This is a genomic window from Clostridium sp. SGI.024, from assembly GCF_050315195.1.
Lineage (GTDB): Bacteria > Bacillota > Clostridia > Clostridiales > Clostridiaceae > Clostridium.
This window is the reverse complement of record NZ_JBNPON010000021.1, coordinates 1-48,535: the sequence shown is the minus strand read 5'-3', so window position 1 is coordinate 48,535 and position 48,535 is coordinate 1. Positions and strand designations below refer to the sequence as shown.

Below are 48,535 nucleotides of genomic sequence, written 5' to 3'. Positions count from 1 at the left end.
TATTTTTGAGGTGAAAATATTGAAGGAATTTATTTCGTGTATAATAGTTACATATAATACAGATGAAAACATAATAAATGTAATAGATAGTTTAGAAAAACAAGTGTCTCAAATAATAATAGTAGATAATGGTTCAAATGATAAAACAAAAAATATATTAAATAAGTTTTTAAAAACAGAAAATATAGATATTATTTATAATTATGATAATTATGGAATAGCCAAAGCACTTAATATTGGAATAAAGAGAGCGTTAGAATATAAATCAGATTGGATATTGACTTTGGATCATGACAGTATATTAGATAAAGATATGATTTCTAAAATGTTAAATTTTTATAATAATCTGCTAGATGAAGAGAAGAAAAAAGTAGGTATATTAGCACCTGAAATTTTAGATGTATCTATAAATAGAAGCTACTATAACATAGAAGAGAATATAAGCTATAAAAAAGTTGAACATGTAATACAGTCAGGTTCATTGATTAAGGCATCTATATTTAAAGATATAGGATTTTTTAATGAAAAATTATTTATTTATTATGTAGATACAGAATTTTGTTTTAATGTTCGTAAACATAGATATGAAATTTTTATGGTAAAAGAAGCAATACTTTTCCATGAAGAAGGTAAAAAAGAAAGAAGAATATTTTGTGGATTAGAATTCACTTATGATAATTATAGTAATCAAGCTATATATTATATTTCTAGAAATTCAATATATATGTTTAGAAAATATAAAAAAATTACATTCATAATGAGGATAATATATGATTTCATAAAAATATTATTAGCTGAGCCTAAGAAAATAAAGTATTTATTTTATGGTATTAAAGATGGGGTCCTAAAAATATATGGTAAAAAATCAAAGTGGTAATAATATACGTATCTAGTGTTTCTTAGAGTTTTATGCAACACTAGATACGTATATTTCTACTTTATATCATTAAATATATAATCTCTCATTTGTTGTTTAGCGGTTTCTATATCGAAGGTTAAATAATATACACCATCTATCATAGCTCCTTCACAATAGCCATCTCTAGGAAATCTATCTTGTTCTAAATTATTTCCAATTCCTAATACATTAGTACCTAAGGAAAGAATATCTCCTGTATTTAAGTTAGTTTGAACATAAGGTAATACTTTGTTTAATAATGAATTATAAGAACTTACAGATGCAGAAGTTAGTTTGTTAAATAAAGCTTCTAGCACAGTTCGTTGTCTTTCAGTTCTCTTATAATCTCCTCCACTAGTATATCTTATTCTAGAATAAGCAAGGGCTTGTGTTCCATCTAAGTGTTGAACACCTGCATAAGTAATGTTAGGTGAAGCTGTTCCATCCCTATTATTAATATCGTTTATATAGTCATTTATATATTGTAATTCTTCTTCGGTAATTTCTATATCAACACCACCTAGAATGTTTATAATAACTGGTAATGATGAAAAGTTAACTGATACGAAATCTTCTATATTTAATCCAAAGTTTTCATTGATTGTTTTAATTGAAAGTTCAGGACCACCATAGGCATAAGCATGGTTAATCTTATCATTTCCATAGCCATCAATATAAACGTAAGAATCTCTCATTATAGATGTCAACTTTACTTTATTATGAATTGGATCTACTGTTGCTATCATAATAGCATCTGAACGACCAGTTTCACCATCAGTTGAATCTAGACCAAATAGTGCTATATTTTTTATTTTATTTACATTATCATAATCTTTTAAATCTTCTTCTACAATTCCTAAGTTATCCTTATTTAATTCAACGTTATCCATTTTATTTATTAAACCTATAACATATCCACCACCTACAGTTAATATAGCAAGTAAGATACATAGAAAACCTATAAATATTTTAAAACCTAGAGATTTTTTCTTTTTTACTTTCGTAGAGCTATTTTTCTTAGTTTTTGTCATAACAACACTCCCCTCCAATTAAAAATTTTATCATCTTAACATTGTAGTGTAAAGTTTTAAAAGTAAATGACATCAAAATGTAATAAATACATTTGATTAGGATAGCAATTATAATGTATAATTTAAATAAACATATTGTTTAAGGAGGGGAAAAATGTTTAAGACATTTAGAAAAAACATAGTAATGTTACTTATAACATTTATTTTCTTTACCATAATATTTAATATGAATTCTTTAAAGATAGTGAGAGCAGATATATTAAATAGCGTAATTGAAAATAAAGAGACTAAAGATAACTTAGATAACAGTAACTATTTGATTATAGATGAGAATACTTCTATAGATAATAAAAAAGAAGTATTAAATGGGGAAAAAGCTAAAAATACTGATCAAACTATACAAGAGATAAATAAAGAAGAAAGAGATGAAGATGTAGGTAATTCTTCAGAAGATAATTTAGAAGAAAATATTGAATCTGATAAGAATATTAATACAGAATCAAGCATTAATATTGATTCAGCTAATAAAAGTGAAAATGAAAACTCTCAAAGCATTAGCAGTGAAAATTCTAGAAGTTTAATATCGGGAGGAAATATAGTGGGATATCAAGCCCATGTAAGTAATATAGGATGGCAAGAATGGGTATCAAATGGATTAACAGCAGGAACAACAGGAAAGTCTTTACCAATAGAAGCTTTAAATATTAAATTAGAAGGTTTACAAGAAGGAGTAAGTTTAAATTATAGATCCAATGTAAGCAAAATAGGATGGCAAGAATGGGTATCAAATGGAACAATGACAGGAACTACGGGTAAAGCATTATCAATAGAAGCTATCGAAATAAAACTTGAAGGAAATAATACTTCATATGATATTATGTATAGAGTTCATATTAGGGATATAGGATGGCAAGAATGGAAAAGTAATGGTGAGTTAGCAGGAACTACTGGTAAAGCAAAACCTATAGAAGCTATCGAAATAAAACTTGTTGAAAAGCAAAATATTAGTGAACTAAAATACCAAACACATGTATCTAACGAAGGTTGGACTGATTGGAGTTTAGATGGAGTAACTTCTGGTAGTACTATAGATACTCAGGTTGAAGCATTCAAGTTGATTTTAAATAAAGGACAAGAATCAATAATAAGATATAGATCCTATATTAGAAATACAGGATGGCAAGAATGGAAGTCTAGTGGTGAAATTAGTGGAACTGAAGGTAGAAATTTACCTATAGAACAAATTGAAATAGCTCTTAATAACGCTCCAGATAGATATACTATTGAATATAGGATAAGAACAAAAAATACTGGATGGAATGAATGGAAGCAAGATGGACAAACTGCTAGTAGTAATGGAGATATAATTACTGGTATTCAAGTGAAAATTAAGGACAATAATTCTATTCCGTATGTTTCATATCAAACCCATGTTAGAGATATAGGATGGCAAAATAATGTTTCTAATGGTGAAATGGCAGGAACAACAGGAAGAGCTTTATCAATTGAAGCTATAAAAATAGATTATAAGGTTGGAAATTTAAATAGTGGTATTTTATACAAAGCACATATACAAGATATAGGATGGCAAGAATGGGTATCAAATAGCGAGGTGGCAGGAACAACAGGAAGATCTAAGCCGATAGAAGCTATTCAGATAAAGCAGGAAGTTCCTATTAAGGGTTATAAGTTAAAGTATAGGGTTCATATAAGAGATATAGGATGGCAAGAATGGAAGTCTGAAGGCGAAGTGGCAGGAACTACTGGTCAATCAAAACCAATAGAGGCTATAGAAATAAAGTTTGATGAAGATAATTTAAGAACAATCGTTATAGATCCAGGTCATAATTTTGGTGGAGATGATGGAGCTTATGCAACACATTATGGTACAACATATATTGAAAGAGATATAAATATGCAAATTGCTATGAAGCTAAAGAATACTCTTGAAAGTAAGGGGTTTAATATAGTATTAACTAGAAATCCTAATGAGAGAGAAACTATAGATATGAGGAAAAGTCTTGAAAAAAGAGTTAATATAGCAAATTCAAGTGATGCAGAATTATTTATTAGTATACACCAGAATGCTTCTACTTATGCAGAAGCAAAAGGGGTAGAGGTATATTATAGTTCTGCAAAGCCTAATAATGGAAATGCTAATAGCAATAAAATAGATATAAGTAGGCAGTTAGCAGAAAATATTTCAAGGTCATTATCTAGCTATATTGGAAGTAATAATAGAGGAGCAAAAGATGATGATTTCTATGTTGTAAAGAATACTATTATGGCGTCAGTTTTAATAGAATGTGGATTTATAACTAATTATGAAGAAGTCAAAAAACTTGTTGATTTAGGTAATCAACAAAAAATGGCAGAGGTAATTGCTGATGAAGTTATAAAGTTAATAAATTAAATAATAAAGTCAATATATATGATTTTGATATATATTGACTTTTTTTGCTGAAGTATAGTAGATATTATGTTTACTATATAATTTTCCTATGATAGAATCTAAATGTACCTAAATTATAATACAATTTTATATTTCAATTAAATTACCCTTTTCAAGTAGAACTTTTAATGGCTTAAAGTTGTGATTAAGGGGGAGAAAATATTGAAAAAATTATCGTTTACGTTGAGCTTATTATTTATAATTGGACAGGTTCTTTTACCGGGTATACCAGTTAGTGCAACTACTGTAGATAATAACAGCAATACTGTTATAAGCCAAGAGATAAAGAATACTGAGAAAGCAAATGATAATGAGGAATTAGAAAAAAAAGATAATGAAAAACAGGAGAATAAACAAAATAATTCTAATGTAGACTCAGAAAAAAACTTAGGTGAAAGTGGATTAGATAATCCAAATGAATTAGAAGAGATTCTAAATGAAAAGTATAAAGATACAACAGAAGAAAGTATTTTAATAGAATCAGAGAATTTTTCAAATGAAAATATAAATATTAAAGAAGAAGCTACATATAAAAACCTAGAGGATAAGGAAGAAAAGGACATCCCTGTAGAATTTGGTGAAGTTTACGAAACAGTTAAAAAACCAAGAAGTAATACTTCAGCTATGCCAGCCAGATTGGCTACTTCTCAATTAGATACTAATTATTATTATTCTAAAGAAGAATATGCAGAGGATATGAATGCACTAGAAAATATTGAGTACTTAGTGAAAAAGACTGATTCAAATTTTGAAGTAGTATTATCTATGGGAGATGGAGTTTATCAATATGCAGATTCAGCTGAAACTATAGAGGAAGCAATAGAGAAAGCAAATTCATCTACTTTGAAAGCTAAAAGTGTTTCAAGTGCAATTCCTTCAGTAGTAGATAGCAATGGTGTGATGGTATACTCTACTAATGCTATGGGAAGAATATTAAAACATATTGGTGGTTATCCATATTATGGATCAGATAAGGTAACATATGTATACAGAGATTCTAGTAAAAGTAGAGCTTATACATATATTAATCAAGGGTATGTGGATGATGTTCCTGTCATTGAAGATGTAGGAACAGCAGCTAAAGTTCAAGTAGCTGGATATACAGGATGGATTAATAAAGATACATCAGCACAAGAGTATGATATGATAATTGTTCCATTAAATAATGTTAAAAATCCAAGCTATTATGAAAATATTAATGGAGAGTTATATCATTGGATATCAATAGATATAACTACAGCAGGAAAGGGAAATAAAAGAAGAATAGGTGTAGCACCTAGTTTTATGAAGACAGGTGTAAAATATTATAGTTATGATGGAAACTATTTTTATACAGACTTAAATACATTAATTAGTGATTTAAAAGTAGGAAATAAAAATAATGCAGTAAATTCTAATGAAGCATACTATTCTTATTTTCAGTATCTTCCCTTTAGGAGTAAAACAGTTTATACAGCTTCTGAGTTAGATAGTTTTATAGCTAGCCAAACAGCTAGTAATAGTAAGCTTAGAGGATCGGGACAAGCATTTATAAATGCTCAAAACAAGTATGGTGTTAATGCTGTCACCATGTTAGGTATAGCAATTAACGAATCAGCATGGGGACTATCTACATTAGCATTGCAGAAGAATAATATATTTGGACTTGAGGCATACGATTCTAATCCGAATGATGCTAAGGCATTTAGTTCGGTGGCACAATGTATTGATGAATTTGCCTATTATTGGATTTCAAAAGGATATGGAGATCCTCAAGATGATAGATTTTATGGTGGTTACTTAGGTAATAAGAGCTTAGGTGCTAATGTAAAGTATGCTTCAGACCCATTTTGGGGTGAAAAAGCAGCTTCATATGCCTATTCTAATGATGTCTATTTAAGTGGAGGAAATGTTTCAAGTCTAAATGACTATAATAGTAATATATTAGGTATGTTTATTAAACCAACTAAGGTTTTAGATTCATCTGGACAAACATTATATGCAGTATCTAGTTCATTAGATTATAATTCTACTTATGTTGGAACGCCTGTAGTATTAAATTCACTTACAAAGTATAATATAGGTGGAAGAGAATCTTATTCTATAAATCCAGATAGAACAACTGCACTACCTTCAACAGGAGGAAGTGAGTTTATAGGAACTTATGATTGGAATATAAAAGGATATATTGAAACAGATTCTGTTAAAATATTAAACTCAGTACCTATAACAGGAATATCATATAGTGCACATGTTGCAAAAGACGGATGGGGAAGTTTGGCTAGCAATGGTGAAACTGCTGGAACAACTGGTAGAAATTTAGGCTTAGAGGCTTTGATTATTAATCTTGAAAATATGCCATCAACTGCTACTATAAAATATAGAGCTCATGTACAAGATATAGGATGGCAAAATTGGGTTTCAAGTGGTCAAATAGCAGGAACAGTTGGTAAGGCTAAAAATATAGAAGCTATACAAATTGAAGCCTCTGGTTTACCTGAAGGTAAGACAATTATTTATAGAACTCATGTGCAAGATATAGGTTGGCAACCATGGCAAGTAAATGGTGGAATAGCAGGAACAACTGGGCAAAATAAGAAAGTAGAAGCTATTGAAATTAAAATTATTGATTCTACGAATATATCTGTAGGATATAGCTCTTATGTTTCTCAACATGGGTGGCAAAATTATGTTAATAATGGATTAACTTCGGGAACAACAGGTGAAAATAGACCTATGTATGGTATGAAAATAAATGTTAATACAGAAATACCAGGAGTTGGTGTTAAATATAAAACACATGTTCAAGATATAGGATGGTTAGATTGGTCTTCTAATGATGAAGTTAATGGTTCAATTAATCCAATGAAGAAGATTGAAGCTATTAAAATAGAATTGACAGGAGCACCAAATGGATATCATATTGAATATAGGGTACATGTACAAGATATAGGTTGGCAAGATTGGGTTAGAGACGGACAACTTGCAGGAACAACAGGAAAGAATAAGAAAATTGAAGCTATTGAAATTAAAGTTGTTAAAGATGACGGTATTGATGTTCTATATAACACTCATGTACAAGATATGGACTGGTTGCAAGAAGTTTCAAATGGTGCTTTATCAGGAACAACAGGAAAGAATAAACAAGTTGAAGCTATTAAAATTAGAGTAAATAGTGGACTTTCAGGAGTAGGAGTAACCTATAGAACCCATGTACAAGATTTAGGCTGGCAAGATTGGGTTAGCAATGGGGAGCTTTCAGGAACAACAGGAAAGAATAAACAAGTTGAAGCTATTGAAATAAAATTAACAGGAGTACCATCAGGGTATCATGTTGAATATAGAGCACATGTACAAGATATAGGTTGGCAAGATTGGGTTAGAGACGGACAACTTGCAGGAACAACAGGAAAGAATAAACAAATAGAAGCCATTGAAATTAGAATTGTTAAGGAATAACTAAAAAGGATAAAGAGTTTACTCTTTATCCTTTTATTAAATTTTGGATTATAGACTTTTTTATATTAAAATAGTATAGTGATATTATAAAATTAATACAAATGATAAATGTTAAATGAGAAGGATGGTAATTATTTTGATTAAGATTAGCGTTATTATTCCAGTATTTAATTTAGCAAAAGTTATTGAAAAAACTTTAGATTCGGTTTGTAATCAGTGCTATAAAAATTTTGAAATAATAATTATCGATGATGAGTCTACTGATAATAGTATTGAAATAATACAGAAATATTTTATAAATAAAGATGTTAATTATAAATTAATTAAGCAAAAAAACAAAGGGGTTAGTGCTGCTAGAAATAGAGGGATAAAAGAAGCTAAAGGAGATTATATATTTTTTTTAGATGGTGATGATTATATACATAAAGATACTTTTATGGAGTTTGTAAAAGAAATAGAAAATACAAATGCAGATGTATTATATTGTGGTTATTCTACTGTGGATAGTTATGGAAACATTCAAGTAAAAGTGGATACAAAGATAAAAAAAATAATGACAGGAAAAGAAATGGCATTAAATATGATTTATGCTAGAGAATATATCAATATGATAACTGGGATGTATAAAACATCAATAATAAAAGATAATAATATTAGATTTGATACTAATAGGAAGTATGCAGAGGATTTTACTTTTACAATAAAATGCCTTATTGCTAGTAAAAGAGTTAAAGCAATTGAAAAAAATCTTGCATATTATGTAAGATGGATTGGTTCAAGTACACATATTTTGAGCTTAAGAAAATTTGATTCATATTTTTCACACATTGAAACTCTTAAGTACATAAATGAAAATTATAATATAAATGAATATAAAGATATAATTAAGGGGATAGAAGAATATAGAATTCCTATAACAATTATGGGGATTTATAGTGAGTTTTGCAAAAGTAAACTGTTTGAAAAAGAAATTAATGATTTTATAAATAACGAGGAAATAATTGGGTATTTAAAAAGCTTTAAAATTAATGATTTCACAATATCAAATTTAAAATACTATTTATTATCAAAAGCAATATTATACTTTCCTAAAGTTGTTAAAAAATATTATAAAAGTTAATTTAAATTTTAAGAAAATATATGGATAGCTCAATGATAAAAAATATTAATGCAGTAGATGAGGTTCAATTAGTTATATTAAAGACAATAATGGTTCATATATTAGAAGAAGTTGATAGAATTTATTCTAAATATGGAATATAATATTATTTGTATGATGATATATTATTAGGAACTATAATCCAGGGATGATTTATTCCTTGGGATGATGACTTAGAAATAAGTGTGCTTAGGAATGATTATAACAAATTTTTAGAGGTTGCAGAAAGAGAATTAGACTATAGGTTTTTTCACAAAGGTTTAAAACAGATAAATACTTATGATATTGAACATGTTCTAAATAATAAGTTTAAGTTTAATTTACAAAGTAGAATTTCTTAATTTATTATGAAAAGCACTATGAGGATGAGAATGAAAGAAAATATATTAACAAAATTATATGGAGATCATATAAAACTGCGGACAATTGGTGAAAGAGCTTGGCATGCAAAAGAAATCAGAATTAAAGATTGACATAAGGAGAAAAAATGAGTAATAAATCAATTTCTAAAAATGTAGTATTTAAATTTATATTAAATATATTCAATATAATTATTCCTATATTAGTTGGACCTTATATTGCAAGAGTATTTAATCCAGAATTATTAGGACAAGTTAATTTAGCAGAATCTTATATAGGATATTTTTATATTTTTGCAACATTTGGTATTTATCAATATGGCTTAAGGGAAATTAGTAAAGTTAGAGAGGATAAAGGAAAGTTAAGTAGTGTTTTTACTAGTTTAGTTACAATAACTATTATAACTAATGTAGTTACAACTTTAGCTTACATAATATTTATTAATTTTAAGTTTGGAGGAGAACCATCATATTCTACTTTTTTAATATTATCTTTTAATTTGCTTTCTAATATATTTTGTACTGAATGGGCAAATGAAGCTTTAGAAAATTATGATTTTATTACTATAAAAACTATAGTAGTAAGGTTAATTTATGTTGTGTTATTGCTTGCTTTAGTAAAAGGTGCTGGAGATTTCAAAACTTATTTATGGTTATTAGTTATTTCAAATATATTAAATTATGCTATTAGCTTTTTCTATATAAAAAGAAAAATTTCTTTTGATTTTAAGAGTATTCATATATTTAGGCATATAAAACCGATGTTTTTAGTTGTTGTACTTTCAAATTCTGCTATTTTATTTACTCAGTTAGATAAAGTAATGATAGGTGATTATATAAATGAAGCAGCTGTTAGCTTTTATTATATGGCACAGAGGATTATGACTATAATAAGTACTATGACTTTAACTGTAATTCATGTTACATTACCAAGACTTACAAATTATTCTGAACAAAATGAAGAGAATTATATAGGGTTACTTAATAAGATATCAAAACTTTATTTTTGCTTCTTATTTCCTGCAGCAATAGGAATGTTTGTTCTTTCGCCAGAAATTATTAAAATATATGGAGGAGATAAGTATCTAGAAGCAATTTATCCAATGGCAGCTTTTGCATTATATATGGTAGTTACAGGAGTTGAAGGAATATTAAGCAATCAGATTATTTATGTAAAGAGGCAAGAGAAAAATCAAATTATTATGATATTTGTTTGTGGAATAATTAATTTGATAATGAATAATTTATTAGTTAAATTTAATATATTTACTCCAACTACAGCTATATTTACAACAATGATTTCATATGGTTTAGTGGTTATATGTGAATATATTTTTATAAAGTATAAGATGAAGGTAAATATTAGAATATTTAGTTTAGATAAAATGAAGTATTTGTATATTTCATTAATATTTATCCCAATAACTTTACTAATAAGAATATTTGTTAATAATTATTTAATTATTGCAGCACTTGGAATTATTATAAATGGATTAGCTTATATTCTTATTTTATTATTAATAAAGGATGAGATTTTTTTCATGCTAATTAATAAATTTATATTAAAGGGTAAAGCGTTAGGGATAAGAGGAGGGAAAAAATGAGTAGAATTGATCTTATAGTTTTAAATTATAATGACTATAAAACAACATCAAAGTTTTTAGAGAAAATAAAAGATTATAAAACTATTGATCATATAGTAGTGGTAGATAATAATTCTTCAGATGATTCTTATGAATTATTACTTAAGTATAAAAGTGATAAGATTCATGTAATAAAAAGTGAAAAAAATGGTGGATATAGTTATGGAAATAACTATGGAATTAAATATGCTATGAAAGAATTTAACACAGAATATATTATAATATCTAATCCAGATGTATTCTTTGAAGAAAAAGTAGTTGATGACATGATAAAAATGTATGATAAGGAAGAAAGAGTTGCAATAGTTGCTCCAACTATGCTTATAAATGGAGAACTAAAATGGACTTCATGGAAGTTACCAAAGTTTAAGGATGATTTAATTTCCTTAAGTGATATGCTGAAGAGATGGTTAGGAGATAAAACTTTATATCCTAAAGAGCACTTTAATGGAGAATATAGTTTTGTAGATGTATTACCGGGATCATTATTTATGATTCCAGCTAATGTGATGAAAAAAATAGGATTTTTTGATGAAGATGTTTTCCTATATTGTGAAGAAAAGATGATGTCTAAGAGATTATTAGATAGGGGATATAAAAATATAATATTAAATAATATCACATATGATCATCAACATTCTGTTAGTATAGGAAAGAATATAAATAACTCAATTAAGATTTATAAACTTATGGCAGATAGTACATATATATATAATGTTAAATATAACAACATAGGGTTTTTAAAAAAAGCTATATATAAAGCTTTAGTAAATATTATGTTGTTAAGAATGAAGCTATCGTAAAAACAAAAGGAGGTATGATTTATGACTATTAGTGTTATTATGCCTGTATATAATGTTGAAAAGTATATTTATAAAAGTATAAAATCATTAACTAATCAAAGTTTTAAGGATTTTGAGCTTATACTAGTTAATGATGAAACTAAAGATAGAAGCATAGATATTGCATTAGATATTTTAATAAATAGTGACATAAATTATAAAATTATAAATCAACCTAACTCAGGTGTATCTGTAGCTAGAAATAATGGAATCAATAATTCTACGGGAGAATATATTTATTTTCTGGATTCAGATGACTATGTTGAAGATGATTTTTTTGAAAAAATTAATAAAAAACTTAAAGAAACTGATGCAGATATAATTTATTGTGATTATAGTCATGTAGATGAAGACGGAAAGATATTAATTGAAAGTAGTACAAATGTTATTGAACAAGTAACTTCAGGTAAGGAGATGGCTTTAAAACTTTTAAAAGATGAATTTTCAATTTGGGTTGGTAGTGGAATATATAAGTCAGAAATAATAAAGAAAAATAATTTAAGATTTGATAACAATAGAAAATATGCAGAAGATATTACTTTCATAGCTAAAGCATTATTATATTCAGATAAAATTGTAGGAATAAATGAAAAACTTGCTTATTACTTAAGAAGAGAGGGTGCTGTAACTAAAAGCGTTAGTGAAAAGCATTTAGATTGCTATTATTCATTCAAAGACTTATTAGAGTTCGTTGAAAAAAATTTTAATGAAGAAAAAGAAATTATAAAAACTTTAAAAGAGTATAAAATTCCATATTCAATTTGTCATATATTTTCTATGTTTATGAGAGATGAAAATTATAAGGATAAATTATTGAAGTTTTTAAGTAAAGATGAAATAAAAACAAGTTTAAATGAATATAAGATGTTATCTTTTAATAAGAAATATTTAAGATATTACATACAATGTAAATTGATAAGGATATATATAAGTACACGATTACTTTATACAACAAGGTATAATTGGGGAGGATATAATGGTCGAGTTAAAAAACAATGAATTATTAATTAAAGCTCAAGAAAGAATGTTGGATATACTAATAGAGGTAGATAGAGTTTGCAGTAAACATAATATTAATTATTTTTTAACTGATGGTACATTACTTGGGGCTGTAAGACATAAAGGCTTTATACCTTGGGATGATGATGTTGATATAGGAATGCTTAGAGAGGATTATAACAAATTTATAGAAATAGCAAGTTATGAGCTAGGTGAAGACTATTTTCTACAATCTATAGAAACAGATCCTAATTATAATAGATTTCATATACCATTAAAGGTTAGAGATAATAGAAGTAAATTAGTAGAAGTAGATGAAACTGAAAATGAAAAATTTAATCAAGGAATATATATAGATATATTTGCTTTTGATACTTTACCAAAGAATAAAGTTATAAGAAAGCTTCAAAAGTTAATTTCTAGATTTCTAGTTTTATGTGATGTTAGAACTAGAAGAAAAGAAGAAAATCTTAATTTACAAAATAAAATAGCATTTTTAGTTTACTCAATATTTAAAAAGATACCTTATAAAAAAAGAAATAAAGTATTAAGATATATTATGAAGTGGAATGATAAAAATGGGGAGGAAGTTACCTATGGTGTAGACTTACCTTGTGATGGTTCTTGGGGAAAGATATTGAATAAATCTGATATTTTTCCACTAACAAAAATTGAATTTTGTAAATATATGTTTAATGCTCCTAAGAATTATGATAAAGTTCTAAAAATTATATATGGAGATTATTTAACGCTTCCAAAAGAAGAAGATAGAAGATGGCATGCAAAAAAGATAGAAATATATGAATAAGGAGAGTCTTAGATGAATATTTTACTAATAAATCATTATGCTGGTTCAGATAAGCATGGTATGGAGTTTAGACCATTCTATATGGCAAGGGAATGGGTAAAGAATGGACATGATGTTACTATTGTAGCAGCTGATTACTCACATTTAAGAAAATATAATCCTGAGATAGATAAGGATTTTACAGAAGAAATAATAGAAGGTGTAAGATATCTTTGGATAAAGACTCCAAAGTACTCAGGCAATGGTGTAGGACGTATAATTAATATTTTAACTTTTATAAATAAATTAAAGTTTAAAGCAAGACATGTGTCAGAAAAATTTAAGCCAGATGCTGTTATAGCATCATCAACATATCCTTTAGATATATATCCAGCAGCTAAGATTGCTAGGATATCATCTGCAAAGTTATTCTTTGAAATACATGATTTATGGCCTTTAACACCTATTGAGATTGGAGGATACTCTCCAAAGCATCCATATATAATGTATTTACAAGCTGCAGAAGATTATGCATATAAAAATTGTAATGGAATTATTTCTATATTACCTGATGCAGATAAGCATATAAGAGATAGGGGCTTTAAAACAGAAAATTATACCTTTGTTCCAAATGGAGTTATTATTAATAAAGAAGAAAATAGTGTAGAAGAGCCAAATATTGAGCAAATTACAATATTAAATAAGTTGAAAGATGAGGGGTATTTCTTAGTAGGTTATACTGGAAATCATTCTCCTGCTAATGCTTTAGATACTATGCTAAAAGCCGCAGAAAAAATGAAGGATAAGAAGATTAAGTTTATATTGGTTGGTTCGGGAAATGTTAAAGATGAATTAATAAACTATAGCAAAGAACATAATATTGATAATGTGGTCTTCTTAGATCCAGTTAAAAAAGATGCAATTCCTTTCATATTAAGTAAGCTAGATGTTGCTTATATGAGTTTAAGAAAAGAAAGTTTATTTAGATTTGGAGTTAGTCCGAATAAATTATTTGATTATATGATGGCGTCTAAACCTATATTATATTCAGTGGAAGCTTCTAATGATCCAGTATCCGATGCTAATTGTGGAATTTCAGTAAAAGCAGAAGATGCAGATGAAGTTGTTAAAGCTTTAGAGAAGTTCATGAGTCTTTCAGAAGAAGAAAGAAAAGTTATGGGGAAAAATGGTAAAGAGTTTGTTATTAAAAATCATAAGTATGATGTTTTAGCAGAAAGATTCTTAAATGCATTAAAATAATAAAGAATATAAAAGGAGGATATCAAAATTTTGATTCCTCCAATTTTATTACTTTAATTTTTCTGAAATTATGTCAGCTGCATTACCATATCCAAAGGCCATTTTTTGTTCTCCCTTAGGATTGAAGTTTATAATGGCATCAAGGATTTTTTCTTTATTACTACCAACTATAGTATTCCATCCATTTTCAACTGTTTCAATCCATTCAGTCTCATCTCTCATAGTAATACAAGGCTTTTGTAAGAAGTAAGCTTCTTTTTGAACTCCACCACTATCAGTAACTATTTTCTGTGAGTTATTTTCTAAGTTAATCATATCTAAATATCCAACAGGAGCTATTATTTTAATATTATCATTTATAGTTAATCCATAGTCTTTTATAAACTTATGAGTTCTTGGGTGAAGTGGAAGAACTATATTTTTTTCACATTCATTTAAAGCATTAATTATATTTTTTAGCCTATTAATGTCATTAGTGTTTTCTGCTCTATGAATAGTAGATAATATATATTCATTAGGAGATATATTGTTATCAATTAATACAGTAGAAGTTTCTAAAGCTTTTTCTTTAAATAATTTTATAGCATCAAACATAACATCACCGGTATTAAATACATTTTCTGTTATATTTTCATTTTTAAGATTTTTTATAGCAGTATCTGTTGGTGCAAACAAGTATTTAGAAATATGATCAGTTAAAACTCTATTTTGTTCTTCCGGCATTTTCATATTAAAGCTTCTTAGTCCTGCTTCAATATGTGCAACAGGAATTAATAATTTACTTGCAGCTAATGCACCTGCTAAAGTAGAATTAGTATCTCCATAAACTAAAACTAAATCAGGTTTTTCGTTTAAATATAGGCTTTCAAGCTCCATTAACATCTTACCAGTTTGATATCCATGATTACCAGATCCAATATTTAAATTATAGTTAGGCTTAGGAATGCCAAGCTCATCAAAAAAAATATCTGACATATTGTTATCATAATGTTGACCAGTATGAACTAATACTTCCTCATGATTTTTTCTAAGTTTATTTGAAACTGCAGCAGCCTTAATAAATTGGGGTCTAGCTCCGATTACAGTTAATATTTTCATAATAATACCTCCTGAATTTTTGTATTAATTATAACATAAGAATATATAGAAAACTATAAAATTAGCCCATTTCTCAATTGTAGACATAAAGAAGGTATAGTAGTATAATATACTAAGTTATTAATAAATTCATGATAAGATGAAATATGATGGAGGAACATTATGTCTAATTGGAGAAAATTGATAGTAGTTGGTATAGACATATTTTTAGTAAATGTTGCTTATTTAATATCTATAAATATAACTCATTTTGATAACTTTACTGAAATAGCCACAATTTATCAACATGATTGTATAGCAATAACTTTAATATTTTTAATTTCTTTCTTAACATTTGGATTATATAATAGTTTGTGGGACTTAACAGGAACTGATGAATTTTTGCTAGGAGTAGGTTCAAGTATAGTAGCTGGAGTAGTAAGTATCATATATACAAGGAATTTTGGATCTACAATACCTCTAAATGTATCAGTTCTGTCAATAGTATTTACTATGTTTTTTGTCTTAGGATATAGGGTTTTATATAGAGTATATAGAAGATCTATGTTATATTTGCCTTATAAATATGCATCAGATCAAAAAAGAGTTATGATTGTTGGTGCAGGTGCAGCAGGAACCATGATAATAAATGAAATTATGGCAAAAAGAGAGCTTAAATATAATCCTGTTGTTCTTATTGATGATGATCCATATAAAAGAGGGAAGAAAATATCTGGAGTAAGAGTAGAAGGTAATGTAGAAGATATACCAAGAATAGCTAAGGAAAAAGAAATAGATGATATTATAATAGCGATACCATCTATTGGAAACGTTGAAAAAATTCAAATAATTGAAACATGTAAAAAAACAAAATGTAAAGTTAAAATTATACCAGGTATATATGAAATAATAACAGGAGAAGCAACAGTAAGTAAAATTAAGGATGTTGATTTAGAAGATTTATTAGGAAGAGATCCAATTACATTGGATACTAAAGGAATATCAAGTTATTTAACTAATAAAACTATATTAGTTACAGGGGCAGGAGGATCAATAGGATCTGAGTTATGTAGACAAATATCTGTATTTTCTCCTAAGGAGCTAATTTTATTTGATATTTATGAAAATAATATTTATGATATACAAAACGAATTGAAAGAAAATTTTCCTTATTTGAAACTAAGTGTTTTAATAGGTTCTGTTAGAGATGAAAATAGATTGGAAGAGATATTTTCAAAATATAAAATAGATGTTGTATTTCATGCAGCGGCTCATAAGCATGTTCCGTTAATGGAAGATAGCCCTAAAGAAGCTATTAAAAATAATGTTTTTGGGACTTACAATGTAGTATCTATGGCAGATAAGTATAAATGTGGTAAATTTGTTTTAATATCTACAGATAAAGCTGTAAATCCAACTAATATTATGGGAGCTACTAAAAGGCTTTGTGAGATGATAGTTCAAGCTTTTGATAAAAAGAGTAAGACTGATTTTGTAGCTGTTAGATTTGGTAATGTACTTGGAAGCAATGGATCAGTTATTCCACTATTTAAGAAACAAATAGAGAAGGGTGGACCAGTCACAGTAACACACAAAGATATAACAAGATTCTTTATGCTTATACCAGAAGCAGCACAATTGGTTTTACAGGCAGGTGCATTTGCAAAAGGTGGAGAAATATTTGTCTTAGATATGGGTAAGCCTGTAAAGATATATGACTTAGCTTGTGATTTAATTAAATTATCAGGATTTGAACCTAATAAAGATATAAAAATTGAAATAACAGGTCTTAGACCAGGAGAAAAATTGTATGAAGAATTATTAATGAGTGAAGAAGGTTTGACAGACACTTCTCATAAAAAAATATATGTGGGTAAACCAACCTATATAACTATGGAAATATTAGATAAAAAACTAAAGGAGTTACATTCTTTATTAAATGAAGAAAATGTAGAAATTTTAAAGTGTAAGATGGCTGAAATTGTTCCTACTTATAGAAGATGTAACGAAAGTGAAGTTGCAGTAGGTAAAGGGGAATAAAAATATTTTTTATGGCAAAATGAGGAGTGTATATATGGATTTGAAAAGAATATCAAAAGTTGAAATATTATCAAATTACACGAATGTGTTAAAGATAAGCATAGCTCTATTAGTTACTTTAATGATTATAGATAGTAAAAATATAATGAATCATATTTTTGCGTTAGCTAATATCATAGTTATTGCATATGTTTTCAAGCAAGATAAATCAAAGCATTTTTATCTAGTAACTTTATTATTTGCAATAATGAGTTTTACTATAAGCATTCCTCTTGGGAGAAGTTTGAGTAGTGAACAGATAGATATTTATTATATATTCTTATTTATATATATTTTAAAGTTTATTTATGATTATATAATTACTTATATTAAAGATAAGAAATTTTATGGAAAAATAAATATTGAAAAAATTATTCTTATTCTATTTGTTGGATGGGTAATAATTAGCTTTTTTATAGCGGATAACAAAGTAGTTGCATTTAAAAAATTAATTTTATATAGTATAATGATATCATTTGTTATTATGATTATAAATGAGAATAAAACAAAAAAAGACTTAAATATTACTTTGAAATTCTTATCTATAGTATCTATTGGAATAGTTATTATGGGAAGCTTAGAAATAATTACAGGATTCCATATTCAACCTAAGACAAGTTATATTATGGCAAATTTAGATTTTAATAGGCTAGAATTCTTAAGAAGGGTTCCGACTGTTTTTTTCTATAATCCTAATAATTATGGCTTTGTTATTTCAATAATATTATTAGGATTTATTGTAAAAGCTTATTTCGATAAAAATAGAAAAGATGTCATAATAGATATGGTAATAATAGTACTAGCACAAATTAATTTAATTTTTACTAGATCTAGAACATCTTGGATAACAGTAATAGGAGCTCTAATTTTTATTTTATTTTTCTTTATTGCTACATGGAAAAAGAAACTAATAATAAAATCAGCTTTATCTATTTTCTTAGTTTTTGGTATATTTACAGGGCTTTCACATGTTGAACAGTTAGGTCCTTATTATGGAAAAATGAGAGAATTAAATATTTCATCAATAGAACATGATAAAGGTGAAGAAAATGATTCAAACGTAGAAAAAGAAGATGAAACAGACGCTATTGAGCTTGGTGGTACAGGTTCAGTAAATGTTAGAGCAACTTTAATTGTGGATGTTGTAGAAGGGGTTATTAAAGAAAAAAATTACTTAGGCTTTGGATTAGGTAATACTTCTGAATATTATAGAAAGGTAAATAATACAGGAGGAATTGTAGATTCTCATAACTGGTGGGTAGAGATACTTGGAGACTTCGGAGTTATTGGTTTTACATTATTCTTTTTATTATATGCTGTGTTGTTTATAAAAAAGGCAATACTATTTAAAAGAGATAAAGTAGAAAATGAAAAATATTACGTTTTGGGAATAATATTAATAGTTTCAACGTCTGTTTTAGTATTTGGACCAAGTAGCGTATATGCTTTTATACCATTTTGGTTAATAAATAGTCTTGCAATTTCAATTACTTCATTAAATGATAATAATTCTTTAGAAAGGATATAAAAGTGTGAATAATTTTTTAAAACGAGTATTTGATTTTACTACCTCCTCAATTGGTTGTATATTAATTTCTCCAATATTAGTAATAATAGCTCTATTAATCAAATTAACATCTAAGGGACCTATTTTATTTAAGCAAAAAAGAGTTGGTAGGTATGGAAAAGAGTTTAATATACTTAAGTTTAGAACTATGGTTGTAGATGCTGAAAAGCTAGGTAAGCAAATTACTGTAGGTAATGATTCAAGAATAACTAAAGTTGGCTCCTTTCTAAGAAAATATAAATTAGATGAATTACCTCAATTAATTAATGTTATTAAAGGTGATATGAGTTTAGTTGGACCTAGACCTGAAGTACCTAAATATGTGAATTTATATAGTGATAAGCAAAGAAAGGTTTTAGAAGTAAGGCCAGGTATAACTGATTATGCTTCTATTGAATATAGAGACGAAAATAGTATATTAGGAAAGGTAGATAACCCTGAAGAATATTATGTTAATGTAATTATGCCTCATAAGATAGATTTAAATATGAAGTATATAGAAAATAATAATGTATTAATTGATATTGGGATTATTTTCAAAACTATATTTAATATAGGTAAATAAATATATGAAGGTGATGAACATGAAAAAACTTAATTTTGCTATTATTGGCTGTGGAAGAATTTCATATAAACATGTGGAAGGACTTTATGAAAATAAGAATGTGGCTAATTTGGTAGCTACATGTGATATTAAAAAAGACTTAGCTTACGCAAAAGCAAAAGAATATATTAATAAGATGAATGATGATTCCTTAAAAGTTGGAATATATGAAGATTATAAGGAAATGCTTGAAAAGGAAGATATAGATGTAGTGACAATTGCAACTGAAAGTGGATATCATGCTGAAATTGCAATTTATTGTATGAATAAAGGCAAGCATGTAATAGTTGAAAAACCTATGGCTATGTCAATAGATGATGCAAATAAAATGATAGAAGTTGCAAAGAAAAATAATGTGAAACTATCAGTAGCTCATCAAAATAGATTTAACAAGCCAGTACAAAAGTTAAGAGAAGCTGTTGAAGGTGAAAAGTTTGGTAGAATAATGAATGGTACTGCAAGAATCCTTTGGAGAAGAGATGATAACTATTATAAGCAAGCTCCATGGAGAGGGACTTGGGATTTAGATGGTGGTACTTTAATGAATCAATGTATACATAACATAGATTTATTGCAATGGATGATAGGTTCAGAAGTTGAAAGAGTGTATGCGGAATGTGATACTTTCAGAAATCCAATTGAAGGAGAAGATTTTGGCGCTATAGTTATTAGATTTAAAAATGGAGCTATAGGAATAGTTGAAGGTAGTGCAGTTGTATATCCAAAGAACTTAGAAGAAACTTTAAGTATATTTGGTACTGATGGAACTGTAGTAATAGGTGGCCTTGCTGTTAATGAACTTAAAACTTGGAGATTTGAAGGAGCAGATGAAGAAGCTGTTAAGAAGGATTTACAAGTTGAAATAGATAGTGTTTATGGAAAAGGACATACTCCTTTATTTAGAGATGTTATAGAAGCTATTAATGAAGATAGAAAACCATATGTAAGTGGTGAAGATGCAATAGTACCTTTATCTATAATTTTAGCTGCATATAAGTCTAGAAAAACAGGTATGCCAGTAAACTTCCCATTTAATAATTTTTCAAGTTCAGATATGAAAAAATAGACTTAATAAAATCTTAAGGTTAAAACAATTGAACAAATACAGTTTATTCCATATAATACTAGGTGTACTATTTATTATAGTATACTTAGTATTTTTTTATTCTTGGGAGGAATAGATATGAAGAAGTCAACATTTTTAGCTGTTGCTACTGTTGTTTTAGCTTTTTTTATAGTATCAGCTTTTGGAAAGAGAGAAAGGTTATACGAAAAAAAAGAAAATTTTAAAAGTCCTGAAGATGCAATAGTTAATTTTATTGGATACATAAATAGTTTTGAAATGGTAAAAACCGATAATGGTTATTATAATGTTCCCGCAAGAGAATTCTTAGAAAGCATATCTAAGAGATATAGATTATATGTAGGTGAAAAGTATGGATATCAATATATTTTTGGACAAGTACCTGCTTTGTATAGTTATAAAATGGAAGAAATGGATTACAATTCTCTTACTAATTTAAAAAATAATTATGAGTATTCTTTTAAAGGTATTTCTAATTATAAAAGAGACAATAACCCAAGAGTATATAAATTAGATGGCTATGGGGGCTATAATAATAATATTGAAAAAACTTATGTTAATAAAGATGGTACAGTTAAGAATTTTAATAATGATGAAGAATACCCATTAACTTTATATTTAGTAGTGGTAAATGAAGGTGAAGGATTTGTAGTTGATTATTACTCAGTATTATTTCAATAATCTATATTTCATTATTTAGTAAAGAAGATAGGGAAATAAGGGGGAAGTATAATGTTAGAGCTTAAGAATTACTCTTTTAGTTATGGAGAGTGTACTATATTAGATAAGATAAGCTTTTCATTAGATAGTGGAAAGGTACTAGGAATAGTAGGACCTAGTGGAGTTGGTAAAACTTCTTTAATAAAGGGTATTGTGGGTATTTATAAAGGAACAGATGGAATAGCACTTTATAATGGCGAAGAAATATATGATAATCCAAAGATTAAGCGGAAAATAGCCTTTGTTCCAGATGAACATGCTAGTTTTTATTTAATTACATTAAGAGAAATAGTTAATTTTTATAAAGGATTGTATCCAGATTTTAACGAAGAGAGATTTTATAATATAAACAAAATATTTAAGATTCCTCTTAACAAAAGGTTTTTGCAATTATCTAAGGGCATGAAGATGAGGGTTAATTTAATGTTAGCTTTTTCTTTAAATGCTGAACTATTAGTCTTAGATGAGCCAACTTCAGGATTAGATCCAATATTAAAGGAAAAGGTTCTTAAGATAATAATGGAGGAAGTATCTACTGGTGATAAATCAGTTGTTATTAGCTCTCATAACTTAACAGAATTAGAAAGAGTATGTGATGATATCTTAATATTAAATGAAGGGAAGGTTGAATATCACAATACTTTAGATAATATTAAAAGAAATATTAAGAAGATACAAATTGCTTTTGATATGCCTGTATATGAAGAAGATTTATATTTCCCGGGAATATTTAATATATCTCAAGTTGGAAGAGTATTTACAATAGTAATAGAAGATAATGAAGATAGGTTTATAGAGCATATTAAAAAGTTTAATCCTTTATTTATAGAAGAAATTGATTTAAGTTTAGAAGAGGTATTTATAAACAGGATAGAAGGGAAGGTTGGCAATGAAGAAATATTTAAATAACAATTTATTTTATCAAGGTGATGCTAATATTTTTTTACCTCTATGTATTGTTTATATAGTAGCTTTTATATTGATTATAATTGTAAGTGATAGTTATTTTAGCTTCCAAATAAGTAAATACCTTTATAATCAAATGAGTAGTAGATTTATTTTTTCTTTCGATGGTGTATTTTTATTAGTTGCTTATATAGGAATTGTATATATGGTAACAGTAGGAATATTTAAAAGAAAAAAGTGGTCTACTTTTTTAGCAGGACCATTTTCAAGGCTTGATATTAGAAAGAGAGAGCTAATTATAATTATAATTTCAGTTATAATTTTTATTGGTATTTATTTATCTGTACTTATTAAAAATTATATTCAATATTATGCTATTTTAATGTATATTCCTGATTTTTATAAAATGATTGTATTAGATATTATAAGAATTATTAGCATATCAACTATAACTATAGGTTGTTTATCTATATTGGATAGTATTTTTTCTACTCTCTACTATTTAATTGCGGCAGTAGTTATTTCTTTTATATATTTAATTTTTATTTTATTTAATTTCAGTTCATTATTAAGCTATTATTCATATGGAGAAGTACGTGGATTAAGATATATATATAATGGATTAATTGAATATATAGATGGGACAAGTATAGGTAATAGCATAACTACTTTTCAGATTATTTCTATGTCAATTGTATTTATTCTTATAGGTTTATCGCTAATTTATATTTCTAAAATATTAACTAATAAAATGTTAGTTGAAAATATGAATGAGGGAATAATTTTAAAAGGTCCTAAAAAAGTGGCAGATTTTATGATAGTAACATTTCCTGGAGTGGTAAGCTCTATGTATATAAGCAATATTATAGATGAGGTTTATTTGAAAAAAAGCTCAGGAGTATATGAAATATCCCTTATAAGGATAATGGTGATAATTTTCATAAGTATATTAACATATTATATATTAGTAAACTTTAAGAAATCAAAAAAAGATGTATACTATTGAGAAGTAATAGGTAAGAGGTAAGAAGTAAGAGGTAAGAGGTAAGAAGTAATAGGTAAAAAGTAAGAAGTAAAAAGTAATAGATAAGAAGTAAGAATTGGCAAGTAAGAAAGGGCTGTTGGACAGCCCTTATTTTAATTATTTATATATATTTCCTTAACCACTTACCATTGGATATATGTATCTCTACACCTTCACTCTTCACTATTGATTCTTACTCAAATTCTGGTTCTTGGTCTTCGTTATCTGTAATTGTAAATATAATATAGCTAAATAATATAGCAAGTATTGTTGGGATAAGCCAACCAAAGCCAATTTCAGCTAATGGAATAAAGTTTAGGTTTAATCCTGGAATTTCAAATAAAATACCAAATATTAATGAGGTATAAACACCAACTCTAATTGCTTTATTACTATTTATATATTTAGATAAAAGGGTAGTTCCAATAAGTGTAATTGAAACAGGATAAAGTATATTTAAAATCGGAACTGATAAAACTACTATATTATCAACTCCAAGAGTAGCAATTCCTAAGCTTAAAACAGAAATTATTATTGCATTAAGTTTAAAGGAAAGCTTACCCTTTGATATTCTCTCAAAGAAATTTGCTCCTGAAGTAATTAAACCAATTGAAGTAGTTAAGCAAGCTAGTCCCATTGCTATTCCTATAATAACTGGTCCAATACTTCCTAAGATATTTTTAGAAATTAATATTAATAAAGCAGTTTTACTAATTTCAGATGAAGCTAGTTCAACTGTTTGAGCTCCTATGTAAGTTAGCCCACCATAAACAAAAGCAAGTCCTAATATAGCAATTAAGCTTGACTTTAAAATCATTAAAGGCATTTCTTTATCTTTATATCCCTTAGATTTTAAGGAGGTTGTTATCATACCAGCAAATAAAAGTGCAGCTATGGCGTCCATTGTTTGATATCCCTCTAATAAAGAATTAGGGAAAACATTAATTGCATTAGTTTCTAACACATTACCAATAGGCATTATTAAGCCTTTAACTATTAAAATAAATAATATTATCATAAGTGTAGGAGTTAAATATTTACCAATAGTATCAATTATTGATGTTTTTCCTAAAACAAAGAACAAATTAATTATGAAATATATGACCATTGCAATAAAAGGTGATATTCCACTGAAAAATGGGCTTATTGATAATTCAAATGTAGTTGCAGCAGTTCTGGGAATTGCTAGCATAGGTCCAATTGCTATAAATAGTATAGCAGTGAATATAACTGCAAATTTTGGGCTTACTTTATTTGCAATGGACTTAAAGCTTCCATCTACCTTAGAACAAGATATTATTGCTAAGAGTGGTAATCCTACTCCAGTGAATATAAAACCTATAATACCTAAAAGGTATTGATCTCCTATTGTATTTCCTAAAAATGCAGGAAATATTAAATTACCTGCTCCAAAAAACATTGAAAATAGAGCAAATCCTACTACTATAGAATCTTTTGTACTTTTCTTCATTCTTTTTCCTCCGTAAATTACAAAAAATTAATGTTTATAAAAAAACATTGAATTTTTTTGAAAATATTTAAAATACTAAGGTATATTATCATAATCATAGATAAGCTTCAATGAAATAATATATTAAAAACATTTTAAAAAACTGATATAATATATTTATTAATTATATTAGGAGGCTTCTTATGTTATTAAATGAAGTTGTGAATTTATTAGAAGGATTATCATTAATTAAAGATGAAGAATTTACAAGTCTAGGACTTGCAGTGGCAGATTGTGATGAAAAAATCCTTACCTTTATTGAAAGTGAGAAATATATTGAAAGTTTGAGTGATAAGATAAGAGCTTTAATTACTACTAAAGAATTAGGTGAAAAGCTTAAAGATAGATATGGAATAATTGTTTCAAGTAATCCAAGAGAAGATTATTTTAAATTACATAATATATTATCTTCTAAGGAGGGCTACAAGAGAAAAAGTTTTAATACTACTATTGGAGAAGGTTGCAATATAAGTAAGTTATCATCAATAAGTGAAAAAAATGTTGTTATTGGTAATAATGTTATTATTGAAGATTTTGTAGTAATTAGAGAAAATACTATTATTGGAGATAATAGTATTATAAGAGCAGGAGTTATATTAGGTGGTGAAGGTTTTGAATATAAGAGAGTTGATGGAATAATAATGAATGTAAATCATTGTGGTGGAGTAGTTATTGGCAACAATGTTGAAGTTCAATATAACTCTTGTATAGATAAGGCTCTTTACACTTGGGATAATACTGTAATAGGTGATTATTCTAAACTAGATAATTTAGTTCATATAGAACATGGAGTAAAAATAGGCAAAAGATGTTTAATTGCATCAAGATCTACTTTTGGAGGTAGAACAGTCTTAGGTGATGATTCTTGGGTTGGTCTAGGAGCGACAATATCTAATGGACTTATACTAGGGAAAAAGGTAAGCATAAGCCTTGGATCTGTTGTAACAAAGAATTTAAGTGATGGTGATAAGGTTTCGGGAAACTTTGCTATAAATCATGAAAAGTTTATTGATTTTATAAAAAATATTAGATAAATGTAAGTTTATAATATTGATTAAAATTGAAATATGCTTCGATTTATATGTAGTGAATTGAAGTAATTATATTAATGTGATAGAATTATATATGTTATATTATGTAAAATATATATGGATGTGAGGGAGAAGTATGAAAGTCAGAAAAGCAATTATACCAGCAGCAGGTCTTGGTACTAGGTTTTTACCAGCAACAAAGGCGCAGCCAAAGGAAATGCTTCCTATAGTTGATAAGCCTACAATTCAATATATAATTGAAGAAGCAGTTGCTTCAGGAATTGAGGAAATATTAATAATTACAGGAAGAAATAAAAAGTGTATAGAAGATCATTTTGATAAATCAGTAGAACTTGAAATGGAACTTGAAAAAGCACATAAAGACGATTTATTAGAAATGGTAAGAAATATATCAGATATGGTTGATATTCATTATATAAGACAAAAGGAACCTAAAGGATTAGGTCATGCCATATTATGTGCAAGAGCTTTTGTTGGAAATGAACCTTTTGCAGTATTACTTGGAGATGATGTTGTAGATTCAGAAGTCCCTTGTCTAAAGCAATTAATGGATTGCTATAAGGAGTATAAGACAACTATTTTAGGAGTTCAAACTGTTAAGCATGAAGAAGTAAATAAATATGGAATAGTAGATGGAATTCATATTGAAGATAGAGTTTATAAGGTTAAAAAATTAGTGGAAAAACCATCTATAGAAGAGGCACCAAGTAATGTAGCTATTTTAGGCAGATATATAATCACTCCTCAAATATTTGATATATTACAAAATACAGAACCAGGAAAGGGTGGAGAAATACAACTTACTGATGCATTACAAACTTTAATAGAAAATGAAGCTATGTACGCATATAACTTTGAAGGAAGAAGGTATGATGTAGGAGATAAGCTTGGATTCTTACAAGCAACTGTAGAATTTGCTTTAAAAAGAGATGATTTGAGAGAACCATTTCTTGATTACTTAACAAATAGAAATTGGAAAAATAAATAAAATATTTAATTTTATAGTTTATAATAATTATCTTAAGTTTTAAAAGATAATTATTATAAACTTTTTTTTGGAGTATATTGAAAATAATACCATATTATGGTATATTAATTTAAATAGCGTTCAAAAAATGAACGTGATAAGATTTGAAAGGTATTACTAGGGAACATAATAATTAATAATATTAGATTAGGTTCTCAAATAAATAAGAATAGGTGATTTTTGTAATGAAACTAAAAAGATATCTAATTTTCGTTATTTTATGTTTAGCTTTATCTCTTATAAGTTGTTCATCAAATAATAAAAGCAATGTAATAAATATATATACAGGGATAGAAGAGGACTTAGTAGAAGAATATATTTCAAAATTTCACGAAAAATATCCTGAAATAGAGGTTAATATTATAAGAGATTCAACCGGAGTAATTTCTTCAAAATTAATGATAGAAAAAGATAATCCAATAGCAGATGTAGTTTGGGGAATTAACTCTAGTAATATTCTTTTTTTAGGCGATACAGATTTATACAAAGAATATAGTCCATCAAATTTAAATGAATATGACGAAAGGTATTACGATAAAAAGCATTCATCACCTAGATGGATTGGAATTAGTATGACAACAGTTGCCTTTACTGTTAATGAAAAAGAATTAATGGATAGAGGACTTGAAGTACCTTACTCATATGAAGACTTGTTAAAAGATGAATATAAGGGGTTAATTATAATGCCTAATCCACTATCATCTGGCACAGGTTACTCAATAGTATCTTCGTTAATACAGATAATGGGAGAAGAAAAAGCTTGGGATTACATGGACAAGTTAAATAAAAATATAGCTCAATATATTCATTCAGGAAGTGCACCAACTAAACAAACTGCAACAGGTGAATATTGTATAGGAATAGGAATGGATTTTCTGCCAATAAAAATGGAGAAAGACAACCCACAAATTAAAACTATTTTTCCTAAAGAAGGATCTGGATGGGATGTTGAAATTAGTGCTCTAATAAATAAGAAAAATATAAATAAAGATGCAGTAACATTTTATGAATGGTCTTTATCAGATGAGGCTATGAAGCTATACTCCAATAATAGGAGTCTAATAACTTTAAAAAGTGATAGATATATAAAAAACGAGTATAAGAAAGTTAAGAATAGCATAATCAGTAATGATTTAAATTGGCAATCAGATCATAGAAAAGAGATAGTTAGTAAATGGGAAGAATATTATGGGGTGAGTGAGTAAATGAGTTATTTAATGATAAAGAATGTTAATAAAATGTTTAATAAAATAAAGGTATTAAATGGAATAGATATAGAAATTAATAAGGGAGAATTTATTTCTTTTCTTGGACCAAGTGGATGTGGCAAAACAACTTTACTTAGAATAATAGCAGGACTTGAAAAGTTTGATACAGGTAACATAATAATTGATGGGGTAGATGTAACTAACTTTCCACCATCTAAAAGGAAGATTGGAATAGTATTTCAAAGTTATGCATTATTTCCTAATTTAAATGTTTATGAGAATATAGCTTATGGATTAAGAAATAAAAAAATAAGAAAAAATGAAATTGATAGCAAAGTAAATAATATTTTAGAACTTGTTGGATTAAAAGAATTTGTAAATAAATATCCTTTTGAGCTTTCAGGAGGACAACAGCAAAGAGTAGCTTTGGCTAGATCATTAGTTTTAAAACCAGATATTTTATTATTAGATGAACCTTTATCTGCATTAGATGCAAAAGTAAGAGAAAAAGGGGAAATAGCAGGTGCATCAGCAGTTGCAGTTATGATAATAATAACCAATATAGCTTTCAGATTTGCTTTTGATAAATTATCTAAGAGATTAAAAAATAGAAATAGGTTATATAGAAAAGAAAAATCTATATGATATAATAGAGTTAATATAATTAACTCTATTTTTTTTGGAGGATAGAATGTTCGAAAGTAATTTTAAAATATTAAAGGAATTAAAAAAGAACAACTTAGTTACTCAAAGAGAATTATCAAAAAATATTGGAGTATCATTAGGAAAAGTTAATTCGATTTTAAAAGAGTTTAGTGATTTTGGATATATAAATAAATTGATGGATGGTAAAAAGATTAGATATGAAATAACTGAAATGGGGGAAAAAGTATTATTAGAAGGACTAAATTTAGTAATGAAAACTAAATTAAGCATAAATGAAGAAAATGAAAGAAAAACAAAACTAAAAGAGGCTGTCATTTTAGCAGCTGGAAGACAAAAAGACTTCAAAAGACCCATTTGTACCTTAGAGATAGGTAACGAAACTATACTAGAAAGAATTATAAAAATATTGACCAATTTTGGAATAGAAAAAATAATTATTATTACAGGATTTGAAAGAAAATATATTACAGATATAATAAAAAAATATGAAAATGTTATAGAAGTTTATAATGATAAATATTACAATAGTGGAACTATGAAATCACTGTTTTGTGCAAAGAATATTGTTTCAGATGACTTTATTCTTATAGAAAGTGATTTAATATTTGAAGAAAGAGCTGTTAGAAAAGTTTTAGATAATGATTTAAGGGACTGCTTATTAATAACAGATGTTAATGAAATAGGAGACGAAGCTTTTGTTGAAATACGAAACAGTTATCTTTATAAGATATCAAAAGACATTCATGAATTTAATAGAATAGATGGAGAATTCATTGGAATAACTAAAATATCATTAAAGTTATATAATCTTATGGTAAAAGAGTTTGAACTAAATGAAAATGATTTAGTAAATTATGAGTATATATTATTAGATGTTTCTAGAAAATATGATATAAATTATGTAAAATTAAAGAATTTAATTTGGGGAGAAGTAGATAACTTAAAGCAATATGAAAAAATTAAAGAGGATATATTACCTTTAATTAATGACAATTAATAGTAATATAATCTAGAAAGGATAATATATGAAAATTTGTTATTTAGCTGATGTTAATAGCTACCATACTAAAAAGTGGTGTAAATATTTTGTTTCTAGAGGTCATGATGTACATTTAATATCAATTAGCAATGGAAGCTGTGATGGCGTTAAAGTACACTCTTTAGAATTAAGCTTAGATATATCAAAAAAAGAAAAGAGTTTTGGAAAACTATCGTATTTAAATAGATTTAAAAAGGTTAAGGATATTGTAAATACTATCAAACCGGATATATTACATGCGCATTATGCATCAAGTTATGGATTATTTGGAGCATTATGTAATTATCATCCATATATTATTTCATTATGGGGAAGTGATATACTTTTATTTCCTAAAGAAGGGTTAATACAAAAAAGCATAATTAGATATAACTTTAAAAAAGCAGATAGAATTTTTTCAACTTCTAATTATATGAAAGAAGAAGCTAAACTTTACACTAATAAAAGTATAGATATTACTCCATTTGGAATAGATACTTCTATTTTTTATAATAAAAATAAAAAGGAAGATAATATTATAATAATAGGTATTGTAAAATCTTTAGAAAAAATATATGGAATTGACTATTTAATAAGGGCTTTTGCTAATTTATCACATAAATATGAAAATATTAGATTAGAGATAGTTGGAGATGGCACACAAGAAGAAAATTTAAAAAGGCTTTCTATGGATTTAGGAGTAGCAGAAAAAGTATTATTTCATGGAAAGTTTAATTCTGAAGAAGTATCAGATTTTTATAATAGAATAAATATTGCTGTTTTTCCATCTAAATCAGAAAGCTTTGGAGTATCTGTTTTAGAAGCACAAGCCTGTGGAGTACCGGTAATTGTATCAGATATAAAGGCTTTTGCTGAAACAACGTTGGTTGGACAGAGTTCATTGATATGTAAGATAGAGGATAGTAATTCTATAGAAGTAGAACTAGAAAAATTAATATTAGATAAAAATCTAAGAGAAAATATGGGGTTAATAGGTAGTGAATTTGTAAGAAAGAATTTTGAAGAAACACGAGAATTTGAAAAAGTTGAAAAGATATACTATGAGCTTATAATGAAAAAATAAATTATACATATGTAGTATAAAAGGTAGATGAAATATGACACATCTACCTTTAGTATTATCTTGGAATAAATCCAATTTTCTTTTGCATTTTCCTAAGAGTTTTCATTGAAACATAGCTAGCTTTTTCAGCACCTAGCTTAAATATTTCTTCTAAACCTTTTTTATCTTTAAGAATTTCATTAACTTTATTTTGAATTGGCTCTAATTCAGAAACAATAGCTTCAGCTACATCTTTCTTTAAATCAGCATAGCCTTTTCCTTTATAATATTCAACTAGCTCTTCAGCTGTAGTTTTATTAATTGCTATTAATATATCTAATAGATTTTTAACTCCTGGTTGTTCATCAGTATAATTAATTACTCCAATGCTATCAGTTACTGCACGAGATACCTTTTTTCTAATTACATCAGGAGGATCCATAATTAATATATAAGCATTTGGATTATCATCTGATTTAGACATTTTCTTAGTAGGTTCTTGAAGACTCATAATCTTTGCACCTACCTTTGTAATATATGGATCAGGAATTGTAAATGTAGGGCTATATAAATTATTAAATCTATTTGCTAAATCTCTTGCTAACTCTAAATGTTGTTTTTGGTCTTGACCAACAGGTACTAAATCTGCATTATATAAAAGGATATCTGCTGCCATTAAAACTGGATAAGTAAATAGGCCTGCCCCTATGGAATTACCATATTTTTGAGACTTATCTTTATATTGAGTCATTCTTCCTAGTTCACCCATATAAGTATTACAAGTTAAAAGCCAAGCAGCCTCACTATGAGCTGGAACATGAGATTGAATAAATAAGGTGTTCTTTTTAGGATCAATACCTGCTGCAATATAAATTGCTAGAACTTCTAAAGTTCTTTGTCTTAATTCCTTTGGTTCTTGTTTAACTGTAATTGCATGTAAGTCAACTACACAAAAATAGCAATCAAATTCATCCTGTAGGTTAACCCAATTCTTTAGAGCTCCTAGGTAATTTCCTAAAGTTAGTTGACCAGAAGGTTGAATACCACTAAAAATAACCTTCTTCTTATCTGTATTATTTTCCAATTGAAGCACTCCTTTCATTTGTGCACATTAATTACTATTTAACGTAACCTTTAACTATATATTAATTATAGGTATGGGAAAAGACCATGTCAATTATAAGATTGCAAAGTAATCTTATATAATGAAGAATGTAGAATGTAAAATGTAGAATTAAAGTGAAAACTCCTTCGGAGTTTTGGCAGAATGAAAGAATTAAAAGTAGCTTTTTTGAAGCTCTTATCTATGGATTTGATTTTATATAATATCATTAATATAAATAGAGGTTTTAATCTATATTGTAGTAGGATAAATATATAGATATGACTTATTAATAAAAAGCAAATAATTGAAGCTATATTTAAAATAAATATAGTGACTTTAAGCTTTAACTCTAAAAATATCTATTAATAGAAATAAAATTGATAAGATTAGTATTAGACTTATTGACCAAAATGAAAATTTAAATATTAAAAAAATTATTGTTAGTAAAACTAGTAACGTAAAAAATAATTTTATAAATTGCATTGTATCCTCCTATTGATAAATCTTCTTTAGTGTATTTTGTCCTAATTTTATAGAATAATGCATATAAAAAATTATCAATAGTGGAATATTTTTATAAATTCCTAAAAAATAAAACAATAAAGACTATATCAAGAAATCTTGATATAGTCTTTATTTTAAAACAGAAACTATCTTCTGTTATTTTGTGCTTTTCTAGCTCTTCTACAATCTGGACATCTTACTGGTTCGTTATCGAATCCTTTTTCCTTGTAGAATTCTTGTTCTCCAACTGTGAAAACGAATTCCTTTCCACAATCTTTACAAATTATTTTCTTATCTTCCATTCTAATTTCCTCCTTAAAATTCATAGGTATAAATTGATAATATCTTCCTTAAGGACAAGTATGAACTTTAAGGGGATAAATGTATCGAATTTTTCCTAATCATTTAAATATTCACCTTTATTATAACATAAAGGGAAATTATTGCAAGGAATATTAAGAAAAATATAAATATTTATTTTGAATTTTCAGAGAACTTTCTATTTTTAAATTTTAAATAATACACAGTAAATACTATTAAAGGAACTATTATAAAAGCTATTAGATTTATAACTTGTATGTATTTTAGTGCTTTATATAGATAAAAATTATTCATACCTAAGAAGTTTGATAAAACATAAGTTAAAAAAGTGTAAATACCAATAAATAGAGGCTTATTTTTACAGGATTTATTTATTATAAGTAATATGCTATAGCTAGATAAAAGGTATTTAATGAAAAAGCCAATTACTGTTTGAACTATAAAAAATAGCTCTCCAAATTCTAGGAATCCAGCTACTTCTATTCTTTGGCTTATAACAAATTCAGGATAAAAAATATTCGCAGCTCTAAATGGACCAAAGGCAGTTATAGCACCTACAATAGAAATAACTGCAAAAGCAATAACTATTAAACCTGAATAAAAGCTATGCTTAGAAATATGCTCTTTTTTATCAATAAATTTTATATATGGAATTGCTATCATAAAGGAAGAAAGGCTTCCTAATATCAATAAAATTGTAATAAAAAACTTATATGATAATCCTGTGCCTAGTACTGGTAGCAAAAAATTGATATCCTTATACATTTGTGAAAGTATAAAAAATGCAATTCCATTTAATATAAATACAGAAACACTTATTAATATAAAAATTAATATTGTACGAATTTTTTTACTAAAGATAAATAGTGATGGTGCTATAAAAAATATTAAAGCATACCAAACTGGTGTATCAATAAATAAAGTTGTATGCAGTACATTAGCTTCAACAGATGCTGATTCTATAGCATTGATAAACAAAGCTAATACAAATATAAATAGAAAAAATAATCCTAAAGGTTTAGGTAAGGCTTTAAGAAAAATTTCATTTATATCAGAAGCATTAGTAGATTTATAAATTTTAGTTATACAAAGTAAGAAAGCAATAAAAATCAATCCTGCTATTAAAGAAGCTAACCACGTATCTCTTCCCCCTGTATCTATAAATACTGACATATAAGTCTTAATTGAAATTATAGATACACCAAGTATAAATAAAATAAAATGTTTACTAGAAATCTTGTTCATATTAAATTCCTTTCAATTAAAATAAATTCATCTATTTTACTCTCCATAAAGAAAGTATTAGCTAAAATTCTAAATATATGAATAAATATGAAAAATAATTTTAAATTAGAGAGGATTTATTGCTTTAATTTAATATTTCAATTATTAATTTTATATTCTTAAATACCATAGTGTATATTAAATTGTTTTGTAACAAATAATACAAAAAGGTGATGAATATGAATAATTTAGAATATATTAAGGAAAAACTAAAAAACTCCTTTGATGTTAAATATAGACCAGTAAAAACTATATTAGGTAAGGCCACAATAGTCTTTATAGATGATTTATGTAATGCTGAAATGATAAGTGAATATGTAGTATCTCCACTTAGAGGGGTTGGAGATTTAGAGCCTGAAAGTGGTGAATTTACAACCTTACAACAAGTAATAGAAAATGCTTTAGATATAAATGCAGCAGGAATAGCTAAGGATGTAGATGATGCAATAATGCATGTATTATCAGGGGATCCAGCAGTGGTTTTTGAAAATTATAAGGAAATAATGTATGTAGAAGCTAAGGGATTTCCTGTAAGAAGTGTTGGCACTCCTGAAACAGAATCAGTTCTAAAAGGGCCTAGAGAGGGCTTTAACGAATTAATAGTTAACAACGTAGCACTGATAAGAAGGAGAATAAAGAACCCAGATTTAAAATTTGAAGCTATATTAGTTGGAGAAAAATCTCAAACAGCAGTTGCTGTATGTTATTTAGATGGTGTTGCTCCTAGGGAGTTAATAGATAAGATAAAAAACCAAGTAAATAATTTAGATTTAAGATTTATATTAGATACTAATTACATTGAAGATGCTCTTAAAAAGCAAAATAGTTTTTTTGATACAGTAGGGTATACTGAAAAGCCAGATGAAGTTTGTGCAAAACTACTAGAAGGAAGAGTTGGAGTAATAGTAGATGGAACTCCCTTTGTAATTACAGTACCTTATTTTTTCTTGGAAAACTTTCAAATGCCTGATGATTACTATCTTAACAAATATTATAGTAACTTTAATAGAATAATAAGATGGATAGCCTTTTTTACTGCAACTATTGTACCTGCATTATATGTGGCAATAATAACATATCATTTTTCTATGATACCATCCTTATTTATGTTTAGGCTTGCAGTATCTAGGGCTGGTGTGCCCTTTCCAACATTTATTGAAGTAATATTAATGATGTTAGCTTTTCAATTTATAAAAGAAGCAGGACTTAGATTACCTCAGCCAATAGGTGGAGCAATGAGTATAGTTTCGGCACTTATTTTAGGTGATGCTGCTGTAAGTGCAGGTATAGCATCAAGGATTACTATTATAATAGTAGCTTTAAGCACATTATCATATTTTTTAATACCAAAGCTTTATGGGGCATTATCTTTTTGGGCATTAGTGTTAGTTTGCTTTGCAACTGCCTTTGGAATTCCAGGACTTTTATCAGGTTGTATATTACTTGTAATACAACTATCAGAATTAGATTCAGTAGGATATCAATTCTTATTTCCAATAGGAAGTATAAGTGAATATAAATTTAAAGATGTAGTATTAAGAGGTTCATTAAAAAGAATATCAAAAGACTTTATAAAAAGGGGAGATAAAAATGAAGGGTAAGGTTTTTCTAAAATTTCTTTTTGTAGCATTTCTTCCTTTAATATTAGCAGGATGTTTTGATTATAGAGATATAAATAAAGTGAGTTTTTCCACAAGTATTATTTTCGATACAGATGATTTTGGTAGATCAGTGGTTTATGTAGATTGTGTTAAACCATATAGAAGTACAAATGAAAGCTCTGATAAAGGCAAAAGAATAATATATAAGGGATTAGGTAAAACAACATTAGAAGCATTAAGAGACATTAATTTAGCTTCTAGTTATGAATTAAATTATTCTCAAAATAGAGCATATATATTTACAGAAAAAGCAGCTAAAGAAGGTATAAAAAAATATACAGATTTAATAAATAATAATCAAGAATTTCAGATAAAACCAGATTTATTTGTATACTTTGGTGAGGTAGATGATTTATTAAAAATTACATCAAATGATGAAGAGTATCTAGGTTTATATCTTGAAGAATTAGTTCATAAAAACACTAGAAATCCAAGAGCTATGAGGGCTAATATTAATGATTATTTTAGTAATGAAACAGAATCTAATAATACCTATGTAATAGGAAGTGTTGAAATTAAAGAAGATGCTTTATATAAAAAAATAGAAATTGGTGGCGGAGCTGTAATTAAGGCTGGGAAATTAGTAGATAAGATAGATTCTAGGGAAGCTATGAGTTATAATTTACTAACTAATAAAGTTAAAAAAGGTACTTTAGAAATTTCTAATCCACAAGATGAAAAAGGGTTTATAACTTTAGAAATTTTGGGCAATAATACTAATAGTAGTTTAATTTATGATAAAGAAAAAATAAAATTAATTAAAGATTTAAAGATTAAAGTGTCAATTGCAGAGATTCAAGGAAGAGCTATAGTTGATAAAGAATTATTAGATTATATAAAAGCATCAAAAGAAAAGGAAATTGAAAGTTATCTTCAAAATTCATTTAAAAAATATAAAGAACAAGGAATAGATGTATTTGATATAGGAAGACTTTTAAATATTAACTATCCAAAAGAATATATTGAAGATCCTATTAGCATAACTGATTTAGAAGTAAATGTTGATTTGATTATAGAAGGAACTGGAATAGTTAAAGATAGTTTGTAAAATATACATAATTATTAATATGATTAACAAATAAAGTAAAAATCTATTGATATTAAAAGGAAAATAAAGTAAGATTAATTTATACAGGTTCTCTGAATTCGATTCATACTATACATAATAAATTGGGGAGGGAGTATGGACGATTATAAAGTTAAGTATCAGCAAATAAAGACAGATTACGAAAGCTATCAGAAAATCACTGAAGAATTTTAAATTCTAAAATAGCAATTACTAGGGATGATAATAATGGAACATATATTCATTCAAGAATTGGTATCCCAATTAAAGTAGAAGAAAAGTAATGATAGATTTTGATGATTTCAAGAAAATAAATGACACTTTAGGTCATCAATTTGGTGATAAGGTTTTAATAGATACTACGAATTTAATAAAAAGCATGTTAAGAAAAAAGGATATAATAGCTAGATACGGTGGAGAGGAAATAATCTTATATATAGATTGTACTGATAATATGAATGATATATATGAAAGGATAAACTATATTAGAGAAGCTCTATCTAAAAATTATATTTCAGAAGGAAAAATAAAGAAGAATATAACGGCAAGTTTTGGCCTAGGCTTTTATCCCTATGATGGTGATACTCTAGAGGCTGTAATAAATTGTGCAGATAAATTTCTTTACAAAGCTAAGCGTGCTGGTAAGAATAAAGTTATGAGTTCACATTTTTTTTGGTAATATAGATAGGGAGCAAATTGGTTCTCTATCTTTTTACTTTATAGAGTATTTTATTGTAAATAAAATACTCTATAAAGAATATATATATAATAAGATATAAAAAATCTATTAAAGGAGTGGATTCCAATGATTCAAATTTTTTGCGCAAAAAGAGGTGCAGGCAAATCTAAAAAATTAATAGAGCTTGCAAATGAACGTTCATTAATGGCAAAGGGAGATTCAGTTTATATCGATGATGACGCAAGAAGAATGATGCAGTTAAAGGGAAAGATAAGGTTTGTAGATACTAATGAGTTAGGTGTTGTAGATTGTGAAAGTTTTTATGGACTTCTTTGTGGTGTTGTATCCCAAAATTATGATCTTGAAAACGTTTATGTAGATGCTTTATCAAATATTGTTAATAAGAATATATCAGAATCAATTAATTTGTTTAAAAAGCTAAAGGAATTCTCTCAAAAATATAACTTAAATCTTTATATCAACTTAAATTGCGAATGCTTAGAAGAGCTTCCAGACTTTATTAAGGAATATGTTGCATAAATACACTTTAGAATGTAAAGTATTAATGTTGATTAGGCAAGAAAATAATTAAACGTAACCTTACGGAGTGTAAAATAATTTATAAATTTAGAGATAAAAAGTAAGATAAATAAAAATAATAAAATGAGATAATGAATGTTAAATTTTTAAAAGGAAAGATTAATAGGGAAGAGAGCTGATTTGATGTCAGCCTCTTTTTCACTATATAACAGATGTATCCTTTTTTTATTATTAAAAATGATTTCAGTAATTGATATTATTATTATAAAAAGATATACTATAATAAGTAAAGATTAGAGGAGGATACGTAGAATGGCTAATGTTTTAGACGAGTTATTAGACCGTGGGTACATAAAGCAATTTACTCATGAAGATGAAACAAGAGAATTGCTAGAAAAGGAGAAAATAACTTTTTATATAGGATTTGATCCAACAGCAGATAGTTTACATGTTGGACATTTTATTGCAATGATGTTTATGGCTCATATGCAAAAAGCAGGTCATAGACCAATCGCTCTTCTTGGTGGTGGAACTGCAATGGTAGGAGATCCATCTGGAAAAACTGACATGAGAACAATGCTTGCAAAAGAACAAATAGAGCATAATGTTAATTCAATAAAGAAGCAAATGGAAAAATTTATAGACTTCTCAGATGATAAGGCAATTTTAGTTAACAATGCAGATTGGTTATTAAATTTAAATTATGTAGATTTTCTTAGAGAAGTTGGAGTTCATTTTTCAGTAAATAGAATGTTAACAGCAGAATGTTTTAAACAAAGATTAGAAAAAGGACTTTCTTTCTTAGAATTTAACTATATGTTAATGCAAGGATATGATTTCTATGTATTAAATCAAAAATACGGATGTAAAATGGAATTAGGTGGAGATGACCAATGGTCAAATATGATTGCAGGTGTTGAATTAGTTAGAAGAAAAGCTCAAGGTCAAGCTATGGCTATGACATGTACACTTTTAACTAATAGCCAAGGTCAAAAGATGGGAAAAACTGTTGGAGGAGCTTTATGGCTTGATGCAGAAAAAACTTCACCATTTGATTTCTATCAATATTGGAGAAATGTTGATGATGCAGATGTGGAAAAATGCTTATCATTATTAACTTTTGTACCTATGGATGAAGTAAGAGCAATGTGTGCAGTTGAGGGAGCAGCTATAAATGAAGCTAAGAAGAGATTGGCTTTTGAAGTTACTAAGCTTGTTCACGGAGAAGAAGAGGCTATTAAGGCTAAAACTGCTGCAGAGGCTTTATTCTCAGGTGGAGTTGATATGAGTAATGTTCCAACTGTAACAATATCTAAAGAAAAAATAGGATCAACTCTTTTAGATATAATGGCTGAAAATAAAATAGTTCCATCTAAGGCTGAAGGAAGAAGATTAATTCAACAAGGTGGATTATCTTTAAATGGTGAAAAAGTTACTGATGTCACTAGAACTTTAGAAGAATGCGATTTAGAAGATGGATCAGCATTATTAAAAAGAGGAAAGAAAAACTACAATAAAATAGTAATAGAATAGAGAATAGATAAGAGTTAAGGAGTTTTTTATAAGCTCCTTATTTTTATTGGTAATTTAATTTTTACTTTAATTTCATTGACATTTTCTATGGTGATACTTCTAATTTATTGCAAAAGAGCTTTCTATCAAGAAAAACTTAAAAGTACTCGATATTATAAGTAATTAGAAAGGTATACAGGGTGGTAAAATGCCGGGGATATTTAACATAGGTAATAACTACAATATAAATAATAAAAAAATATCTAGTAAACTTACTTTTGGTATTAGAGAAAAGTTTTAAGGAAAAATAATTAAAAATGAAGGTAGTAAAGAAGCTACTATAAGATTAATAGATGGTTATATGAAAGTTTTAGATAAAGAAATAAATCTTGATTTAAAATGTGAATATAGATATGTTAAAATAATAGATATGGCAAAAAATAAATTAGCTTCTAATATTGAATCTATGGGATTTTTAGTTGATATTGAGGTATCTAAAAAGTAAGAGGAAGTGTCTTTGGCAACTTGTAGGACCTTTTTCAATTCTGATTCTGGAATTGCTATAGATAGGAGGGTATAATTTAATACCAAGAGGAAAAGGTATATGAATGGAAGAAAAAAGCCGCAACCCTAAAATATGAAGAAAATATAGTAGCACCTATTGTAACTGCTAGTGGTATTGGCTATATAGCAGATAAAATAATAGAAAAAGCAGAAGAAAATGCTGTCCCAATAGTGTATAATAAAGAATTGACGGACTTGCTTTGTAAAGTTGATATTGGAGAAAATATACCAACAGATCTTTATGAAGCAGTAGCACATATAATTGCCTATGTAACAGATTTAGATAGAATAGTAGAAAGGTGAGTAGATTAAATGGCTTTATACGCTATTTCAGATCTTCATCTTGCTTTTACAACAGATAAACCAATGGATATATTTGGAGAAAAATGGATTAAGCATGATGAAAAGATTAAGGAAAACTGGATTAGTAAAATAAAAAAAGAAGATACAGTCCTAATAGCAGGAGATATATCTTGGTCTATGAAGTCTAGTGATAGCAAGGGTGATTTAGATTGGATAAATGATTTACCAGGTAAGAAAATTATATCTAAGGGAAATCATGATTATTGGTGGAGCGGAATTTCCAAACTAAATAGCATGTACGATAATACAAAATTTCTTCAAAATAACTTTTATGTTTATGATGACTATGCAATTTGTGGATCTAGAGGTTGGATATTAGAAGGAAGCGATAGATTTACAGAAAAAGATAAGAAGATATTTAATAGGGAAATTATTAGACTTAGACTATCTTTAGACAAAGCAAAAGAAGCAGGATTTGAAAAATTCATAGTAATGATTCATTATCCTCCAATTAATGAAAGGATAGAAGAATCAGCTTTTACTGAAATATTTAAAGAATATGGTGTTGAAAAGGTTATTTATGGACATCTTCATGGTCCATCATTAGCAACTGCATTTAATGGAGAGCATGAAGGAGTAAATTATATTATTACTTCCTGTGATTACTTGAACTTTGATCCTATAAGAATATTATAATAAAAGAGAAATAAAGTTTGTATCAAAATATATGATGCAAACTTTATTTTCTTATTTTTATTAATATTGACACTAAAAAGGTACAGGATTACACTTAAATTATAAAAGTAAATGTTTTCGCAAATGTAGATTGGGAGGGGAATTTATGGCATTACATGATTGGAATAACGATGGTAAAAAGGACTTTAAGGACGACTTTATTGAGTACAAAATATATGAAGATAGTATGAAGAGTAAATACAATGATGATAGACAGAAAATTAATTACTCTAAAAGTAGAAATAAAAGCCAAATCTCATCCTTTAGTTCTATTTTAAGTATTGTTTTGGGGCTTGTTTTAACAGCAATACTATTTACTATATTAGATGTAAATATTGATAATGTGCCTGTTTTAGTTATTTGTTTTATTTGGTTGATTAATTCATCTATAATAGCTTTTTTAGCTACTATTATAGGCGTTTGAATTTAATATTTATTCTAAATTTAGAGCTGTTTTCCACAGCTCTTATATATTTGCTAAAAAATTCACAAAATGATTAAATAAATTGCTCAGAGTTATTGACAATCAATTTCAATTGACTATAATTGTAGATATAAGGAACATGTAAGGGGGAATATACATGACAATATTTAATATGAAGGTCGGACAAGCTGGTATAGTAAGAGATATAGAAGGAGATCCTAAATTAGCAAAGAGACTTAAAGCTTTAGGATGTGTAAATGGAACACAAGTAAAGGTTAAGCTAGTAGCACCATTAGGAGATCCAATAATAATATCATTTAGAGGTTTTGATTTAGCAATAAGAAAGAATGATGCAAAAAACATATATTTAAATGTTTAAGGAGTGGAAAATATGATAAGCGTAGCATTAGTTGGCAATCCCAATACAGGAAAAACTACAGTTTTTAATGCACTAACTGGATCAAAACAGTATGTAGGAAATTGGCCAGGAGTTACTATAGACAAAAAATACGGATTTATAAATAAAGATATAAAAGTAGTAGATTTACCTGGTATATATGCAATGGACACATATTCAAACGAAGAAAAAGTATCAAGAAATTATTTAGAAAATGAAGATGTAGACCTAATAATAAATGTAGTAGATGCAACAAATCTAGAAAGAAATTTATACCTTACAACACAATTAATGCAATTTAACAAGCCTATATTAGTGTTATTAAATATGATGGATATAGCTAATAAAAGAGGACTTAATATAGATACAGAAATTCTAGGAGAAAAACTAGGAGTATCAATTCTAGCAATATCAGCTAAAAATAAAAAAGGTTTGGAAAATATAGTAGAAGAAATAAATAAATCAAAAGAAATTATTCCCAATTATAATGTGAAATTTGATAGTGAGAATGATGCTTATTCTTATATAGATAAATTAATACACGAATCATCTAAAGGTGATGGAAAATCAAATTACATAGGAGAAAAAATAGATAAAGTAGTATTAAATCCAATATTAGCATATCCAGCTTTTTTAATTGCTTTATTTATAATATTTAAATTTACTTTCAACTGGTTCGGACAACCTTTGGCAGATGCTTTAGATGCTTTTGTAGCAGATACCTTTACATCATTTGTTGAAGGGTTAATAGTAAATTCATCTCCATGGTTTAGGTCTTTAATACTTGATGGAATCGTAGCTGGAGTTGGAGGAGTTATAGTTTTCTTCCCAATAGTATTTTCACTTTTTGTTGGAATCTCATTCCTTGAAGATTGTGGATATATGTCAAGAATAGCTTTTCTTATGGATAAAATAATGAGAAGAATTGGATTGTCAGGAAAAGCATTTATCCCAATGATAATGGGATTTGGATGTTCAGCACCTGCAATAATGGCAACTAGAACCTTAGAAAGTGAAAAAGATAGAAAGATGACAGCTTTATTAGCACCACTTGTAACTTGTGGAGCTAGGTTACCGGTTTATGCTTTATTTGCTTCAATATTCTTTGCATCTAATCAAGAATTTGTAGTAATGGGTCTTTATTTACTTGGAATTGTTGTAGCAATTTTAGTTGGATTGCTATTTAAAAATACATTATTTAAAAAAGATGAACAACCATTTATATTAGAACTTCCAGAATACAAATTACCAAGTTTTAAAAATATAATTGTAAATGCTTGGGATAAGTCTAAAGGCTTTATAATAAGAGCTGGAACACTAATATTTGCAGTTTCAATAGTAGTTTGGTTCTTAACATACTTTAATATGAATGGATTTACAGAAGAAATAAACACTAGTTTCTTAGCTAAAATTGGAGGATTATTATCACCTATATTTAAGCCATTAGGTTTTGGTGGATGGGAAGCTGGAGTATCAATACTTACAGGACTTGCAGCAAAAGAAGTAATAATTGGTACTATGGAAATAGTTTATGGAGATTTAGCTGTAGTTTTACCAACTATGTTTACTGGAATAACAGCTTTAAGTTTTCTAGTATTTGTTTCATTATATACACCATGCTTTGCAGTAATAAGTGTTATGAGAAAAGAATATGGAAGTAAGATGATGTATATATCAGTTATATATCAATTTATATTGGCATGGGTTGTTGCATATTTATTTAAATTTATAGCAACATTAATTACTGGTGGTGTTACTCTTTCATATACAATTCAATTCTTAATATTTTTAGGAATACTAGTTTTGGGAATCTTACTTTTAGTTAAGTATTTTAATAAGGAAGATTCTGGAGAAACAGTACACCAATAAAGTTAATTTTAATATGTAATTCATTCAAAACTCAGCATTAGCTGGGTTTTTTATTTTATATAAAAATAAATTAGAAGCCTATAGATATATATTACTATATATAACTGTGTTTTAGAAAAATGTTGTTAATATATTAAGATTAGAGACACGTATAAGATAATTTTCAAAATTATAGTACTATTATTTAAATTAATATTTACAGATTTTTATATGTTAAATATTATGTTGAAACATTAATTTATAAGTTGGAAAGTCCTTTATCCTAATATAAGAATATCCTTTTAAGAATTTTTTGAATAAGTCTATTTGGTTTAGTGTAAAAGTTTTATATTTATTACTGAATTCAAGAATGTGCCAATTTAAATAATTTTCAAGATATTTAGTTGCGACCCCTCTAAATCTAACTAGCCATCTCTTTATATTTAATGAAAAACTGTGAATAAATAAGCATTTTTTAGGTAAAGTATAGTTTAATTGTTCTATATCTTCTACATATAAATTGTTTTTACTTGATAGATTATTTGATTTTATTTGATTAATAATAGTAGAAATTGTTTTATTTTGTATTGGTAAAAGTTTTGTATTATGTCTTGAGGAATAAATTTCAAAGTATCTATCATTATAGGCAGATAAAATGGCATTATCATCGATGTTATATGAGAAATTATCTTTTATAGAATTAAGAGAAATAGTATATCTACTAATTACTTTTGATAATAAAGATTTATTACTATCCATTGCACAAGCTATAAAAACTTTTTCTTTTCTATTATACTTAGCATTTCTATCACCTTTAAAATTTTCAAACAGCATAACTTTACTTACTTCCACATAATTTTTCATAATATTGTAGTAATTTTTGTTTTGAGTAACTAGTATTTTATGTCTCCAATAAAAGGAGGTTGCTAAATTAATATTAAGAATAGTCGAACACTCTCTAAGTGATTTACCATTATTCAATAAAATAAAATATTTGATCCATAGGTCAGCTGATTTTTTTGAATAACTAAATAAGGTTTTCGTTTTTGGAGAAAATGTTTTATTACAATTTTTATTTGAACATTTATATCTTTGAAGATTATTATACTTACCAAATTTTATGATTTTTTCAGAATTGCAGTGGGGGCAACATTGAATTGCTCTATTTTTTAATAAATCAATAAATGCAAGGTTACTGTTATACTTATTTACTATATTTAGTTTATCTTCTACTGGAGCATTATCAAATTCTTGTATTTCATTTAGATACATATGTTTTTTCCTTTCAATAAAAAATAGATATATTTATTTTTGATTTTTGACAAGATTTAATTACTCTATTCAGTGCTATGATTTCTAACAACATTTTTCTAAAACAGACTCCTATATATTTAAGAAGTATATAGGTACTTACAAAGCATTACTGAATAATAAACATATAAAGTTATTTTTTTGATAATAATTTAATTATTTTAATTATATATATAGAAAATTAATATCAATTAATATATACTATCAATATATTTTATTATATTAAAATTAATATAAATAGAAAAAGTATATAGTGGTGTGGAAAGCAATATATGACCTTTCTAAATAAAAAACTAAACTAGTAATGTCTGATAGATTGGCTAATGTTAAAGAAGCTAAGAAAATATATGTTATGAACAAGGACGATTTAGTAAAAGAAGAAACTGGCAGTTTTAGATTCATTAATAGAATTAAAGGAAGACCTATTATATAAAAATGGAGAAGAAAGACTAAGGAATATTAATAAGAACTCTATTGGAGTTAAGGAGTTAACAAAAATCTGGATAAGATAAAAGAACATTAAGGAATTATAGAGCTACAACTGATGTTAAAATTATGAGATAAATATTAACTTAAGTTTCTATATGGTGAAATTTTGATTTTACATGAACCAACAAGTAATTAAGATGCTTTAAATGAAGGAAAAATTTTGAAGTCAATAAATGAAAATTGTAAGGATAAAACTATAATTCTTATTTCACATAGAAAATCTATAACTGCAATATGTGATAAGGTTTATAAGTTAGAAAATAAGAAAATAGTTTAAGAAAATAAGGAGGAGCTATAATATGAAATCTATAAAAAAATATTTTTATATAACATTAGGTCTTATTTCAGTGGTTCTAGGAGCTATCGGTGTTATCCTTCCTATATTGCCAACCACTCCATTTTTACTTTTAGCATCCTTCTGTTTTGCTAGAGGATCTGATAGATTTAATAACTGGTTTATTAGCACAAATCTATATAAAAAGCATTTAGAGTCCTTTGTTAGAGAAAGATCAATGACACTAAAGGATAAGATATGTATTCTTGCATTTTCAGATTTTATGCTTATGTTTCCATTAATTTTGATAGACAGCCTATTTATGAAGGCATTTATAGTAGTAGTTATAATATTTAAGTATTATTACTTTATATTTAAAATTAAAACAATAAAAAAGAGTGTTAAAATAATAAGAAGACTTGAAGAAGAGCAAATATAAAATAAATATATAATGTGACTTTGTTACAGTCAAAAAAATATTGTTGGAATATACTTATATCATAAAAAAGAATTTATGATTCGGGGGAATTGAAAATGAATAATATAAAAGTATATACAACAAACACATGTCCATGGTGTACAAAGGTAAAAAATTACTTAACAAGTAAACACGTTAACTATGAAGAAGTAAATGTTGGATTAAATAGAGCAGCAGCTATAGAAATGGTAAACAAAAGTGGCCAAATGGGAGTACCAGTTATAGATATTAATGGTAGTATAGTAGTTGGTTTTGATAAACCAAGAATAGACTCATTGTTAAATTTATAGTAATTATCCTTATTAAAATTATTTAATAAGTTGAATATAAGAAAAAGTAAAGCTACAATTATAATAGCTTTACTTTTTTATTTAAGGGGGAAAAATGGATTTAAGAGATGAATTATTGAAAAATTATCCTTTTTTAAAGGAATTGGAGAATGATGTATTAGAAATTATATTAAAGAGGGTTTTAGTAAGTAATTATGAACGAGGTCAAAATGTTTTTAGTAATAAGGTTAGTTGTATAGGATTTTCATTTATTTTAGAAGGACGTCTTAGAATATATAAAATTGGAGATGATGGTAAAGAAGTAACTCTTTATAGAATTGGAAAAGGAGATAGCTGCTTTAATACGATTTTATGTGCATTAACAGATTCTGATGAAGTATCTTTTGCAGATGTTGAGGAAAATGCAATAATTGCAATACTTCCAATGGATTTATTTAAAAGATATTTAATTAATAGTAATAGTTTTTTAAAGTATATGTTTAGAAATTTATATAATAAATTTGAAAACGTAGTAGAAGGCTTTGAAAAAGTAACCTTTAGTAGTATTGAAAACAGGATTATAGACTATTTTAATTTAAAACTTGCAAATAATAATGGGGCTAAGATTATATACACAACTCATGAAAAAATAGCTGCTGATATTGGATCATCAAGAGAAGTAGTAAGTAGAAGCCTAAAGGGACTTGAAAAAAGAGGAATATTAGAACTTGGAAGAGGGAAAATAAAAATAAAAAATTGGATTTACTAATTTAACTTGACAAATAACTAACAATATCTTAAAATTTGGATATAATAATATTATTGATATTAAAATAACAATCTAAGAAAAAACGGAAACAATATTATGGGGTGATATGGTGGATAATAATTATAAGCAATATGAGGATGTAGCAGAGTTTTTAAAGGTTTTGGCTCATCCGGTAAGACTGTGTATAGTAAAAAATCTTTTAGAGAAAGGATGTTGTAATGTAACTAATATGCATAGTTGCCTATGTATGCCTCAATCAACTATTTCTCAACATCTTCAAAAATTAAAAAGCATTGGAATAATTAAGGGGGAGAGAAATGGGTTAGAGATAGTATATGAAGTTGTAGATAATAGAGTTGAAAAAATAATACAAGCCTTATTAGATAGTGAATAAATTTAAAATACTCCTAATATGGAGTGTTTTTTATAACACATATATCTATAAATTATAATATATTAATATAGAAATAGATAACGATTAAAGTTTAGTGATTAATAATTTAGATAAATAAAAATAATTAATATAAAT

Annotated in this window: 46 protein-coding genes and 2 pseudogenes; 41 read left to right on the top strand and 7 right to left on the bottom strand. The window is 26.9% G+C overall.

Annotated features, from left to right (window positions below; genetic code table 11):
• Positions 1-877: glycosyltransferase (locus ACQRD5_RS08115; protein WP_427746678.1), on the top strand; the 877-nt coding region annotated here is incomplete at its 5' end.
• Positions 878-933: 56 nt separating this feature from the next.
• Here ACQRD5_RS08115 and ACQRD5_RS08110 read toward each other — a convergent pair.
• A complete protein-coding gene (locus ACQRD5_RS08110; protein ID WP_291626511.1) occupies positions 934-1,929 on the bottom strand; it encodes an LCP family protein in 996 nt (331 codons plus the stop codon).
• A gap of 154 nt (positions 1,930-2,083) precedes the next feature.
• Between ACQRD5_RS08110 and ACQRD5_RS08105 the strand changes: the two genes are divergently transcribed.
• From ACQRD5_RS08105 to ACQRD5_RS08060, 10 genes are all read left to right on the top strand, one after another.
• The gene (locus tag ACQRD5_RS08105; RefSeq protein WP_291626513.1) at positions 2,084-4,342 is read left to right on the top strand and encodes an N-acetylmuramoyl-L-alanine amidase; all 2,259 of its coding nucleotides are present in this window, start codon (positions 2,084-2,086) and stop codon (positions 4,340-4,342) included.
• Positions 4,343-4,543: 201 nt separating this feature from the next.
• Positions 4,544-7,819, top strand: a complete 3,276-nt coding sequence (locus tag ACQRD5_RS08100) for a glucosaminidase domain-containing protein (protein WP_291626515.1) — start codon at positions 4,544-4,546, stop codon at positions 7,817-7,819.
• 136 nt (positions 7,820-7,955) lie between these two features.
• Positions 7,956-8,939, top strand: coding sequence for a glycosyltransferase family 2 protein (locus ACQRD5_RS08095; RefSeq protein ID WP_291626517.1), 984 nt, complete (start codon positions 7,956-7,958; stop codon positions 8,937-8,939).
• 194 nt (positions 8,940-9,133) lie between these two features.
• The gene (locus ACQRD5_RS08090; protein WP_321128928.1) at positions 9,134-9,319 is read left to right on the top strand and encodes a LicD family protein; all 186 of its coding nucleotides are present in this window, start codon (positions 9,134-9,136) and stop codon (positions 9,317-9,319) included.
• Positions 9,320-9,325: 6 nt separating this feature from the next.
• Entirely contained in the window at positions 9,326-9,451 is a 126-nt protein-coding gene (locus ACQRD5_RS08085) for a hypothetical protein (protein WP_427746675.1), read from the top strand.
• A 14-nt stretch (positions 9,452-9,465) separates the two neighbouring features.
• The gene (locus ACQRD5_RS08080; protein WP_321128926.1) at positions 9,466-10,941 is read left to right on the top strand and encodes an oligosaccharide flippase family protein; all 1,476 of its coding nucleotides are present in this window, start codon (positions 9,466-9,468) and stop codon (positions 10,939-10,941) included.
• On the top strand, positions 10,938-11,783 hold the full coding sequence (locus tag ACQRD5_RS08075; protein WP_321128925.1) for a glycosyltransferase family 2 protein: 846 nt from the start codon (positions 10,938-10,940) through the stop codon (positions 11,781-11,783). The genes ACQRD5_RS08080 and ACQRD5_RS08075 overlap by 4 nt, the downstream gene beginning before the upstream one ends.
• A 21-nt stretch (positions 11,784-11,804) precedes the next feature.
• Positions 11,805-12,821 carry a glycosyltransferase family 2 protein gene (locus ACQRD5_RS08070; RefSeq protein WP_321128924.1) on the top strand — a complete coding sequence of 339 codons (1,017 nt, stop codon included), beginning with the start codon at positions 11,805-11,807 and terminating at the stop codon, positions 12,819-12,821.
• Complete coding sequence (locus ACQRD5_RS08065) at positions 12,799-13,629, top strand: LicD family protein (protein ID WP_291626525.1); 831 nt, start codon at positions 12,799-12,801, stop codon at positions 13,627-13,629. The genes ACQRD5_RS08070 and ACQRD5_RS08065 overlap by 23 nt, the downstream gene beginning before the upstream one ends.
• A gap of 12 nt (positions 13,630-13,641) precedes the next feature.
• Complete coding sequence (locus ACQRD5_RS08060; protein ID WP_291626527.1) at positions 13,642-14,868, top strand: glycosyltransferase family 4 protein; 1,227 nt, start codon at positions 13,642-13,644, stop codon at positions 14,866-14,868.
• Between the two features lie 48 nt (positions 14,869-14,916).
• On the opposite strand, the gene wecB is transcribed toward ACQRD5_RS08060, so the two are convergent.
• Positions 14,917-15,966 (bottom strand): non-hydrolyzing UDP-N-acetylglucosamine 2-epimerase, encoded by a 1,050-nt coding sequence (gene wecB / locus ACQRD5_RS08055; RefSeq protein WP_321128923.1) that lies wholly within the window; start codon positions 15,964-15,966, stop codon positions 14,917-14,919.
• A gap of 162 nt (positions 15,967-16,128) precedes the next feature.
• On the opposite strand from wecB, the gene ACQRD5_RS08050 reads away from it, so the two are divergent.
• The 7 genes from ACQRD5_RS08050 to ACQRD5_RS08020 all read left to right on the top strand — a co-directional run bounded on the left by ACQRD5_RS08050 (position 16,129) and on the right by ACQRD5_RS08020 (position 23,911).
• Positions 16,129-17,985: a nucleoside-diphosphate sugar epimerase/dehydratase gene (locus ACQRD5_RS08050; protein WP_294169465.1), complete on the top strand. Its 1,857-nt coding sequence runs from the start codon at positions 16,129-16,131 to the stop codon at positions 17,983-17,985.
• 34 nt (positions 17,986-18,019) lie between these two features.
• A complete protein-coding gene (locus ACQRD5_RS08045) occupies positions 18,020-19,552 on the top strand; it encodes an O-antigen ligase family protein (protein ID WP_291626533.1) in 1,533 nt (510 codons plus the stop codon).
• Positions 19,553-19,556: 4 nt separating this feature from the next.
• A complete protein-coding gene (locus ACQRD5_RS08040) occupies positions 19,557-20,156 on the top strand; it encodes a sugar transferase (RefSeq protein ID WP_291626535.1) in 600 nt (199 codons plus the stop codon).
• Positions 20,157-20,175: 19 nt separating this feature from the next.
• On the top strand, positions 20,176-21,261 hold the full coding sequence (locus ACQRD5_RS08035; RefSeq protein ID WP_294169461.1) for a Gfo/Idh/MocA family protein: 1,086 nt from the start codon (positions 20,176-20,178) through the stop codon (positions 21,259-21,261).
• Between the two features lie 117 nt (positions 21,262-21,378).
• Positions 21,379-21,960: a hypothetical protein gene (locus ACQRD5_RS08030; protein WP_320900581.1), complete on the top strand. Its 582-nt coding sequence runs from the start codon at positions 21,379-21,381 to the stop codon at positions 21,958-21,960.
• 51 nt (positions 21,961-22,011) lie between these two features.
• Positions 22,012-22,908 carry an ABC transporter ATP-binding protein gene (locus tag ACQRD5_RS08025; RefSeq protein ID WP_291626541.1) on the top strand — a complete coding sequence of 299 codons (897 nt, stop codon included), beginning with the start codon at positions 22,012-22,014 and terminating at the stop codon, positions 22,906-22,908.
• Positions 22,889-23,911: a hypothetical protein gene (locus ACQRD5_RS08020; RefSeq protein ID WP_294169457.1), complete on the top strand. Its 1,023-nt coding sequence runs from the start codon at positions 22,889-22,891 to the stop codon at positions 23,909-23,911. Before ACQRD5_RS08025 ends, ACQRD5_RS08020 begins: the two co-directional genes overlap by 20 nt.
• A 211-nt stretch (positions 23,912-24,122) precedes the next feature.
• Here the strand turns inward: ACQRD5_RS08020 and brnQ are convergent, their stop codons facing one another.
• Positions 24,123-25,400: a branched-chain amino acid transport system II carrier protein gene (gene brnQ / locus ACQRD5_RS08015; protein ID WP_294169456.1), complete on the bottom strand. Its 1,278-nt coding sequence runs from the start codon at positions 25,398-25,400 to the stop codon at positions 24,123-24,125.
• Positions 25,401-25,582: 182 nt separating this feature from the next.
• Between brnQ and ACQRD5_RS08010 the strand changes: the two genes are divergently transcribed.
• The 6 genes from ACQRD5_RS08010 (at position 25,583) to ACQRD5_RS07985 (ending at position 31,494) form a co-directional block, all read left to right on the top strand.
• Positions 25,583-26,473 (top strand): UDP-3-O-(3-hydroxymyristoyl)glucosamine N-acyltransferase, encoded by an 891-nt coding sequence (locus ACQRD5_RS08010; protein ID WP_291626546.1) that lies wholly within the window; start codon positions 25,583-25,585, stop codon positions 26,471-26,473.
• A 133-nt stretch (positions 26,474-26,606) separates the two neighbouring features.
• On the top strand, positions 26,607-27,479 hold the full coding sequence (gene galU, locus ACQRD5_RS08005; protein ID WP_291626547.1) for a UTP--glucose-1-phosphate uridylyltransferase GalU: 873 nt from the start codon (positions 26,607-26,609) through the stop codon (positions 27,477-27,479).
• Between the two features lie 224 nt (positions 27,480-27,703).
• On the top strand, positions 27,704-28,723 hold the full coding sequence (locus ACQRD5_RS08000; protein ID WP_294364839.1) for an extracellular solute-binding protein: 1,020 nt from the start codon (positions 27,704-27,706) through the stop codon (positions 28,721-28,723).
• A gap of 12 nt (positions 28,724-28,735) precedes the next feature.
• On the top strand, positions 28,736-29,371 hold the full coding sequence (locus ACQRD5_RS07995; protein WP_427746673.1) for an ATP-binding cassette domain-containing protein: 636 nt from the start codon (positions 28,736-28,738) through the stop codon (positions 29,369-29,371).
• 46 nt (positions 29,372-29,417) lie between these two features.
• Positions 29,418-30,389, top strand: coding sequence for a winged helix-turn-helix transcriptional regulator (locus ACQRD5_RS07990; RefSeq protein ID WP_294169445.1), 972 nt, complete (start codon positions 29,418-29,420; stop codon positions 30,387-30,389).
• 28 nt (positions 30,390-30,417) lie between these two features.
• Entirely contained in the window at positions 30,418-31,494 is a 1,077-nt protein-coding gene (locus ACQRD5_RS07985) for a glycosyltransferase (protein WP_291626556.1), read from the top strand.
• A gap of 55 nt (positions 31,495-31,549) precedes the next feature.
• Here the strand turns inward: ACQRD5_RS07985 and trpS are convergent, their stop codons facing one another.
• From trpS to ACQRD5_RS07970, 3 genes are all read right to left on the bottom strand, one after another.
• Positions 31,550-32,575 carry a tryptophan--tRNA ligase gene (gene trpS / locus ACQRD5_RS07980; RefSeq protein WP_291626558.1) on the bottom strand — a complete coding sequence of 342 codons (1,026 nt, stop codon included), beginning with the start codon at positions 32,573-32,575 and terminating at the stop codon, positions 31,550-31,552.
• Between the two features lie 653 nt (positions 32,576-33,228).
• Complete coding sequence (locus tag ACQRD5_RS07975; protein ID WP_016207738.1) at positions 33,229-33,384, bottom strand: zinc-ribbon domain-containing protein; 156 nt, start codon at positions 33,382-33,384, stop codon at positions 33,229-33,231.
• Between the two features lie 172 nt (positions 33,385-33,556).
• Positions 33,557-34,648, bottom strand: coding sequence for an endospore germination permease (locus tag ACQRD5_RS07970; protein ID WP_294169439.1), 1,092 nt, complete (start codon positions 34,646-34,648; stop codon positions 33,557-33,559).
• A 218-nt stretch (positions 34,649-34,866) separates the two neighbouring features.
• Here ACQRD5_RS07970 and ACQRD5_RS07965 point away from each other — a divergent pair, with 218 nt between their 5' ends.
• From ACQRD5_RS07965 to feoB, 11 genes and pseudogenes are all read left to right on the top strand, one after another.
• Positions 34,867-36,288: a spore germination protein gene (locus ACQRD5_RS07965; RefSeq protein ID WP_374044478.1), complete on the top strand. Its 1,422-nt coding sequence runs from the start codon at positions 34,867-34,869 to the stop codon at positions 36,286-36,288.
• Entirely contained in the window at positions 36,278-37,396 is a 1,119-nt protein-coding gene (locus ACQRD5_RS07960; protein ID WP_427746671.1) for a Ger(x)C family spore germination protein, read from the top strand. The genes ACQRD5_RS07965 and ACQRD5_RS07960 overlap by 11 nt, the downstream gene beginning before the upstream one ends.
• 301 nt (positions 37,397-37,697) lie before the next feature.
• Complete coding sequence (locus tag ACQRD5_RS07955; RefSeq protein ID WP_291626568.1) at positions 37,698-38,093, top strand: GGDEF domain-containing protein; 396 nt, start codon at positions 37,698-37,700, stop codon at positions 38,091-38,093.
• 126 nt (positions 38,094-38,219) lie between these two features.
• Positions 38,220-38,633 (top strand): hypothetical protein, encoded by a 414-nt coding sequence (locus ACQRD5_RS07950; protein WP_291626569.1) that lies wholly within the window; start codon positions 38,220-38,222, stop codon positions 38,631-38,633.
• Positions 38,634-38,945: 312 nt separating this feature from the next.
• Complete coding sequence (tyrS, locus tag ACQRD5_RS07945) at positions 38,946-40,166, top strand: tyrosine--tRNA ligase (RefSeq protein ID WP_291626572.1); 1,221 nt, start codon at positions 38,946-38,948, stop codon at positions 40,164-40,166.
• A gap of 340 nt (positions 40,167-40,506) precedes the next feature.
• Positions 40,507-40,650 carry a hypothetical protein gene (locus ACQRD5_RS07940; RefSeq protein ID WP_320900570.1) on the top strand — a complete coding sequence of 48 codons (144 nt, stop codon included), beginning with the start codon at positions 40,507-40,509 and terminating at the stop codon, positions 40,648-40,650.
• 107 nt (positions 40,651-40,757) lie between these two features.
• Positions 40,758-41,012 (top strand): annotated as a pseudogene (locus ACQRD5_RS07935) (EscU/YscU/HrcU family type III secretion system export apparatus switch protein); the annotation flags it as partial.
• Positions 41,013-41,021: 9 nt separating this feature from the next.
• Positions 41,022-41,708, top strand: a complete 687-nt coding sequence (locus tag ACQRD5_RS07930) for a metallophosphoesterase (protein ID WP_291626574.1) — start codon at positions 41,022-41,024, stop codon at positions 41,706-41,708.
• A 145-nt stretch (positions 41,709-41,853) separates the two neighbouring features.
• Positions 41,854-42,171 (top strand): hypothetical protein, encoded by a 318-nt coding sequence (locus ACQRD5_RS07925; RefSeq protein WP_291626576.1) that lies wholly within the window; start codon positions 41,854-41,856, stop codon positions 42,169-42,171.
• A 157-nt stretch (positions 42,172-42,328) separates the two neighbouring features.
• On the top strand, positions 42,329-42,550 hold the full coding sequence (locus ACQRD5_RS07920; protein WP_291626578.1) for a FeoA family protein: 222 nt from the start codon (positions 42,329-42,331) through the stop codon (positions 42,548-42,550).
• A gap of 12 nt (positions 42,551-42,562) precedes the next feature.
• Complete coding sequence (gene feoB, locus ACQRD5_RS07915) at positions 42,563-44,437, top strand: ferrous iron transport protein B (protein ID WP_291626581.1); 1,875 nt, start codon at positions 42,563-42,565, stop codon at positions 44,435-44,437.
• Positions 44,438-44,650: 213 nt separating this feature from the next.
• Here the strand turns inward: feoB and ACQRD5_RS07910 are convergent, their stop codons facing one another.
• Complete coding sequence (locus tag ACQRD5_RS07910; RefSeq protein WP_291626583.1) at positions 44,651-45,688, bottom strand: IS1/IS1595 family N-terminal zinc-binding domain-containing protein; 1,038 nt, start codon at positions 45,686-45,688, stop codon at positions 44,651-44,653.
• Between the two features lie 343 nt (positions 45,689-46,031).
• Here ACQRD5_RS07910 and ACQRD5_RS07905 point away from each other — a divergent pair, with 343 nt between their 5' ends.
• The 6 genes and pseudogenes from ACQRD5_RS07905 (at position 46,032) to ACQRD5_RS07880 (ending at position 48,400) form a co-directional block, all read left to right on the top strand.
• A complete protein-coding gene (locus tag ACQRD5_RS07905; RefSeq protein ID WP_291626585.1) occupies positions 46,032-46,160 on the top strand; it encodes a hypothetical protein in 129 nt (42 codons plus the stop codon).
• Between the two features lie 153 nt (positions 46,161-46,313).
• A pseudogene (locus tag ACQRD5_RS07900) lies at positions 46,314-46,493 on the top strand (ABC transporter ATP-binding protein); the annotation flags it as partial.
• 22 nt (positions 46,494-46,515) lie between these two features.
• Positions 46,516-46,929 carry a YbaN family protein gene (locus tag ACQRD5_RS07895; RefSeq protein WP_291626587.1) on the top strand — a complete coding sequence of 138 codons (414 nt, stop codon included), beginning with the start codon at positions 46,516-46,518 and terminating at the stop codon, positions 46,927-46,929.
• A 95-nt stretch (positions 46,930-47,024) separates the two neighbouring features.
• On the top strand, positions 47,025-47,258 hold the full coding sequence (locus ACQRD5_RS07890; RefSeq protein WP_291626589.1) for a glutaredoxin domain-containing protein: 234 nt from the start codon (positions 47,025-47,027) through the stop codon (positions 47,256-47,258).
• A 94-nt stretch (positions 47,259-47,352) separates the two neighbouring features.
• On the top strand, positions 47,353-48,006 hold the full coding sequence (locus ACQRD5_RS07885) for a Crp/Fnr family transcriptional regulator (RefSeq protein WP_291626591.1): 654 nt from the start codon (positions 47,353-47,355) through the stop codon (positions 48,004-48,006).
• Between the two features lie 109 nt (positions 48,007-48,115).
• On the top strand, positions 48,116-48,400 hold the full coding sequence (locus tag ACQRD5_RS07880; RefSeq protein WP_291626593.1) for an ArsR/SmtB family transcription factor: 285 nt from the start codon (positions 48,116-48,118) through the stop codon (positions 48,398-48,400).
• The last annotated feature ends 135 nt before the right edge of the window (positions 48,401-48,535 follow it).

Bases quoted from the DNA above. Each gene is read 5' to 3' on its own strand.
- ACQRD5_RS08110 (WP_291626511.1), bottom strand. From the start codon at position 1,929: ATGACAAAAACTAAGAAAAATAGCTCTACGAAAGTAAAAAAGAAAAAA.
- ACQRD5_RS08105 (WP_291626513.1), top strand. From the start codon at position 2,084: ATGTTTAAGACATTTAGAAAAAACATAGTAATGTTACTTATAACATTT.
- ACQRD5_RS08085 (WP_427746675.1), top strand. From the start codon at position 9,326: ATGAAAAGCACTATGAGGATGAGAATGAAAGAAAATATATTAACAAAA.
- ACQRD5_RS08080 (WP_321128926.1), top strand. From the start codon at position 9,466: ATGAGTAATAAATCAATTTCTAAAAATGTAGTATTTAAATTTATATTA.
- ACQRD5_RS08075 (WP_321128925.1), top strand. From the start codon at position 10,938: ATGAGTAGAATTGATCTTATAGTTTTAAATTATAATGACTATAAAACA.
- ACQRD5_RS08070 (WP_321128924.1), top strand. From the start codon at position 11,805: ATGACTATTAGTGTTATTATGCCTGTATATAATGTTGAAAAGTATATT.
- ACQRD5_RS08065 (WP_291626525.1), top strand. From the start codon at position 12,799: ATGGTCGAGTTAAAAAACAATGAATTATTAATTAAAGCTCAAGAAAGA.
- ACQRD5_RS08060 (WP_291626527.1), top strand. From the start codon at position 13,642: ATGAATATTTTACTAATAAATCATTATGCTGGTTCAGATAAGCATGGT.
- wecB (WP_321128923.1), bottom strand. From the start codon at position 15,966: ATGAAAATATTAACTGTAATCGGAGCTAGACCCCAATTTATTAAGGCT.
- ACQRD5_RS08050 (WP_294169465.1), top strand. From the start codon at position 16,129: ATGTCTAATTGGAGAAAATTGATAGTAGTTGGTATAGACATATTTTTA.
- ACQRD5_RS08045 (WP_291626533.1), top strand. From the start codon at position 18,020: ATGGATTTGAAAAGAATATCAAAAGTTGAAATATTATCAAATTACACG.
- ACQRD5_RS08035 (WP_294169461.1), top strand. From the start codon at position 20,176: ATGAAAAAACTTAATTTTGCTATTATTGGCTGTGGAAGAATTTCATAT.
- ACQRD5_RS08030 (WP_320900581.1), top strand. From the start codon at position 21,379: ATGAAGAAGTCAACATTTTTAGCTGTTGCTACTGTTGTTTTAGCTTTT.
- ACQRD5_RS08025 (WP_291626541.1), top strand. From the start codon at position 22,012: ATGTTAGAGCTTAAGAATTACTCTTTTAGTTATGGAGAGTGTACTATA.
- ACQRD5_RS08020 (WP_294169457.1), top strand. From the start codon at position 22,889: ATGAAGAAATATTTAAATAACAATTTATTTTATCAAGGTGATGCTAAT.
- brnQ (WP_294169456.1), bottom strand. From the start codon at position 25,400: ATGAAGAAAAGTACAAAAGATTCTATAGTAGTAGGATTTGCTCTATTT.
- ACQRD5_RS08010 (WP_291626546.1), top strand. From the start codon at position 25,583: ATGTTATTAAATGAAGTTGTGAATTTATTAGAAGGATTATCATTAATT.
- galU (WP_291626547.1), top strand. From the start codon at position 26,607: ATGAAAGTCAGAAAAGCAATTATACCAGCAGCAGGTCTTGGTACTAGG.
- ACQRD5_RS08000 (WP_294364839.1), top strand. From the start codon at position 27,704: ATGAAACTAAAAAGATATCTAATTTTCGTTATTTTATGTTTAGCTTTA.
- ACQRD5_RS07995 (WP_427746673.1), top strand. From the start codon at position 28,736: ATGATAAAGAATGTTAATAAAATGTTTAATAAAATAAAGGTATTAAAT.
- ACQRD5_RS07990 (WP_294169445.1), top strand. From the start codon at position 29,418: ATGTTCGAAAGTAATTTTAAAATATTAAAGGAATTAAAAAAGAACAAC.
- ACQRD5_RS07985 (WP_291626556.1), top strand. From the start codon at position 30,418: ATGAAAATTTGTTATTTAGCTGATGTTAATAGCTACCATACTAAAAAG.
- trpS (WP_291626558.1), bottom strand. From the start codon at position 32,575: ATGAAAGGAGTGCTTCAATTGGAAAATAATACAGATAAGAAGAAGGTT.
- ACQRD5_RS07975 (WP_016207738.1), bottom strand. From the start codon at position 33,384: ATGGAAGATAAGAAAATAATTTGTAAAGATTGTGGAAAGGAATTCGTT.
- ACQRD5_RS07970 (WP_294169439.1), bottom strand. From the start codon at position 34,648: ATGAACAAGATTTCTAGTAAACATTTTATTTTATTTATACTTGGTGTA.
- ACQRD5_RS07965 (WP_374044478.1), top strand. From the start codon at position 34,867: ATGAATAATTTAGAATATATTAAGGAAAAACTAAAAAACTCCTTTGAT.
- ACQRD5_RS07960 (WP_427746671.1), top strand. From the start codon at position 36,278: ATGAAGGGTAAGGTTTTTCTAAAATTTCTTTTTGTAGCATTTCTTCCT.
- ACQRD5_RS07955 (WP_291626568.1), top strand. From the start codon at position 37,698: ATGATAGATTTTGATGATTTCAAGAAAATAAATGACACTTTAGGTCAT.
- ACQRD5_RS07950 (WP_291626569.1), top strand. From the start codon at position 38,220: ATGATTCAAATTTTTTGCGCAAAAAGAGGTGCAGGCAAATCTAAAAAA.
- tyrS (WP_291626572.1), top strand. From the start codon at position 38,946: ATGGCTAATGTTTTAGACGAGTTATTAGACCGTGGGTACATAAAGCAA.
- ACQRD5_RS07940 (WP_320900570.1), top strand. From the start codon at position 40,507: ATGAAAGTTTTAGATAAAGAAATAAATCTTGATTTAAAATGTGAATAT.
- ACQRD5_RS07930 (WP_291626574.1), top strand. From the start codon at position 41,022: ATGGCTTTATACGCTATTTCAGATCTTCATCTTGCTTTTACAACAGAT.
- ACQRD5_RS07925 (WP_291626576.1), top strand. From the start codon at position 41,854: ATGGCATTACATGATTGGAATAACGATGGTAAAAAGGACTTTAAGGAC.
- ACQRD5_RS07920 (WP_291626578.1), top strand. From the start codon at position 42,329: ATGACAATATTTAATATGAAGGTCGGACAAGCTGGTATAGTAAGAGAT.
- feoB (WP_291626581.1), top strand. From the start codon at position 42,563: ATGATAAGCGTAGCATTAGTTGGCAATCCCAATACAGGAAAAACTACA.
- ACQRD5_RS07910 (WP_291626583.1), bottom strand. From the start codon at position 45,688: ATGTATCTAAATGAAATACAAGAATTTGATAATGCTCCAGTAGAAGAT.
- ACQRD5_RS07905 (WP_291626585.1), top strand. From the start codon at position 46,032: ATGTCTGATAGATTGGCTAATGTTAAAGAAGCTAAGAAAATATATGTT.
- ACQRD5_RS07895 (WP_291626587.1), top strand. From the start codon at position 46,516: ATGAAATCTATAAAAAAATATTTTTATATAACATTAGGTCTTATTTCA.
- ACQRD5_RS07890 (WP_291626589.1), top strand. From the start codon at position 47,025: ATGAATAATATAAAAGTATATACAACAAACACATGTCCATGGTGTACA.
- ACQRD5_RS07885 (WP_291626591.1), top strand. From the start codon at position 47,353: ATGGATTTAAGAGATGAATTATTGAAAAATTATCCTTTTTTAAAGGAA.